This window comes from Nocardia sp. NPDC049935 (assembly GCF_055586645.1).
Window position 1 is genome coordinate 562,322 of record NZ_JBVJHV010000001.1, and the last position, 56,935, is coordinate 619,256.

Consider the following 56,935-nt stretch of genomic DNA (forward strand, 5'->3'; position numbering starts at 1 on the left):
CAGCGCCATGCCTGTACCGCCCTCGAGGAGGGACACGGGGTACTGGTCTGCGCTCCGACCGGCGCGGGTAAGACGGTGGTCGGGGAGTTCGCGGTGCATCTGGCGCTGGTATCCGGCGGGAAATGCTTCTACACCACGCCCATCAAGGCCCTGTCGAATCAGAAGTTCGCCGACCTCACCGCTCGCTACGGCCGGGAGCAGGTGGGTCTGCTCACCGGCGATCAGTCCATCAATGCCGACGCCCCGGTCGTGGTGATGACCACCGAGGTACTGCGGAACATGATCTATGCGTCCTCCGACGCGCTGCGCGGGCTGTCGCATGTGGTGATGGACGAGGTGCACTACCTGGCCGACCGGTTCCGCGGCGCGGTCTGGGAAGAGGTGATCCTGCATCTGTCGCCGGATGTGCGGCTGGTGAGCCTGTCGGCGACGGTATCCAATGCCGAGGAGTTCGGCGCCTGGATGGAGACCGTGCGCGGGAATACGACGGTGGTGGTGGACGAGACCCGTCCGGTGCCGCTGTGGCAGCACGTGATGGTCGGACGGCGCATGTTCGATCTGTTCGACAGCGAATCCTCCGACCAGCGGGTGCTCGTCGATTCCGATCTGGTCCGCTACATCAAACAGCGGGAGGCCCACGACCGGATGGAGGGCTGGGGTGGCGGTCCGCGCGGGCGCGGCGGTCCGCGGCGTTTCTTCCGGCCGATGCCACGTCCGGAGGTGCTCGCCCGGCTCGACGAGGAAGGGTTGCTCCCCGCCATCACCTTCGTCTTCAGCCGGGCCGGCTGCGACGGCGCCCTGGCCCAGTGCCTGCGTTCGGGTCTGGATCTCAATGCCGGTACCGACCCGGCCGTGGTCGACGCGATCATCGAGAAGCACACCGGTGAACTGCCGCGCGCCGATCTCGAGGTGCTCGGGTACTGGGAATGGCGCGAGGCGCTCTACCGCGGCCTGGCCGCGCACCACGCCGGGATGCTGCCGGCCTTCCGGCACACCGTGGAGGAATTGTTCGTCAAGGGCCTGGTGCGGGCCGTGTTCGCCACCGAGACGCTGGCTCTGGGGATCAATATGCCGGCGCGCACCGTGGTGCTGGAACGGCTCGTCAAGTTCAACGGCGAAACCCACGCGGAGCTGACGCCGGGGGAGTACACGCAGCTCACCGGGCGCGCCGGGCGGCGCGGGATCGACGTCGAGGGTCACGCGGTGGTGCTGTGGCAGCCCGAAGTCGACACCAGCGCGGTCGCCGGGCTCGCCTCCACCCGGACCTATCCGCTGCGCAGCTCCTTCAAGCCCGGATACAACATGTCGATCAATCTGATCGACCGGCTCGGCGCCGAGGAGGCGCGGCTGCTGCTGGAGCGGTCGTTCGCGCAGTTCCAGGCCGACCGATCGGTGGTGGGGCTGGTTCGCGGGATCGAGCGCAACGAGGGCCAGCTGCGCAAACTGGCCGCCCAGCTCGGCGGCGAGGACGGTGATTTCCTCGGGTACTTCCGGTTGCGGGAACGGATCAAACAGCGCGAACGCCAGCTCAACCAGCGGACCCGTACCGATCGGCGTACCGCGTCGGTGGCCGCGCTCATCGAGTTGCGCCGGGGCGATGTGGTGGCCATCGGGGCGGGCCGCCGGGCGGGACTGGCGGTGATCCTCGAACCCGACGCCACCCCCGGCGACCCGCGCCCGCTGGTACTCACCGAGGACAAATGGGCGGGGCGGGTCTCGGTGGCGGATTTCCCGGTCCCGGCCCAGCCCCTGGGCCGGATGCGGCTGCCGCGGCGGGTCGACCACCGCACCGCCCGGACCCGTCGCGATCTGGCCTCGGCGCTGCGCAGTACCGGAATCACGGCGCCGCACCGGCCCCGGCGGGACAAACGCGCCGCGGGCTCCGACGACGCCGAACTGGAAACCCTGCGGCGGACCCTGCGGGCCCATCCCGCCCATTCCCGGCCCGATCGTGAACAACTGGCCCGGGTGGGGGAGCGCTACAACCGGGTGGGCCGGGAGACCGAGGCGATGCGGCAGAAGGTCGCCGCGACCACGAATTCGCTGGCCCGCACCTTCGACCGGATCGTCGGGCTGCTCGAGGAGCGCGGTTTCGTGCACGACGGGGAGGTCACCGCGGACGGCCGGCGCCTGGCGCGGATCTACGCGGAAAGCGATCTGCTGGTCGCCGAATGTCTGCGCCAGGGATTGTGGCGCGGGCTCGGCCCGGCGGAGCTGGCCGCGGTGGTCTCGATCCTGGTGTACGAATCCCGTTCCGAAGGCGGGTATCTCGGCGCGACGGGCCCCACCGCGCCGATCCGGCGCGCGGTGGCCGACACTCTCGCGCAGTGGTCACGGTTGCGCAACGACGAGGCCGAACACCGGCTGGCGCCGAGCCGCGAACCGGATCTGGGTTTCGTGGGCGGTATCTACAAATGGGCGCGCGGCGACGCGCTCGCGGATTCCTTGCTGGCCAGCGGAGATCAGGGCACACCGCTGTCCGCGGGCGATTTCGTGCGCTGGTGCCGCCAGGTGATCGACCTGCTCGACCAGATCCACAGCACCGCAGACGATACGGAGGTCGCCGCCACCGCGGCCAAGGCCGTGCGGGCGATTCGCCGTGGTGTCGTCGCGGTGGACGCAGCGTGAGACCATCGATTGTGATTTGATTTCAACCGCACGCGGGGGGCTACCGTGTGTTTGACGATGCGAGTGGAGGCAACCAGATGAGCGGGCCGTACGGACCGAACGACGCCCCGGGGACGGGGGAGGGACGTAACGATCCCACCCAGGTCTGGGGCGGGCAGCAGCCGCCCGGTGCGGCGCCGCAGTGGGGGAACCAGCAGCCCTCGCAGCCGCCGGTGAGTGATCCGCAGCAGGCGCAGCCCACGCAGCAGTGGGGTGACCCGAACCAGCAGCAGTGGGGTCAGCAGCCCCAGCCGCCGCAGCAGCAACAGTGGAGCCAGCCGCAGCCGCAACCCGAACAGCCGCAACAGCAGCAGTGGGGCGACCCGAACCAGCAGCAGTGGGGTCAGCAGCCGCAGCAGCAGTGGGGAGATCCCAACCAGCAGCCGCAGCAGCAGTGGGCCGATCCGAACCAGCAGCAGTGGGGTCAGCAGCCGCAGCAGCAGTGGGGCCAGCAGCCCCAGCAGCAGTGGGCGGGACAGCCGCAGTCCTCCGGCGGCGGTAAGAAGACCGGTCTGTTCATCGGGCTCGGCCTGCTGGCCGTGGTGGTGGTCGGCGCCGTGGTCGGGGCGATCCTCCTGCTCACCAGCACCGACCAGCTCGATCAGGCCGCGGTGCAGGACGGGGTCGCGAAGGTGCTCAAGGAGTCCTACGGGATCGAGGACGTCAAGGATGTCCAGTGCCCGTCCGGCCAGGACGTGGCCGTGGACGCGACCTTCAGCTGCGATCTGAAGGTCGGCGGCGAGGCCAAGACGGTCAATATCAAAATCACCAAGGAGGACGGGACCTACGAGGTCGGCCGTCCCAGCTGATCCGATTGCCGAGAACCCGCCGGGAGGTGCCCCCGGCGGGTTCCGCCTGTGCGGGGATGATTCCGGAGCTCAGGAACAGGTCGCGAGTGCGGTGATCAGCCGTTGGATCGGGCTCTCCGCGTTGTAGCGCGCCGCCAGCTCGGCCAGAGCGTCGGCGTCGGCGGGGATCGGATGCAGGGTATCGGGCCGCGACAGGATGACATCCGCGTCCCGGACCACCCGCACAACCGGCGCGGCGGCGTCGAGATAGCCGGCCGCGGCACGGAGCTTGGCGCGCATCCCCTGGGCCAGCTCGGCATCGGGATCCTCGACCGCGGCGCGCAGCGCCTCGAGCGTGCCGAAACGGCCGATCAGGGTGGCCGCGGACTTCTCGCCGATCCCGGCGGCGCCGGGGAGGCCGTCGGAGGAATCGCCACGTAACGTCGCCATATCCGCGTACGCGGGTCCGGCGTTCTCCGGCGGTACTCCGTATTTCGCGGCGAGTTCAGCGGGCCCGAACAATTCGGCCTTCGCCAGGCCGCGGCCGGCGTACAGCACCCGGACCGGCGGCGCCGGGGTATCGCGCACCAGCTGCAGCAGATCCCGGTCGCCGCTGACCACGACCACGGGATCGGTGCGTTCGGTGGAGGCGAGGGTTCCGAGCACGTCGTCGGCTTCCAGCCCTTCGGCGCCGCCGGTGGCGATCCCGGCCGCGGCCAGCACCTCGAGGATCATCTCGACCTGCGGGGTGAGCCGGTCGGGGACGACTTCGGCGCCCGGTTCGGCACCGGCGGAGGTATCGAGCCGATGAGCCTTGTAGGTGGGTACCAGCTCCACCCGGAACCGGGGCCGCCAGTCCAGGTCCAGGCAGACCACCAGCCGGGCGGGGCGGTGCCGGGTGATGAGCGAGGCGACCATATCGGTGAAACCGCGCAGCGCGTTCACCGAGCGGCCGTCGGGGGCGGTGATCTTGTCCGGGATGGCGTGGAAGGCCCGGAACCACAGACTCGCTCCGTCCAGCAGCAGTAGCGGACGCGGGGCGGATTCGGTCGTAGTCACCTGCCGGAATCTACCGGGCGCCACCGACGATCCCGCGTGCCGTCCCCGGACGCGGGGTAAGTTCGAGTCCATGAGCGCGCACACGGAGTCACGGTTCGCGGCGGAGGTCTACGGGGAACGGCTGGAGCGGGCGGTGCAGTTGCTGCACGCCGCGCATCTGGACGCACTGCTCATCACTCCGGGCCCGGACCTGCGGTATCTCATCGGTTCGGCGGCGCAATCCTTCGAACGGCTGACCTGTCTGGTGATCACCTCGGACAAGGCCACCCCGTCGGTGGTCATACCGAAACTCGAGGTGGCGGGGCTGGCCGAATCGGCCGTGGACGACCTGGGGTTGCGGGTCCTGGACTGGGTCGACGGGGTCGATCCGTACGAACTCGTGCAGTCGGCGCTGCATATCGGGTCGCGGGTGGCGGTCGCCGACGCGATGCCGGCCCTGCATCTGCTGCCGCTGGCGCGTAGTTTCAGCGGACTGCCGGTCTCGGCGACACCGGTCCTGCGGGAGCTGCGCATGATCAAGGACGATGCCGAGATCGAGGCGCTGCGGCGCGCGGGCGCGGCCATCGACCGGGTCCATGCCCGGATGGCGGAGTTCCTGCGGGTCGGACGCACCGAGGCCGAGGTCGGCCGGGATATCGCGGACGCGCTCGTCGCCGAGGGTCATACCGAGGCGGCGTTCGTGATCGTCGGCAGCGGCCCCAACGGCGCCAGCCCGCATCACGAGGTGTCCGACCGGCGGATCGAAGCCGGAGATGTGGTGGTCGTGGATATCGGCGGGCCGGTGGAACCGGGCTACTACTCCGATTCCACCCGCACCTACGTGCTCGGCGAACCCGCGCCGGAGATCGCGGCGCGGATCGGGGAGCTGGATCGCGCGCAGGCGGCCGCGGTGGCCGCCGTACGACCCGGAATCACGGCCTCCGCCGTCGACGCGGCCGCGCGGCAGCCACTGGAGGCGGCCGGGTTCGGCCCGGCCTTCGTGCACCGGACCGGTCACGGGATCGGCCTCTCGGTGCACGAGGAGCCCTATATCGTCGCCGGCAACGAGCTGGAACTACGGCCCGGAATGGCCTTCAGTATCGAACCCGGAATCTATTTCCCGGGGGAATGGGGCGCCCGGATCGAGGACATCGTGGTCGTCACCGAGGACGGCTGCGAATCGGTGAACCGGCGCCCGCACGGGCTCACGGCGCTGCCCGTCTGACCGGCCCGGCTCAGGCGGTGCGCAGCGCGACCCCGCACAGCACGCGCCGCACCTCGATGACCACCACCACCCGGGCCGGATTCTCGCGCGGCACCCGGTAGCGCAGCGCGTAGCGGCGTTCGGCATCCCGGACCTCGTCCGGATCGTCGCGGACCGACGCCGGACCCTCCAGGGTGAGCCACCGCCGCCCGTCGACCTGTCCGACGGAGGCGTAGCCGCCGCGGCGGGCGTTACGCGCCTTCACCGAACCGCCGCCGGTGATCACCCGCACCAGGCCCGCCTCGGGGTCCCAGGTGAATCCCACCGGCACCAGATGCGGGGTGCCGTCGGCCCGCAGCGTGGTGAGCATCGCCAGATGGCGTTCGGTGAGGAACTCGACCGCGGCGGGGGAGAGATCGACTGTATGTGGTGCCATGAACCGACCGTAGTCGTCGCCACGCGGGGCGCCGGCGTCTCCCGGTGCCGTCCGTGCGTCCACCCGGATGACAGACTGAGCGCATGGTTGTGCGTCGTACACGAGGGATCGACCCGGGCACAGTGCTGGTGCTGGGTGGACGCAGCGAGATCGGGCTGCAGGTCGCGCTGCGGCTGGCGCCGGGGCGATCGGTCGTGCTGGCCGCCCGGCGGTGTGAGGATCTGGACACCGAGACCGCGGCGCTGACGGCCGCCGGGGCCACCGCGGTGCATCCGGTGGAGTTCGATGCCGACGATACCGCGAGCCATCCCCCCCTGCTGGCCAAGATCGTCGCCGATTACGGCCCGATCGGCGTCGCCGTCCTGGCCTTCGGCGTGCTGGGCGACCAGGCCCGCGCGGAAGCCGATCCGGCCCACGCGCTGGCGGTGCTCCACACCGACTACACCGCGCAGGTCAGCGTCCTGACCGTGCTCGCCGCGGAACTCCGCGCGCAGGGCAGCGGGCAGCTCGTCGTGTTCTCCTCGGTCGCGGGGGTCCGGGTGCGCCGCGCCAACTATGTCTACGGATCGGCCAAGGCGGGCCTGGACGGTTTCGCCTCGGGTCTCGCCGACGCCCTGCACGGCAGCGGCGTGCATCTGCTGCTGGCGCGACCGGGTTTCGTGATCGGCGCCATGACCGAGGGGATGACTCCGGCCCCGTTCTCCAGTACGCCGGACCAGGTCGCCGGCGCGGTGGTCACCGCACTGGGGCGCCGGACCGGGAAGGTGTGGATTCCGGGAATCCTGCGTCCGATCTTCTTCGGGATGAGGCTGCTGCCCCAGGCGATCTGGCGGCGGATGCCGCGGTGAGTACGCGCGGTACGGAACCGGGTCCGCGAGGTGAGTAGCGGCCCGGCGGTCGAATGGTCCGGGCCCCGGATCCCGGTGGTGGGAATCGGCGCCGACGGCTGGCCCGGTCTGTCCGAGACCGCACGCGCCGCGCTGCGTGACTGCACGGTGGTACTGGGGTCGTCCCGGCAGCTCGAGCTGCTCCCGGCCGAGGTGACCGCCCGCCGGGAGCCGTGGCCGTCGCCGCTGCTGCCCGCGCTGCCCGGGTTGCTGGCCGCTCGGCGCGATACCCGGCTGGGCGTGCTGGCCAGCGGTGATCCGATGTTCTACGGGATCGGCGCCACCCTGGCGCGGCTGCTCGGACCGGAGGCGCTGCGGGTGCTGCCGCAGCCGTCCTCGGCGTCACTGGCGTGTGCGCGGCTGGGCTGGCCGCTGCCGGAGGTGAGTGTCGTGAGCGCGGTCGGCCGTCCGGTGCAGCGGCTGCACCCGGAACTCACCGAGGGGCGCCGGATCCTCGTGCTCAGCGCCGATGCCGGCACACCCGGCCGGGTGGTGGATCTGTTGCGGCGCAACGGGTTCGGACCTACCCGGGTGACGGTTCTGGAACAACTCGGCGGCCCGGCCGAGCGGATCGTGTCGGAAACGGCGGCGCACTGGGACCGGCCGCCGGGAGATCCGCTCAATATCGTCGCGCTCACGGTGGCGGCCGACCCCGGGGCCACCCGGCTGACCCGGCTGCCGGGATTGCCCGATACCGCCTACGACGGTGACGGCCAGCTCACGAAATCCGAGATCCGTGCCCTCACGCTCGCGGCCCTGGCGCCCGCGCCGGGGGAGACGCTGTGGGATATCGGCGGCGGATCGGGCACCATCGCGATCGAATGGTGCCGCAGCCATCCGTCGTGCCGGGCGCTCACCTTCGAGAGTCTGCCGGCGCGGCGCGCGCAGATCGCGGCGAATGCCGCCGCGCTGGGTGTTCCGGATATCGGCGTGCGCGCGGAGGCGGTCGCCGAGATCCGGGCGGACGCGGGACTTCCCGTTCCGGCCGCGATCTTCCTCGGCGGCGGTCTCACCGTTCCCGGTCTGTTCGACCTGTGCTGGTCACGTCTTCCGGCGGGCGGACGCCTGGTCGCGAACGCGGTCACGGCCGAATCGGAGACGCTGTTGCTGGAGTGGTCGGCCGCGCACGGCGGGGCGCTGCGGCGGTTCCAGGTGTACCGGGGCGAACCCCTCGGGCGGTTCACCACCTGGCGTCCGCAGCTGCCGGTGACCCAGTGGTCGGTGGTGAAGCCCGGCCGGTCGTGACGGGTGGCGGAGTGTGATGTGCACTGCCTCGGGCCTTCTCGAGTGTGACAACCCGAATGGACGAATCGGGCAGCGGTAGTAAGGTCACCGATGTTCCGAGCGTGGGCCACCGGGCCCGTGCGCAACGGGGAGATCGATTGTGAGATACAAGAAGTTCGCCGCGACCGCGATCATGGCCGCCGCGGCCACCGGTGTCGCCGCCGGTACCGGATACGCCGCTCCCGCCCCCTCGGCGCCCGCCGCCGAACAGCAGCAGAACGCGGTACCGGAGGTCACCGGGAACGACCGCGGCGTCGACTACACCCTGGCGCTGGCCGAGGCGGGGAAGTCGCTGGTCACCACCGTTACCGGGGGCGCCTTCAGCCTGGACTCCGGCAAGAACGAGGTGGTCCTGACCAACGCGGCCGGGGAGCGTCTCACCAGCATCCCGCTGGACCAGCGGTCCGGCGACCAGATCGTCACCGTCGCCGCGAAGATCGACGAAGGCAACAGCCGCCTGACCCTCACCCCGCAGGCCACCCCGGTCGCCGGGGCTCCCGCGCAGGCGCAGTTCATCGGCGCGCAGCAGTGGTTCATGAACGAACTGCAGGCGGCTTCGCTGGGTGCCGCCGTGGGTGCGGCGATCGGTGCCGGGATCGGATTCCTGTTCCTGGGTGTCGGGCTGATCCCGGGCGCGATCATCGGCGCCGGTATCGGTCTCGCCGTGGCCGGCGGCCCGCCGCTGCTGGATTCGGCCATCGCCTACTTCAGCGGCCAGCCCTGAGAATTCTGCTGCTGGGCGGGACCGGTGAAGCCCGCGAACTCGCCCACCTCCTGACCGGCGAGCCGGGACACGAGATCGTGTCCTCGCTCGCCGGTCGGGTGTCCGATCCGGCCCGTCCGCCCGGCCGGGTGCGGATCGGGGGGTTCGGCGGCGTGGAGGGTTTGCGGACCTGGCTGGCGGACAACCGCATCCAGCTGGTCGTCGACGCGACCCATCCGTTCGCCGCGACCATGACCGCTCACGCCGCGCTGGCGTGCGCCCGGCTGGGGCTGCCCGTGCTGCGGCTACAGCGGCCCGGCTGGACCGCCGAACCGGGCGACCGGTGGTATCCGGTACCGGATACGGCCGCCGCGGCGGCGCGGGCGGCCGCGCTCGGCAGCCGGATCCTGCTCACGGTGGGCCGGCAGGGCGTCGGCGTCTTCGCCGGGTATCCGCGGCCCTGGTATCTGATCCGGGCCATCGACCCGCCGGAAGCGCCGCTGCCGCCGCGACACGAACTGCTCCTCGCCCGTGGGCCTTTCACGGTGGACGAGGAGGCCGCCCTGCTGGCCCGGCACCGGATCGAGGTCGTGGTGACCAAGAACAGCGGCGGCTCGGCCACCGCGGCCAAACTCGTGGCCGCCCGGGCCGCGGAACTCGCGGTGGTGATGATCGACCGGCCGCCGGTGCCGCCGGATATGGCCGTGGTCGAGTCCGTGTCCGCGGCGCACCGCTGGATCTCGGAGTTCAGCGGCGCGTTCCCGTGACCGGGCGCCGCGGACACCGGCGACCGCGCCGGTTCACCTCACCGGGACAGCAGTTCCGGTAACCGGTCGAACCAGTCCAGGACCGCGCGTTCGTAGCCGATTCCGAATTCCAGGGTGGCCCGGGAATGCGGGGACAGACAGGCGGGGTCCTCGGCGCGGTAGCGGTCGAGGCGTTCCTGGTGGACCTTACGTTCGTTATCGATGATCGAGGCCAGGTGCGCGCGGTCGAGATGACCACCGAAATGCAGCGTGAGCAGCAGCGGGAACCGGATCGTCTCGGCGCCCGGGTCACGGGCGATCCACTCGGCGAACTCCGCGCGACCCGCCTCGGTGATGCGGTACGGGGTGCGATCCCGGGCGCCCGCCTCGCCCTTGACCACCAGTCCGGCCGCATCCATGGCGGCGAGCTCGCGATACACCTGGCTCTGGGTGACGGTCCAGAAATCCCCGATCCGCTCCTGCGCCAGCGTCACCAGATCCCAGCCCGACATGGGTCCCTCGTGCAGGAACCCCAGCAGTGAGGCGGCCGTGGAGTTCAGCGACCGCTTCGATTTGGCGTTCACCACATCTCCCTTTCACCGACGGTATTCCATAGTGGAATGCTATCGGATGGGGGATCAGGTGTGATAGCGCCGTGCCGTGTACACGCGGGGCGCGGCGTCCGCGTCGCGTTCCACCACCGCGGTGGTGGAGGCGCCGATGATCAGCAGTGTCCGCATATCGACCTCGGCGGGATCGAGATCGCCCAGCCGGATCACCCGCACGGTTTCCGACGGACCGCCCACATCGCGTCCCAGCACCACCGGCGTGCCCGGATCACGATGTTCGAGCAGGAGCTCCTTCATGGCCCCGACCTGCCAGGTGCGCCGGCTGGAGGCCGGGTTGTAGATCGCGATGGCCATATCCGCCGCCGCCACGGCGGCCAGCCGCCGGGCCACCACCTCCCAGGGTTTGAGCCGATCGGACAGCGAGATCGTGGCGTAGTCGTGGCCCAGCGGCGCGCCGACCCGGCTGGCGACCGCGTTGGCCGCGGTGACTCCCGGCAGTACCCGCACCGGTACCTCCGCCCACTGGGGGTCCGCGGATTCCTCCAGTACCGCGGACGCCATCGCGAAAACACCGGGATCGCCGGAGGACACCACGACCACCCGGCCGCCGCGCCGGGCCAGATCCAGTGCCATGGCGGCACGTTCGGATTCGACCCGGTTGTCGCTGCCGTGCCGGCGCTGTCCGTCGCGGACCGGAACCCGGTCGATATAGGTCGTGTACCCGACCAGATCGGTGGCGTCGGTGAGCGCGGCACGGACCTCGGGGGTGGTCCACGCGGTATCGCCCGGGCCGAGCCCGACCACCACGACCTCACCGATACCCGCATCCGCCCGGCTGTCCACGTCGCTTCCGGAATCGGCCGCGGCGCTGCGGCGTCCGGCCGGTAGCGCGGTGGTCGGCTCCGGCCCGGGGACCAGAGTGATGGCGAAATACGGGACCCGGGATTCGTCGACCTCGCCGGCGGGCAGTACCCGTTCGCGGCCGGTACTGGCCCGTTCCACGTAGTAGGCGCGGTCGAGGCGGCCGGAATCGGCCAGTGCCTTGCGGACCGCGGGATAGGTGCGGCCGAGCTTCATGATGGCGGCGGCATCGCTGTCGGCCAGCCGGCGGGTGAGCTCGTCGGCGGGCATGGTGCCCGGCAGGACCGTCAGTACCTGATCGCCCTCCACCAGCGGCGTACCCAGCGCCGCCGACGCACCGCTCACCGAGGTGATACCGGGAACGATCTCGGCCTCGAACCGGTCGGCGAGCCGGCGGTGCATATGCATATAGGAGCTGTAGAACAGCGGATCTCCCGCGGCCAGCAGGGCCACCGACCGGCCGGCGGCGAGATGGGCGGCCAGCCGTTCGGCGGCCGCGGTGTAGAACTCGTCGATCGCGCCCTGGTATCCGCCCGGATGGTCGGTGGTCTCGGTGGTCACCGGATAGACCAGATGCTCTTCGAGCTGGCCGGGCCGCATATACGGTTCGGCGATCCCGCGCGAGATACTGCGCCCGTGCCGGGCGCTGTGGAAGGCGATCACATCGGCCTGCGCGATGACCCGGGCCGCCTTCACCGTCACCAGTTCGGGATCGCCCGGCCCCAGCCCGACTCCCCAGAGTTTCCCGGTCCGCACGCTCATTCCTCTTCGCTCGCGATCGCGTTGAGCGCCGAGGCGGTGATGGCACTGCCACCGCGCCGCCCGCGCACCGTCAGGTAGTCGAGGCCGGCGGTCGCGGCGAGCGCTTCCTTCGATTCGGCGGCGCCCACGAACCCCACCGGGATCCCGATCACCGCCGCCGGCGCCGGTGCGCCCGCGGCGATCATGTCGAGCAGATGGAACAGCGCGGTCGGCGCGTTCCCGATCGCGACCACCGACCCGCCCAGTCGATCGCGCCACAGCTCCAGCGCCGCGGCCGAGCGAGTGGTGCCCAGCCGGGCCGCCAGCTCGGGAACCCGCGGATCGCGCAGCAGGCACAGCACCTCGTTATCGGCGGGCAGCCGCTTCCGGGTGACCCCCGAGGCCACCATGTTCGCATCGCACAGGATCGGGGCGCCGTCACGCAGGGCGGCCCGCGCCGCCGCGACCACGCCCGGAGTGAACAGCACATCGCCCGCCAGGTCCACCTGACCGCATCCGTGGATCATCCGCACCACGACCTGTGAGATATCCGCCGGGAACCGGTCCAGTTCGGCCTCGGACCTGATGATCGCGAACGATCGGCGGTAGATCTCACCTGCCTCGGTGAGGTAACTGGCGCGTGTCTCGGGCATGGGCACACCCTATGCCGGGGCACCCGGGCCGAGCCGGTGCGGGTCGTGCGGAACGGCCCGCCCGCGACCGGGTCGCTGGGTCAGAGCGGGGCGCCGGCCCACCACTGGCCGACGATGTCGCCACCGCCGTGATGCGGCCACGACATATCGATGACGACCCAGGCCCGGGCCGGATCGTCGAAGGACACCGTGAGCAGGCCGGTGTTCGCGCCCGGGTAGTCGCTCCAGCGCATCCGGCCGGATCCCGAGGCGCGGGTCCAGGGCTGCTCGCGGGTGGTGTCGTTGTCGATATTCGTGGTGAAGGTGGAATCCCGGCGCGGGTCGCCGCGCCGGAACGACCAGACGTAATAGGTGAGGCCGTTGTCCTGTACGCATTCCACCGCGGGCGCGCCGCCGTTGTTGAGGACCTCGATATCGGTGCACCGGACTCCCTGATAGCCGGTCTCGCCGGGCGAGGCCGGGAGCAGACCGGGGAACAGCGCCACCAGTTCGCCGTTTCGGCCCCACGCCGCATTCACCGCCGGGGTGTCCGGTGCCGGGGTGACCGCCGTGGTGCGCGATGTGGGGACCGGTGGCGCGGCGGTGGGCGCCGGACCCGGGTCGGAGCCGGCCGCGGGCCGCAGGGCCAGGGCCACGACGGTCACCGCCACGACCGCGAGGCCCGCGGTCGCGCCGAGCAGGGCCGCCGTCGAGATCCGGCGCGACCGGGCCCGCTGCCATCGCGTATTCGGCGGAAGCACCGCGGGACCGGGCGGCCGTGCGGGAACGAAGGCCGGTGGTGGGAGCGGGGTGGGCGCGGCCAGGGCGCGGTCGGCGGCGGCGGCGAGGTCGCGGCAGGTGCCGAAGCGATCCCGCGGGGCCTTCGCCATCGCGCGGGCTACCACCGCGTCCAGGGCGGCCGGCATCGAGGCGCCGAACTCCGACGGCCGCGGCGGCCGTTCCTCCAGATGAGCGGCGAGCACGGCTGCCGGATTCGCGCGTTCGAACGGCGGCCGCCCGGTGAGCAACTGGAACAGCGTGCAGCCCAGGGCATAGATATCGGCGCGGTGATCGGTGGGTTCGCCGCGGATCTGCTCCGGTGACACGTAGGCGAGGGTCGCGACCACCGCACCGGTATCGGTGAGCCGGGCGTCGTCGCGGATCGCGCGGGCGATCCCGAAATCGGTGACGAACACCTGATCCCGGCCTTCGTCGTCGACGCCGACCAGCAGATTGGCCGGTTTGATATCGCGATGCAGCAGCCCGCGGCGGTGCGCGGCGTCCAGCCCTTCCGCCGCCTGGGCGATGATTCCCGCGACCCGGTGCGGCGGCAGCGCCGTCCGGCCCTGCCGGATCAGCCGCGCGGCGTCGGTTCCCGGTATGTACCGCATGGCGATCCACAGCCGGCCGTTCTCCTCGCCGCGGTCGTAGACCTCCACCACATTCGGATGGTCGACGCGCACCGCGAGATCGGCCTCCCGCTCGAAACGAGCCCGCAGCACCGGATCGGCTCCGGCGGTGTCGAGAACCTTCACCGCGACCGAACGCGGAAGGCGCGGATGACGGGCCAGGTAGACCGTGCCCATCCCGCCGGCGCCGAGGCGCCGCTCGATCCGGTACCCGGCGAATTCGCTGCCCGGCCGCAGCACCCGGTCCGGTGTCATGGTCTGCTCCCGGAGTCACAGCGGCGCATCGGCCCACCATCGGTCGAAAACGTCGCGGCCGCCCGATCCGCCGGAGGCCGCGACCTCGCAGAAACTGCGGGCGGGATCGTCGAAAGTCACCTCGAGCAACCCGAACCCGGAGTACGCGTCGGTGCCCCACCGCACCGTCCCGGTGCCCGACGGCCGGGTCCACCGCTGGTCGCGGAAGTCGGCCAGGCCGGTGGCGTCGAGGGACGGCGCCAGCGGTGCGCGGCCCGGATCGCAGCGCACGTTGACGTGGAACCCGGCGGGATCGTCGGTGGGGCAGTGCAACCAGGCGCCGAGGTCGTCGTTGAGGGCGCACCGCATACCGGCGTAGCCGGTCGATTCGGGATCGGGCGGCAGCAGACCGGGGAACGCGTCGACGATATACGCGGCCGGGCCCCAGGGGCTGTCCGGCGGTAGCGGCGCCGTGGTGGGCGGCGCCGATCCACTCGGTGGTGGTGGGGTCGCCGGGGTGGTCGGGTTACCCGCGACGGTCTCCGCGCCGCCGCCGACCAGCAGCCACCCGCCGATCCCCGCCGCCAGTGCCACCGCCGGCGCTATCAGGCCGGCGACGACGCGGCCGCGGGCCGCCGGCCGGTGCCGCTCCCCGGGTCCGGTACGCGCACCGAGGACACCGGCGCGGCCCCCCGGCCACGCCGCGGCGGTGACCGGCGTTCCGGCAGGTGCCGGTGTGACAGGTGACCCGGTCGGGCGATCGCCCGGCCGGGACGACGAGTCTCGCGATACGACCCCCCGGCCGCCGGGTACCGGGCGCGGTCCGGACAGCGGTCCCTCGGCCACCGGTCCCAGTGCGGCGCGGGCGGCGGCGGCCAGTTCGGCGCAGCTGCCGAAACGTGCCTCCGGATCCTTGGCCATCGCGCGCGAAACCACTTCGTCCATGGCCGGTGTCAGCTCCGGGCGCGCCCGGGAGGGGCGCGGCGGCGGTTCGGAGAGATGCGCGTAGATCACCGCCGCCCCGCTGCGATGCCCGAACGGCCTGCTGCCGGTGAGCAGTTCGTAGAGGGTGCAGCCGAGGGAGTAGATATCGGCGCGGTGGTCCAGTGGGCGGCCGGAGAGCTGTTCGGGCGCCGCGTAGGCGAAGGTGGCGAGCACCGAGCCGGTGGCGGTGAGATCGGTGGTGGCGTCGAGGGACCGGGCGATCCCGAAATCGGTGATCCGCACCAGATCGGCGCCGTCGTCGCCCGCCGAGACCAGGATGTTCGCCGGTTTCACATCACGATGCAGCAGTCCGCGCCGGTGGGCCGCGTCCAGCCCCCGCGCGGCCTGGGACACGATCTCGACCGCCCGGCGCGGGGGAAGCGCCGCCGGACCGCGGGCCACCAGGGCGCTCGCGTCCAGACCGTCCACGAACCGCATCGAGATCCACAGGCGGCCGTTCTCCTCGCCGCGGTCGTAGATCGAGACGATATTCGGATGTTCCAGCCGCGCGGCGAGTTCGGCCTCCCGTTCGAAGCGGGCCCGGAATTCGGTATCCGCGGCGAGGGTTTCGTCGAGGACCTTCACCGCGTCGCGGCGGGGCAGCCGGGGATGCTGCGCGAGGTACACCGCACCCATCCCACCCGAGCCGATCGGCCGGATGATCCGATACCCGGCGAAATTCGCCCCCGCAGCCAGCGTCACGCGTCGACCTCCTGCGCTCACGCTACCGGAGAGAACGCCGCGTCACCCGCCCTACGCCGGGGTCGCCGGCCCGCCGGATCCGGTACCGCGCGGCCGCGGTCCGATCTGGTCGAGCAGGGTGTTGACCTCGTCCGGGAAGCCGTTGGTCACCGGTTTCACGGTTTTGTGCGGGAAGCGCTTGGTGGCATGCTCCTCGGCGGCCGATCCGGGCAGGACGTAGACGGTCTCCTCCTGCCGTTGCAGCGGGCGCACCACCTCGTCGAGATGGGCCCGGCGATCGTCGAGGAACGGGCCGATGACATCCTCACCCGCCGGGCATACCGCCATGCAGTAACCCGCCTTGTAGTTGGGTTTGAACGACAGGCTCTGCCACAGCGAGAACGATTCGCCGGTGGAGACGCGGGCGCGGTAGTCCGCGCGGTCGTCGCTGTCGGCCACGGTTTCGGCCCAGTCGGTGAACCCGCCCATGAACTCGCGGTAGTTGTGGGTGTAGCAGGCCTGGAAATCGAATCCGCCGTCCGGGGTGATGGCGCCGACGGGGCACGCGGAGACACAGAGTTTGCATTCCAGGCACGGATTGAAATCCAGTGGCGCACTCGGCTCGTCCACTACCGCATCGGTGACCACCGTCCCCAGCAGGATGAAGTTGCCGAACCGCGGATGGATGACATTGCGGTGTATCCCCATCACGCCGAGCCCCGCGGCCTCGGCCACCACCTTGTGCGCGATCACCCAGATCCGCCCCGGGAACCGCTCGACCTCCATGGGATATCCCGGGGCCGGATACACCGCGCGATATCCGGTGTCCTGCAGCGCCCGGGTGATCGCCCGCGAGACGGCGTTGGTCTCGTCGTCGGCATGGTTGAACTCGGTATTGGCGAGACTGCGCTGCGGGCTGCGGAGATTATCGCGATTCATCCGCACACAGAACGAGACGAACGTGCGGGCGGCGGGCAGGATCGTGCGCGCGGGCCCGGTTTCCTCGGCCACCCGGGGATCGTCGACGCGCACGAATCCCACATCATCGGCCCCCGCCTCCAGGCAGATCTCACGCAGCCGCTCGGCGGTGAGAACGGGTTCGGGCCTGCCGCGCGGCCGCGCGGCCATCCGCCGCACCGTCGGGTGCTCGGCGAACCGCCGGGGTGGTTCCGGGGTCGGGTCGATATCGGGCACGATGGCCTCCTGGGTGACGACGAAGTCGGGCCTCGCACACAATGACGGTGCGGGAGGCCGGGATTCATCGGTCCCGGGAGATCACTCCTGCCGCGGGCTGTGGGCCACGGTGACCCCGGCCGCGTTCAGGCAGTAGTCCCACAGCGCGAGCAGTTGTTCCTCGGAATAGCGGGTGTAGTTCAGGTAGTGCTCGTCACGGATATGCCGGTCGTGCCAGAAATGGCCCGCCATGGGCAGCTGGCGGGTGGCGGCCAGCCAGACGGCGGTATCGGCGCCCTCGTCCGGGGTGCGCAGCACCGGCCGCAGCGCCGAACTGAAGCGGGGGAGGGCGGCGGCGATACCGGGTGTGTTCACCCAGCCCGGATGCATACTGTGCACGCTGGCGCCGTGATCGGCGAGCAGTTGATCGAGGAGCGGGGTGAACGCGACCTGCATCCGTTTGGTGCGCGCGTACGCGGTCGCCCCGCGATAGGGACCGTCGTGGTACTCGGGATCGTCTGCGGGCAGCGGCTGGGTGTACATACCGCCGGACGCCACGAAAACCGTCCGGGCGTCGCCGGAGGCGGTGAGCAACGGGGTCAGCCGGTCGACGAGGCGCAGTGGGCCGAGGATATGGGTCGCCAGGGTCAGTTCGTGCCCGGCGGAGTTCTCGGTGCGTTCCGCCGGCAGGACCCCGGCGTTGTGGACGAGGACGTCGAGGGCCGGGAGTTCGCCGCGCAGCGTCTCCGCGCAGGCGTCGATACTGCCGGGTTCGGCGATATCGCAGCGGACGAGGCGGATATCGGCCGCGGGTACGACGGTACGGATATCGCGGCGCGCCCGGTCGCCCCGGTCGAGGTCGCGGACGGCGAGCACGGTCGTCGCGCCCAGCGCGGCCAGCCGGGTGGCGACGGCCTTGCCGATACCGGAATTGGCGCCGGTGACCATCGCGGTACGCCCGAGTAGTGCGTCCTCGGGCGGGTCGCCGGGCGTCCACCCGCGCGCCCGCAGATGGAAACCGAGCCGGCTGTAGCCCGGGAGCAGAGTGCGGTCGAGCAGGGTGTCCAAGGCGCGGATCACGGTGTCATCCCTCGTTTCCTCTGGTCAGCACGAACTGTTCGACATCCAGGTAGCCGCTGCGGAACCCGGCCTCGGCATAGGCGAGGTAGAGGTCCCACATCCGCCGGAAGACCGGGTCGAAACCGAGGACGGCGATCCGGTCGTTGTTGCGCAGGAATCGCGCCCGCCACAGGCGCAGTGTGTGGGCGTAGTGCTCCCGCATCGAGAACCGTTCGCTCACGGTGAGCCCGGCCGCCCGGGCGGTATCGGCGAGGAGCCGGGTGGAGGGCAGGAAACCCCCGGGGAAGATGTACTTCTGGATCCAGGTGTAGGTATCGCGGGTGGCCAGCATCCGGTGGTGCGGCATGGTGATGCCCTGCAGCGCGGCCCGGCCGCCCGGAGCGAGCAGGCTCTCGATCCGGCGAAAGTAGATATTCAGATATTCGCATCCGACGGCTTCGATCATCTCCACCGACACCACGGCGTCGTATTCGCCCGTGACCTCGCGGTAGTCGAGAAGATCCACCCGGACGCGATCGGACAGACCCGCGGCGGCGATACGGTCGCGGGCCAGGTCGCGCTGTTCGGTGGAGAGCGTCACCGAGCGCACGGTCGCGCCGCGTTCGGCCGCGCGCACCGCGAGCCCACCCCACCCGGTCCCGATTTCGAGGACCCGCGTACCCGCGCCGACCCCCGCCGCGTCGAGGACACGGTCGATCTTGCGCCACTGCGCGGCGGCGAGATCGGTATCCCGCGGGGCCGGATCGGTCGAGGTGAACAGCGCGCTCGAATAGGTCATCGTCTCGTCGAGGAACAGCGCGAAGAAATCGTTGGACAGGTCGTAGTGCCGGGCGATGTTGCCGCGGGTGTTGGCCCGGGAATTGCGTTCGGCGCGCGGATGGCGGGCCACGTACAGGCGGCGCAGCGCGCGCAGAGCGGCGGGGACGAGATCCTCGATCCGGGCGGCGAGGACGGTCAGCGCGGCGGCCGGATCGGGCGACGACCAATCTCCGGCCATATACGACTCCCCGAACCCGATCAGCCCGGAGGCACCCAGGCGGATCGCGAAATCGTCCGGGCGATGCAGTTCCAGCAGCGGCGTCGAGGTATCGGCGGGGCGCTGCCCGAGGACCGTGCCGTCCGGGTAGGCGACCCGCAGCGGCAGCCGCCCGACCGCGCGCCGGAACAGCCGGTCGGCCACCGGTGCGGCGAGCGCGGCGCGGATACCGGTGGGCAGCCGGTCCACCTCCGGCCAGGGATTCTCGGCAGGCGGGGACAGCGTGGACAGGTCGGTGGTCACCGCGACGGCTCCTCGATCGGTACTGGGGTGCGGGGTAGGACTGGCAGGCCGCGCAGCCACAGCCGCACACCCTGGATACGGATCCGGGCCGCGACCGCGAGCGGGGCGAGTGGCATCACGACGGCCGCGCGCAGGATGGCGGCGGTGGTCGCCGGCCGGCAGTGTCCGGACATCGACGCCGTGAGCACGGGGCGGTTGCGGCGCAGCACGATCGACAGCTGCAGCTCGGCGCCGGGTTCGGGGAGCAGCATCCGGTATTCGCCCGATACGTCGTTGAACGGTGAGACGTAGAACTGTTTGGTCGCGGTGGCGCGGCTGCGGGAATCGGTACGCAGCAGATAGGAGTACCGCTCGCCGTAGGTGTTGTGTACTTCGGCGACCACGCAGACCGGGATATCGCGACGGTCCCGGCACCAGTAGACGGTGAGCGGGTTGAACACGTAACCGAGCACGCGCGCGTTGGTCAGCATCGTCACCCGGCCGCCGTCGAGGTCGATACCGTGTTCGGCGGCGAAATCGCCGATGTTGCGGCGCAGGCTGCGGTCCGGGTCGCCCAGATGGTCGGCGGCGCGCAGGCCGGCGAGCGGGCGCAGCCAGCGGGGGAGTCGAGGCATATCGTCGAGATCGACGAGCCAGCTGTAGCTGCGATAGCGGAACCGGTGGTGGACCGGTGTGTGGCGGACGTGGTCGATGGTGGTGTACACCAGCCGGGCGGTCATGACGCGGGCAGAGGTCGCAGGAGCCTTTGCGGCCAGTGCGCGCCGAGCCGTTCGGCGGCGCGCAGCCCCGACACGGCGCCGTCCTCGTGGAAGCCCCAGCCGTGGTAGGCGCCGGCGAACGCGAGACGACGGCAGCCGATTTCACCCAGCCGCTGCTGGGCGGCCACGGACCCCGGGGTGTAGAGGGGATGTTCGTACACCATCCGATCGAGCACCGCGCCGGGAGCGACACGGTCCTCGTCGCCCAGAGTGACCAGGAACCGCGGCTCGGCGGGCTCGCCGAGGCGATGGAGCCGGGTGAGGTCGTAGCTCACCAGCACCCGGTCGGGCGTCGCGGTACACCCCGGCATCCGGTAGTTCCAGGAGGCCCGGGCGCGGGCGGCCCGGGGCAGCACCGAGGCGTCGGTGTGCAGGACGGTGTGGTTCACCGCGAACGGCATGGCCGACAGAACGGTGCGTTCGGCCTCGGTCGGCTCGGTGAGCATGTCCAGGGCCTGGCCGGGGTGGGTGGCGATGACGGCCGCGTCGAAGATCTGGACATCGTCGGCCTCGTCGCGGACGGCCACGCCGTCGGCCAGCCGGTCGACCGCCCGGACCGGCGTGCCGGTCAGGACCGCGTCGAGTCGTTCGGCGACCGCGCGGACGTAGGTGGCCGACCCGCCCCGCACGGTGCGCCAGGTGGGGGAATCGAACACCGTCAGCATGCCGTGGTGTTCGAGGAAGGTGAACAGGTAGCGCGCCGGGTACCGCAGCGCGGTGGCCGGATCGCACGACCAGACCGCCGACACCAGCGGCGTCAGGAAATGGCTCACGAAGTAGCCGGAGAATCCGGCCCGGCGGGAGAAGACGCCGAGGGTGAGCGCCTCGTCGGGAGCGGCGGTGAGTTCCGCGCGGGCCAGCCGGTGGAAGCGGGGCACCTCCGAGAGCAGGCGCAGGTAGCGCCCGCGGGCCAGACTGCCGGGCCGGGGGAACAGTCCGGCGAGGCCGCGGGCGCCGGCGTATTCCAGCCCGCAGCCGTCGCAGCGGACCGACATCGACATATCGGTTTCGCGGGTGGTGATCCCGAGCTCGCCGAAGAGGCGCGTCAATGTCGGGTAGGTCCGGTCGTTGTGCACGATGAATCCGGTGTCCACCCCGAGTTCGCGGCCGTCGTGCGTGCGCACCCGGTGGGTGTCGGCGTGGCCGCCGAGCCGGTGGTCGGCCTCGTAGAGGGTGACATGCGCGGAGCCGGACAGTACGTAGGCGGCGGTGAGCCCGGCGACGCCGCTGCCCACCACCGCGACCCGTCGTCCGGCGCGGACCGGTCCGTCCTGCTCGGTCATCACCATTCCTCCGATCGGCCACCACGGTTCCTATGCATCGAGTATGCATCGTTTCGGCTTCTACCGCGAGCCGAGGTGGAAATCCGGTCGACCGCCCGGCGGTGTGGGCGGGGGTGGTTCGGTGCGCGGACCCGAGCGGATGGGTCGAATTCCGGATCGGTGCGGGAGCTCCCGTATCCGGCTCAGGCGAGGTGGTCGAGAGCGGCGGTGAGGCCGGTGAGCCGCTCGATGCCGGCGGGCAGGATCACCGCGTCCCAGCCCGGGCCGCCCACGAACACGCGTGCTCCGGCCTCGGTTCCGGCGCGGACGCTGGAGGTCAGGGCGGTGGATTCGTGCTGGGACCACAGGGTGAGATCGGCCGGGTGCGAGAGTCGCGCGAGCGTATCGCCCAACGCCTCGGTGGGTACATCGGCACCGAGCATCTGCGCCCCCACGCCGTGCTCCGCCAGCGCGGCGCGAAGTACTTCCAGCGGGAGGGCATGGGTTTCGCCCGAAGTGCAGGCCAGCACAATCGGCCGTGGTCCCGGTGTGGCCGGCGGATTGGTGATGTGTAGCGCCGAGGTGATGCACCAGGACAGTAGGTGCTCGACATCGATACAGCCTTCACCGCCGGCCTGCCGGGTCACGATATCGGCAAAGACCGGGCGGCACAGCAGTTCCCAGGTGTCCACGACGCCGAACGCCTGGATATGTGCTACCAGCTGCATGGTCGCGGTGCGGTAGTCGAGACGGAATGCCGAGATGAGCAACGATTCCCGGTTGCCGGGCCGCGCTGCCGGTGCGCGTACCGCCGCCGCGGCGCCACCCGGAGTGGCGCCGTCCCGGATGAGCTGGAGCATCCGGTGCAACCGGTCGATATCGTCCTCGGTGTAGAGACGGTGGCTGCCGGGCCGGTGGCCGGTGGGCCCGATCTCGTAGCGCCGGTTCCAACTCCGCAGCGTCGCCGTGGGGATGCCGAGACGCTCCGCGACGGCGCGGACGGTGTATCCGGCCGAGGCGGTCGCCGGGGGTGGAGCGGTGGGCATCGTCTTATTCTGCCCGCTCGGGTCCGGCGCTCCGGTGTGGGCCGGACGCGGAGTGGCCGGCCGACAGTCGAGGCCACCGCAGCCGGGTCATTTCGCCCTCGTCGCGGCCACGCCCGCGGCGGCGCAGAGCAGACCCCAGCCCGCCGCCACGGCGACGGCCTTCCCTTGCTGTGGCCGGCCGCGCAGGGCGATACCGAGCACCGCGGCGTCGGAGAGATCCGACAGCACCCGCCCGGCCACGGCGACCCGCAGCGCCGGGGCGGTGGGCGCCACGAGTATCCCCAGGCCGGAGGCGATATCGCGGAACGCGGTGGTCCGGGCCAGGGCCCGGCGGCCCGGGTCGCTGTCGTCCCAGCCGCACGGTGCCAGCAGGACCGACGGGCGCGCCGCGACCGCGAGTCCGTAGCACGCTGTCGCCGCGCCGACGATCCGGGCGAAATGGATGGCTGCCATCGGTTACCTCCTGCGGGTCCCTATACGCATCGATTATGCATCTATATAGTGAGTGATGGGTACCACCGATGATCACACCGCCGATTCCCGAGGAGTCACCGTGACCGCCCATCGAGCCGTTCGCCGCACACTCGGCCTCGTCTCCGCCCTCATCGCGTTCGGCGCGTCCGCGGCCGGCGCCGCGACCCACGCCCAGCCCGCCCTGCCGCCCGGCCCGGCGCCGGTGCCCGCCCTGGAGCTCGACCGCTACCTCGGCACCTGGAACCAGCTCGCCGCGGTACCGCAACCGTTCAACCTGGAATGCGCGCGCGACACCCGCGCCGAGTACACCCTCGGCCCGCAGGGCGATATCGGCGTCTACAACCAGTGCGCGACCTGGTCCGGCGGGCGTAACGAGATCCGCGGAACCGCCAGGGTCAACGATCCGGCGACGCGGGCGCAACTGCATGTGAGCTTCCCGGGCGTGCCCGGCCAGGACGGTCTCGACGGTCCGACGAACTACATCGTCACCGCTCTCGCCCCGGACTATTCGTGGGCGCTGGTCACCGATCCGACCCGGCTCTCCGGGTTCGTCCTGTCGCGGCAGCCCGCACTGGACGCGCCGACCTGGGACACCGTGCGCCGCGCCATCGAAACGGCCGGGCAGAGCCCGTGTATGTATCTCACCTCGCCGACCACCGGCGGGCTCTCCGATATCGCCCCCCTGTGCCTGCGCTGAGGCGTATGTTCACCGCCGCAGCCGCGGCAGTCCCTCGGGGACCTCGATCTCGAGCCCGACTGCGGGCCCACCGTGCGGACGGAAGCGGCCGATCAGGGTGGTGAGGACGAAGATCCGGAACCTGGCACCGTACTTGGCCGTCATCGCCCGCTCGGCGATCCGCCGTTCGCGGCCGTCCAGGATCCGGGCACGGCCGGTACGCCAGGGCCCGGTCGGGGTGCCGTCGAAGGTGGACCGCGCCACCTCTACCTCGGGCCGGGCGGCGATCCGCACGACCTTGTACGAGCGGACGGGTGTGTAGGCGTACCAGCGGTCACCGGCGGGCGCCAGCCAGATCGGGGTGGTGACCGCCGAACCGTCGGCGCGGAAGGTGCGCAGGGCGAAGAACTGGTCGCCGTCGGGGTCGTCGGTGAACGCCATGATCGGTAGTGTGACAGCTCATCCGGTGACGCGCTGTGGCCCGGCGGTGACCCGGAACCGGGCCCCGGACCCGGCGGACCCGCCGCGGCGAGCAACCCGGGACGCCGCGGGAGTCCCTGCATAATGCGGATATGGCAGACGACTGGAACAACGGCATCATCAGCGAATTCCGCGAGAACGAAGGCCGGGTCGGCGGACCCTTCGAGGGTGCCCCGATGCTGCTGGCCCATCACCGGGGCCGCAAATCCGGCCGCGAAGCGGTGACGCCCATGATGTATCTGGCCGATGAGGGCGATCCCGATCTCGTCTACATATTCGCCAGCAAGGCCGGTGCCCCGACGAACCCGGACTGGTATTACAACCTGACCGACGCCGGGCAGGCCACCGTGGAACGCGGGACCGAAACCTATCCGGTGGCGGTGGCGGAGGTGACCGGTCCCGAACGGGACCGTATCTATGCCGAGCAGGCCCGCCGCTACCCCGGCTTCGCCGAATACGAGGAGAAGACGCGCGGGGTCCGCACGATCCCGGTGCTGGCGTTGCGCCGCGCCTAGAACGGCCCGCTACACCCCGCTCGCCTGATGCAGGGCTTTCGCGGTGGGGGAGTTGGGCACCCGGGCCGGGTCGGGATAGGTGCCGAGAACCCGGTCCGCGGTGCCCGCGGTGGTGACGGCGAACCAGTAGTGCTCGTTCTTGAAATGGTGCAGACGATGGTTGCGCCGCACCGCCCGCAGCACCGCGCCGCGCGGCTGATAGTCGGTGTGGACGAGATAGTGCGTCCATTCGTAGACCAGGCCGAGCACACCCACCGACACCAGGAAGGTCAACCCGAGCCCGATCCGGCCGAAGGCGAATGCCGCGATCGCCAGCAGTGCGGGCAGCAGCCACAGGAAGGTCTGCCACGGGATGAACACCAACCGGGTGACGCGCGGGTCGGCATGGTGTTCACGGTGTTTGCGGGCGAGGAGCGAATCGATGCGCCACCGGCCGAGAGTGCGCGGCCGCCAGTGCAGCACACAGACGTGGATGACCCATTCCGTGAAGGGGAACGTCGCCACCATCAGCACCGGGACGAGCGCGTCGGTGAGGTGCCAGTCGCCCACCACCACTCGCGCGAGGAGCGCGCCGGCGAGAAGCCCGGCGATGATCCACGGTGACGGCGCGGCCACGAAGCCCCGGAAGGCCTGCCGCAGCGTCAGACGGCCGCGCCGCGCGCTGCTCGCGTCGTCGGCGGCCAGGCGGCGCCGGGCCAGATCGTCGATATCGGCGTTGCGGGCGCGCCGGGTCTGCGGGAGGTTCATGTCGTGGACTCCAGACGACGGAGGAAGGTATCGAATTCCGCGGTGGCCAGGGAGAGCAACTCCTCGGCGCGGCTCGAGGCGGTATCCGCCTCACCCGCGATGACCGCGTCGGCGAGGCAACGGTAGAGCTCGGGGCGGCCGACCTCGGTATCCATGACCCCGGTCAGTGCCGCCATGGCCGGTTCGTAGACGCCCCGCAGATGGTTGAACAGCAGGCGGAACACGATCGATTCGGCGGCATCGACCAGGTGGTCCCAGAATTCGAGCGCGATACGCTGGCGGGCCAGCGGATCCCGCGCGGACGCCAATTCGTCCACCGCGGCGGTCAATTCGCGGGCGAGCCCCGGACCATCGCGCCGGGCGGCCAGGACGGCGACCTCCCGGCCCAGGGACGCCCGGGTCTCCAGAATGCTGCGCACGACGGACCGGTCGATCTCGCCGCCACGCAACAGCAGCCGCGGTAGCAGTTCCAAACCGCCCGAACGGCGGGGATCGCGGACCGTGGTGCTGCCGCCCTGTCGTATCTCCACCAGGCCGGCGCGCGCGAGGCGTTGCACCGCCTCGCGCACGGTGGGCCGGGAGACTCCGAGGGCTTCGGCCAGCTGGCGTTCGGCGGGCAGGGCCGATCCTGGCGGCAGTTCGCCGGTCAGCACATCGTCGACGAGCTGGTCGTAGATCTCGTCGGGCACCGAGCGCCGCGCGATCCGTTTCAAGGCCATACCGATGACCCTAGAATGGTCAGTGGTAAGAGGTCAAGTGGTAATACCAGTTATCGTGGCGCGCTCTCGCTTGCAGGTGCATGCATTTTCCATCTTCACAGTGATCTCGGTCCCGGGCGACGCCGTCGAATATTTCGACGAAGGCAGACTCGGGGCGGTGGTCGTGAACAGCCTGTGATTCCGGCCGGGGTATCGGCCGCGACTCGCTCCGGACCGTCGGCGAGCCGGCGCAGGGATGCGAGCCGGGCGAGGATTCCGGCGCCCGTCAGGGCCAGCTGTTCTGGCGGTAGCCCGCCGGTGTGATATTCGGCCAGCGATACGCAGAGGTGATAGGAGGCCGAGAAGATCGTCGCGGCCGGAAAGGTGCGCTGCACCGCGCTCTTCAGGTCGCTGTCTTTCTGCCACTGCTCGGCCGATGTCTGCGCGGCGGCGAGCGGGCTGCTGTCCAGGTCGCGACAGGCGATGCCGATCGTCGCGATCTCGTCCTCTCCCGCGATATCCAGCAGCAGGTTCCGGCACGCGATCCAGCCGTCGAGGGGCGGTGTGGGCATCCGCAGCACGAGTCCGGGCATATCGTTACCGGCGATGCGGGCCACCGCGATCCCTGTGCTGCCGACTTCCAGTGCGAGCGATGTCATTTCTTCACCGCGGAGGTGAGGGGATCTCACCGCGGAATGCCGAGGTGAATGGGCGTATTGGTATTGCATCGGTCGACGGGCGCTGATAATTCGTGGCGGTAATCGGAGAATGTTCCGGTTGCGGTCCGCACGTCACCTCCTGAATCATTACATCGCGTAACGTATCGTAGGTTTGGGATCTCCCGTGCGTCAACCGAATGCTTCTCGTTACTCGTCCCCGAGAAGCAACCGCGCCAACGCTCGTCGGTTGCTTACCCCGAGTTCGGGAAAGGCGCGATAGAGATGATGAGAGACGGTTTTGGGACTGATCTGCAGCCGGGCGGCGATTTCCCGGTTCGTCGCGCCGGCGGCGGCGAGGCGCACGACCTGTAACTCTTGCGGGGTCAACCCGCCGGCCGCGTCGACGATGGCGTCATCGGCATTGCCTTCTCCGGCCGCGCGGAGTTCGGTACGTGCCCGCTCGGCCCACGGCCGGGCGCCGAGACGCTCGAAAGTACCCATCGCCGAGTGCAGCAGACTGCGCGCCTTCAGTGTCGAGCGCTCACGGCGCAGCCATTCGCCGTAGAGCAGGCCGGTACGGGCGTGGTCGAACCAGCGATGGGCTTCGGCGTGCAGGGTCAGCGCCCGCGCGAACGCGCTCCCGTCCTGCTCGAGTAATCCACGGCAACGCAGAAAGTGCGCTTCGATCCAGGGCGCCGGGTTCGCGGCACACCACCGCTCCAGGAGAGCCATGGGTTCGGCGGCCCGGGCCGGGTCGCACCGGGCCGCTGCTTCGATGTGATCGCTGATCAAGGGAATCCAACAACCGATGGCGCGGTCGCTGTGTTCGCTCGCCGCTTCGAAGTGGACGATCGCCGAATCGTGACGCCCATAGCCCAGGTCGAGCAGGCCCAGCGCCCACTGGGCGGTCACCGCGCCGGTGGTATCGAGAACCGGTGTCGCGCCGGGAAGGTTCGCCTCGGCCAGCGTCCGGCACACTTCCTGCTCGCCCCGTACGGCCGCGAGAACAGCCAAACCGGCGCCGGCGCGGTGGGCTCGGTCGGGCTGGTCGATATCGCGAGCCGTTCGCAGGCTCTCGGTGAGGAGGGCTTCCGCTTCCGTGAAGTGGCCGAGCAGTGTTTCGGCTGTGCCGAGCGCAATGCCGATGATCGGGAGCCGCCCCGTCATCCCGCGTTGGCGGCAGATCGTGTTCAGCTCCATCAGGAGTGTGCGGGCGTCATCTGTCGCGCCCGCGCTCATGGCCTGTAGCGCGAGAATGAATCGGATCGAGTGATCCTCGGCGAATCGGGTCCGGGCGAGAGGAATGGCCCTCCGGACCGTGGAAACGGCGCGGATCAGGTCGCGCGTACCGTCGCGGAAGGCGATCTGGCCGTCCAGTACGGCCGAGTACTCGTCACCTGCAGTGCCGAGGTCCAAGGCGTCGATGGCGGCCTGGGCGGTGCGTAACCGGGACAGGTCCGGATCCGGCCATATCGCTCCCGCGGCGTAGACATGCATGCGTGCCGCGGCATCCGGATCGACAGGACGCAGGTGCGCGGCGGCATCGGTGAACGCGGTGTAGGCGCCGCGCGGGTCGCCGTGTGCCGAGAATATGCGGCCGCGCGCTGCGGACAACCGCGCCAGATCCGCACGATCACCGTCGAATGCGGCGATCTCGTTCACCAGCCGGAGTGCGCGGTGCACCTGTCCTGCCTCGATATTGGCTTCCAGGGCCGGCCAGCAGGCGCCGATGGCGGGCCGCCGGGGCGGGCGACAGATGGCCCGCACGCTCGGAAGCGATCGCGGCCCGCCGGAATTCGGTATCGCGACGAGCGTGGCCGGCGACTGCCTCCAGCGCGAGTGCGGCAGTTTCGTCGGGTGCGGTCGCGGCGGCGGCCAGATGCCACGCTCGTAGCTCGGGGTTGTCGATGCTCGCCGCGATGGCCGTGTGCACGAACAGGCGCATGCTGTAGGGAGCCATTCCGTAAGCGGCCGCTCGCTCGAGCGGATGCCGGAAAGCGATCGAGTATCCCGAGATGCTCACCACTCCGGTTCGTTCCGCGGGATCCAGCGCCGTGGCGGTCGAGCCGAATTCGGTGAGCACACGCAGGGCGACGATCAGACTCTCACTGCAATCGGCGGCGACTACCAGCAGCGCGATTCGAGTGTCTTCGGGTAGGGCGAGTATAGGGCGCTCGTACTCCCGCCGAAGGCGGTCGGTCAGTGCCAGTGGTCCGATGGTCGGCAGATTGCTGTTGGCGATGGGCAGTTCGAGAAGTGCAGCGGGATTCCCGGCCGCGGTGTCGAGAATCCGCTCGCGGGTGTCGGCGGGCAGTCCGGGAAGCCGATCGTTCAGCAGGGACCTCGAGTTCTCTCTGCACAGCGGTGTCAGGCGCGTTTCGGGGAAACCGTAGACGTGCTCGTGTTCGCGGGCGAACACGAGCACGGCCGATCGATGTGCGGTGAGTCGTCGTGTGGCGAAGGCCAGGGCGTGGAGGGAGGGCGGATCCCACCAGTGCGCGTCATCGATCAGGCAGAGCACCGGGCGTTCGGCAGTGAGCGTCGACCACACCGTGAGCAACCCGAGACCTACCCGGTAGTTGTCGTCGTCCGCCGGGAGCGGTCGATCGTGTGCTGTCGAATGCGCCGCTGCGGGCGCCGGTTCCGGTAGGAACCCGCCCGCGTCCGGCATAGGCGCGAGCAGCTGGTGCAGTCCGCCGTAGCGAAGCCCCGCTTCCTGCTCGGTTCCGCAGCAGCGGAGGACCAGCCAGTCGCCGTCCACCAGTGTTGCCGCGTGTCCCAGTAGCGCGGTCTTGCCCTGACCGGGTGCACCCGTGATCAGCAGTGCACTACCGCGACCGGCTCGGCTGTTGTCTATGAGCGTCGCGATCTGTTCGATGACATCATCTCGACCGTGCAGCACGCGGCCGGTATTCCCTTTCTGTCGACTGGTCGGCTGTCTCCCGGTTGCGTCCGGGCGGGCCGTGCGGTGACCGCGGCGGATTGCCGGGCACGTGGGTCACCGATCGGTGAGTTGGGTCAGCAGGAAGTCGCGGGCGGCCGAGGATGCCTGATCGAATCGGTCGCCGTACACGGCGAAGTGGCCTCCGCGAACGAGCGTGAGTTGTTTCGGCTCGAGGGCATCGGCGTAGCTCTGCAGGGCGATATCGCTGGGCGTGAGGGTGTCCGCTTCGGCGATGACCATCAGCAGGGGAGTGGGTGAAATGCGGCGTAGAAATGCTTCCGGTGCGTAACTCTGAAATTTGTCCACGCTGGACAAGGTGACCTCGTTGCGCCAGGTCGATACTTGCGGGCCGTGTGCCATCAGCCATTCGTAGACCTTGGCACCGGGCATCGCGACCAGTTCGGCCGGGTCATCGGAAGCGGCCTTGATCGTCTGATGCGCCGCACCCGCGAACCGGGCCGCGCGGTCCGCGGCGATCGCCTCGCGCACGGCGGGAAGCATGATCGATGGTACGAGGCGGCCGAAGGTCGCCCAGCCGTTGGTCAGTGGAACCTGGGAGACCACCGCCCGGACACGGCGGTCGGTCGCGGCGACGACGAGGACATGGGCGCCGGCATAGCTGGTTCCCCAGATGCCGATCCGATCACCGTCGATCCCGTCGAGCGACTGTGCGTAGGTCACCGCGTCGCGGTAGCCCTCGATCTGTGCGGTGGGGTCGACCTCGAAGCGCGGCTCGCCGTCGGAGGTACCGAAACCGGGATGGTCGTAGACCAGGCAGGCGAGCCCGGCGGCGGTGAAGACCTCGGCGAACGGTGCGACCCATTCCTTGACGCCCGCGAAACCGTGGGTCATCACCACCAGCGGTACGGAGCCGGTGCCAGGGTCCGGCCTGTACAGCCATCCACGCAGGGTGACTCCGCCACTGAGAAATTCCACATCCTCGCGCATCGACAGGCCTTTCGTTACGTACCGAACCGTAATGAAAGTAGCTCGCGGCTATTGTAACGTCAACCATGATGCTGCCGGCGCCCCTATAGGCCCACCGTGTCGAGCGCGGATCGTACGGTGCGTTGTACGAACTCTTCGTCGATCGGCCCGAGCTCGGGTATGAGTGCGCGCATGAGCATGGGGCCGGTGATCAGGTCGCACAGCCATTCGGGGTCGACTTCTGTGGTGACTTCACCTCGGGCGACCGCGCGTTCGAGGATGGTCGCCGTCGAGCGCCGGCGCGGCCGGAGGAATTGCTCCTGGAATCGGCGTGCGACTTCCGGTGTGCGGCCGAGTTCTTCCAACAGTCCGGGCACCGCCCGGCGCAGTACAGGGTCGTTGAAGAGCTCGCGCTGGTGTTGCTGGATCGCGAAGAGTTCGGCTTCGATGCCGCCGAGATCCTCGGCGCCGGGTTGAAGTCCGTAGCGTGCGATGAGCATGGAGACCACGAGGTCGGCGCGGCTGGTGTAACGGCGGTAGAGCGCGGGCCTACTGGTTCCGGCCGCATCGGCGACAGCCTGGAACGTGAGTGCGCCGTACCCGTGGTCGGCGATGAGCTGGGCGGCGGCTGCGAGCAGCGCGGTATCCACTCGGCTGTCGCGAGGGCGGCCGGTGCGGGACGCGGCGGAGATATCCGGCATCTGCTCACCGTACCGAGATCCGCGGCCGGAGCTGCGGCGACAGCCGGTGTCGGCCCAGGCCGCGACGTGTACGCGCGGCCAGGGTCTACCTGTGGATCGCCTCAGTGCCGGTGGCTATCTCGGTGGGACCGGGCGACCGCCCGGTCGAACAGCCGGCTGCGGCGAGCCCGAACATCGTGGCGACCAGAATCCATCCTGTGGTGGTCGTGCCGAGCGTGCCGAGTAGATAGCCCGCGATGATCGCGCCGAGCGCGACCGCCCCGTCGGTCACCATCGAGACGGTGCCGACCGCGCGGCCCAAGACCTCTTCCGGAATGCGCTCCACCCGGAACAGAGTCAGGGCAACGTTCACCACCGATCCCACGGCGCCGACGCCGAACCACGCGGCACCCAGGACCCACGGCTGGGAGCACACGGCGATCGGAACGAGCAATACCGTCCAGCACCACAGTGCCCAGCGATACAGCCGCTGCGGGCTGAATCGTGCGGCCAGCGCCGCGGCAACGGCGGATCCGATGATCCCGCCCACGCCGGCGGCGCCCAAGACGACTCCGACCGTCCAGATCGGTCGGCCGGAGCGTTCGATTTCCACGATGATCAGCAGGATGACGACCTGAATGACCATATTCGACAGTCCGCTGATCACCGTCGAGCTGCGGAGAAACGGTTCCCCGAGAACAAGATTCATCCCGGTCCGCAGCGTCGCGGTCGCGGATTTCGCCGAGTTGCCGGCAGTACGCCGTGCCGGGTCGAGCCGAATCGACCACAGGGTGCACAGGCAGACCAGATAGGTGACGGCATCCGCGACGAAAGGCAGCCACCGAGCGATTCCGTAGACCGTCGCCCCGGCTGCCCGGCCGATGATCAGCGCGATGGGCTGTTCGGCCTCGAACAACGAGAATGCCGTCGGCCGCTGCGTGGTGTCCACGATATCCCGGATCATGGCCAGCTCGCTGATTCCGAAGAAGACGAAGGCAGTGCCCTCGACGAAGGCGGCGATCAGTAGCAGTGCGCCCGGCTGCGGCAGATCGAATGCCAGAATCAGGCACGCCGCGCCGGCCGCGGCGAGTCCGGCGGTCTGGCAGACGATCATGATCGTCCGTCGATCCCAGCGGTCCGCGGCGATTCCCGCCGGAATCTGGAAGATCAGGGCGGGTAGCGAGATGGCGAATCCGATCCAACCGGCGAGGGCAGCCGAACCGGTGATCGTCAGCGCGAGCAACGGATAGGCGATTCGGACCCCGTGAAAACCGACGAGCGAGATCGCGTTACCGGACCACAGCAGTAGGAAGTTCCGGTTTCCCAGAATGCCGTGACGGCTCATCGCTCCACTACGGCATGGAGGTCGGCCTGTATCCGGGACTCGATATGCCTGATCAGCTTCTCGAGATCGGCGCAGTACACCGAGGGGTTGCGGAACCCGTGACCGGCCCGGTACCGATGGGCGTAATGTCCTGCGCCGCACACGCGGTGCAGCGGGCAGGCGCGGCAGCCGGCACCGAGCGCCTCGATGCCGATCTGCCGGGCGATCACCGCGGGTTCCCCGGTCGCCCGGTCGAGTGCGTTGCCGGCGGTACCGCCCTCGATTCTGGTAGCGCCCGCGAATGCCGATTTCAGCGCATCGACCTGTTCCAGACTGCCGTCGGTCTCGATCACCGCGAGCTGGACCGGCGCGAGTCCGACCGACTCCGATGCTCCGGTGCCGCCCAGCAGCAGTTCGATGATCTCGTCGAAGAGCCGGATGCGGGTCTCGGCGACAGGGGCTCCGTACCAGCGATCGAAGACGGTGATGAGCCAGTCGGCATACGGTGCCGACGTCCGGTCCGCGGTCCGGGCCGGTGGCGGGCTGGTCCAGTTGCCGTGCGGCAACAGTAGGTCGAGCGACGGTGGCCGGTAGCCGAGCAGCGCCTCGTAGGTATCGAGCGGGTCGTTGTCGATATCGATCGTGCAGAGCAGTCCCGAGAACAGGTTCCGGTGCGCCGGTCCGGTCAGCAGCCTCAGCCCGGCATCGACGTCGGCATGACTACCGGTACCCCGCCGGTACTTCCGGTGCCGGTCGTGTCCGCGCTCGTCGCCGTCGAGGCTCACGCCGATCGCTACGTTGTTGCGGGCACAGATATCGAGGAATTCGGCATCGATCAGTACACCGTTGGTCTGCATTCCCAGGTGGACCCGGACGGTCGGTTCGAGGATCTCTCGGGCCCGGCGCGCGAAGTGCTCCAGCGCCGCGTGGCCCACCAGCAGGGGCTCCCCACCGTGGAACACGAGGCTCACCTCGGACAGGGCGAATCGCGCGGCGTGGTCCCGGATCATTCGGCACGCATAGTCGAAGATCGGCTCGGACATGTTCTTGGGCTGGTCTTTCCAGCTCTGGTCCGACATTTCGTAGACGTAGCAGTAGTCGCAGGCCAGATTGCAGCGGCTGTGGATCTTCACGACGAACTCGGTGAACGGCAGGCGCGGCCGGCGGGACTCGCGTAGTTCGCGCGCGTGCCGCCCGCCGGACGGCCACTCTTCCACCGCCGAGTTCTGTGCGGGGTCCGTACTCGGTTTCATGGGCGCCTCCCCGATTCCGGAGTCCCGGCGCCCGGGACGGACGCCGGGACGAGTCGATGAGGGGTCAGACGCCCGGCGCGATGAAGGAGCTGAAATTGCCGCGCTTGCGGTCGTCGGAGGAGCCGATATGCGCCCGCAGAGCGGCAGGCACGGCCGACGACCCGCCCGACCGCTCGGCGAGCTCGGCGAGGCCGGCTCCCGCGGTGGTGCCTGTAGGTACGGTGTGAGTGGGCATGACATGCCTTTCTGTCGATACAGCCGGAGCGGCCACGGTGACGGAAACGGTTCTGTTTCGTCCGTTGTGACGTCCGCGGATAACGCTACGGCGGTGTCGCAGGCGGCGGTATCGGTCTGTCGCCCGGTCGTCGGGCCGGTCGTATCGGACGGTCGCCCGGCCGGCCCTCGGACGTTCGGCGGATCTGCGTCGGCCTCGGTAACCCGTACCGCGGCCGGTCAGCGGTCGGCGTCGGTGTAGCGGATGATGCCGCGGATATTGCGCCCGGCGAGCATGTCCTGATAGCCATCGTTGATGTCCTCGAGCCGGTACTGCCGGGTGACCATATCGTCGAGGTTGAGCTTGCCCACCTGGTACATCGACAGCAGATGCGGAATGTCGTAGTGCGGGTTACCGCCGCCGAAGATGGTGCCCTGCAGGTTCTTCTGCAGCAGGGAGAGCATCGACAGGTTCAGGGTGGTCTGGTTGTCGACCAGATTGCCCATGGCGGTGAGCACGCAGGTCCCGGCCTTCGCGGTGATACCCATCCAGCTGTCCACCTCCGAACCCTTCACCTCACCCACGGTGACGATCACCTTCTTCGCCATACCGCCCCAGGTGATCTCCGCGCAGGCGGCCGTGGCCTCCTCGATGGTCGCGTAGGCGTGGGTGGCGCCGAACTTCAACGCCTGCTCCTGTTTCCACGGCACCGGGTCGACCGCGAAGATGTAGCGGGCGCCGGCGTGGACCGCGCCCTGGATCGCGGCGATTCCCAGGCCGCCGATCCCGATCACGGCCACATCCTCACCGGGCCGGATATCGGCGGTGCGGACGGCCGAACCGTAACCGGTGGTGACGCCGCAGCCCACCAGGCAGGCCACCTCGAACGGGATCGAGGGATCGATCTTCACCACCGAACTCTCGTGCACCACCATGTACGGGGAGAAGGTGCCCAGCAGGGCCATCGGGTAGACATCCTGGCCGCGGGCCGTGATCCGGAACGAGCCGTCGGTCACCGAGGTGCCCGCGAGCAGCAGCGCCCCGAGATCGCAGAGGTTACGCAGACCCGCCTGGCACGATTTACATTTCCCGCAGGACGGGATGAACGACAGCACCACGTGATCGCCGACCGCGAGATCCTCGACGGCCTCGCCGACTTCGGTGATGATCCCGGCGCCCTCGTGGCCGCCGAGTACCGGGAAGCCCATCATCGGAATACCGCCGGTCACCAGATGGTGGTCGGAGTGGCACATGCCCGCCGTCTCCAGCTGGACCTTCACCTCGTGCTTACGAGGGTCGCCGATTTCGATCTCCTCGATCTGCCACGGCTGGTTGAATTCCCAGATGAGAGCGCCCTTGGTCTTCATCGGTGTACTCGCTTTCGTCAGAGCTCCCCGCGCCCGTGACACCGCCGGGCGGCGGTTTCCGATCGGAGATATACAGCTGTTCGGACATCCGTCCGGACGAGGATACGGCAGTCTGTCCGGCCGATGGAAGGGAGTCGGCCCGGGAGTCGTCGGCACCCCTGACGCGCGAGTGAATGAGACAGTGACCTACTATTCGTCTCAGGCTTTCAACCCGTGCAGACGAGGAGGTCGGATCATGGGTGTTCCGAACGCAGAACTGACCGCCCCGGTGGGCGCGCCCATCGGACCCGGTTCGCTCACCTGGAAATACGCCGGTGACTACCGGAACATGCTGTTCCTCGGCCGCACCGGGATCCTGCAGAACATGCACCCCGCCGTCGGTGCCGCGCTGCAGGACCATTCGAATTTCTTCCAGGACCCCTGGGACCGCCTGATCCGCTCGCTCCCGCAGATCCAGGGCATGATCTACGACGCCGACTCCGAAGCCCAGGCCGGCCGGGTCCGCGACTATCACCGGCCGCTGAAGGGCACCGACTCGCGCGGCGAGCGCTACCACGCGCTGAACCCGGACGTGTACTGGTGGACCCACGCCACCTTCGTCGAACTCACCATCGCGATCAACGAGCATTTCGGCACCCCGCTCACCGCGGCCGAGAAGGATCAGCTGATCGCCGAAGGCGTCACCTGGTGGCGCATGTACGGGCTCTCCGACCGGGTTCTGGTCTCGAACTACGCCGAGTTCCAGCAGTATTGGGACCGCACCATCGACGAGGTCCTGGAGTCCAACCCGACCACCGATTTCGCGCTGCGGCTCGGCAGTGTCCGCATCCCGGCCCTGCCCGGGATCCCCGAACCGGTGTGGTCGGTGATCTGGCGTCCGGTGATGGCGTTCAATGTCTGGCTGGCCAACGCGCTGATGCCCGAACGCGCCCGGGAAATCCTCGATCTGCGCTGGAACACCCTGGACCAGAAGCTGTTCGGGGTGTTCGCGGCGACGGTGCGCGGAGTCTGGCCGCTGCTGCCGGAACGGTTCCGCTACGCCCCCCGCGCGTACGCGGGAATCAAGCGGGTGCGAGAAGCCTGATCACCGGAAGGACTGATCCGGCGCGGTCACCCGGTAGCCGTCCGGGGTCGCGGTGACGTCGGTGACCGGCCCGGTGGGCCGCCCGCACCCGCGGTCGCAACCGGACCAGTGCTGACGCCCGCCGGTCACCACGTCTTCCGCCGGGACCGCGCCGTCCGGGGCGGCGGCTCGGCCGTCCGTGCGACCGGATTCGACCGCGGCCGCGGCATCGGCGCGGACATCGGTATGCGATTTGGCGCAGCCCGGCAGGCCCGCGCAGGCGGTGATGCGCAACCACGGTGAGGCCGCGTCGAAGATCAGGCCCATCGGCGCCAGCACCCGTACGACCTGTTCGGCCGGCCATTCCTCGAGATCGGTGAGCACCAGGCCGCGCCACGGGGTGAGCAGGATCGGGCGTTCCACGGCGGCCAGGAACTCCGCGGTACGGGCGGGCAGCGACCCCAGCCGTACGCCGGCGCCGAGCGCGACCAGACCGTCGTCCTGGGGCAGCCAGCCGATCGGCGGCCCGGCGGCGGCGAACTCCAGCCGGTCGGGACCGGGGACCGGTCCCAGCGCCGCGGCCACCCGGGCGGCGCCGTCCTCCACCTCGTGGAGTCGCCACCGGTCGGTGCCGAGGTCCAGGAAACCGTGTGCCGCCGCGATCAGGACGTCGACTGTTTCGGCGGTGGAAACCCGGATCCCGCTGTCGGTGCCGGCGAGCAGCAGGGCGAACCGGTCGTCGCCGAGCGCGTGTACGCCGATATCCGGGCGCAGCGCGCTCACATCACCGCGTCCGTCGTCCACGGTGAACAGCACCCGGCCCGGGAGTTCGGCCAGCCGGGGCGAATCCAGCAGCCGGGCATCCAGCTCGGGGACCAGCGGCCGGATATCGGCGTAGGGGCCCACCCGGCCCGACAGCGGCGAGGCGATGATGTTGCGGACCCGCTCGTGGGTCCGGCTGGGCAGCAGACCGGCCGCGTCCAGGCGTTCGGCGAGAGCGTCGGCGTCGCGGACCTGCCGCAACTGAATATTGCCACGGGAGGTGAGTTCGATCCGGCCGTCGCCCAGGTCGTGCGCGGATTCCGCGAGTGTCTGCACTTGCGCCGGAGTGAGCTGCCCGCCGGGGACCCGGATCCGCGCCAGCGGTCCGTCGGCGGCCTGGTGCAGCCGCAGGACACCGGGACAGGAATCGGCATTCGAACGTGACATGTCCTGATCAGGATACGGGCCGCCGCATCCGCGCCCACGGGCGCCGCCCGCGCCGCGGCGGCAGGTCACCGCCGCCGGGCACCCTGCGGGCCGACCCGATGTGTGCTGTGATGTCCGAGGGAGGGTGATCGTGCGAAAAGAGGCGGGCAGCGCGTTTCGCGCGCCGGTGGCCGTGGCGGCCGCGGTCGTCGCGACAGCCGTGGCGGTGTTCTGGTTACGATGCGTTTTCATCGTGGTCCGCTCCCGGTTCTCCGACGATTTCACCACCGATCCGCACGGGTACCAGCTGATCGCGGGGACCCTGATGTCCGTCCCCTCGGCGGCGGTGGTCACCCTGTGCGCACCCTTCGCCTTCCCGCCGCATCTCCGGTCCCGGGCCTTCCGGATCATCACCCCGGTCCTGCTCGTCACGACAGCAGTGCTCTACGTCCTCTTCTTCACCGCGTAGCCGCGGTTGTTCCGCCCACCTGGGCCACGGCGGTGCGGTGGCGTCGCGGTAGCATCCGAACGCTCGGCGGGTGACGAGGAAACCGGTGGAATTCCGGTGCGGTCGCGCCACTGACACAGCCAGACCCTCTCCGGCGAGCACCTCGAACCCCGACGGGCGCGCCACCCCAGGAAGGTCACCCTTGTGATTCTGTTGCTGTCCACCTCCGATACCGATCTGCTGAGCGCGCGCGCCAGTGGCGCCGACTACCGGTGGGGTAACCCGGCCCGGCTGCTGGTGGCGGATCTGCCGGGGCTGCTCGAGGGCGCCGATCTGGTGATCGTGCGCATTCTCGGCGGTAAACGGGCCTGGGAGGACGGCCTCGAGGTACTGCGGGGCAGCGGTGTGCCGGTGATCGCCGTCGGCGGGGAGATGGCGCCGGACGCCGAGCTGATGGAGCAGTCGACCGTGCCGGTCGGCGTCGCCGCGGACGCGCACAACTATCTCGCGGCCGGTGGCCCGCGGAATCTGCTCCAGTTGCACAATTTCCTGTCCGATACGGTGCTGCTCACCGGGCACGGGTTCGAACCGCCGGTGCAGTTGCCCGCCTGGGGCACGCTCGAGCGCACGGCCCGGTACCCGGAGCCGGTGCCGGGGGTGCCGACCGTCGGCGTCGTCTACTACCGGGCCCAGCATCTGGCCGGGAACACCGGCTATGTCGACGCCCTGTGCACCGCGCTCGAGGACGCGGGCGCCCGGCCGCTGCCGATCTACTGCGCCTCGCTGCGCACCGCCGAACCCGAACTGCTGGACACCCTGCGCGGAGCCGACGCCCTGGTGGTGACGGTGCTCGCGGCGGGCGGCACCAAACCCGCCACCGCCTCCGCCGGGGGCGACGACGAGGCCTGGGATATCGGCGCGCTGGCCGACCTGGACGTGCCCATCCTCCAGGGGCTGTGCCTGACCGGTGGCCGCCGCCAGTGGGAGGACAACGACGACGGCCTGTCGCCGCTGGATGTGGCGACCCAGGTCGCGGTGCCCGAATTCGACGGCCGCATCATCACGGTGCCGTTCTCCTTCAAGGAATTCGACGAAGACGGACTGTCCACCTACGTTCCGGACACCGAACGCGCGGCCCGGGTCGCGGGGATCGCCGTCCGGCACGCGCGGTTGCGTCATATCCCGGCCGCCGAGAAGCGGCTGGCGGTCATGCTGTCGGCCTATCCGACCAAACACGCCCGCATCGGCAACGCCGTCGGCCTCGACACCCCTGCCAGCGCGATCGCGCTGCTCACCGAATTGCGTTCCGCGGGCTACGACCTCGGCGCCGCCGGCGAGGTCCCGGGTCTGGAGGAGCGCGACGGCGATGCGCTGATGCACGCGCTCATCGCGGCCGGCGGTCAGGATCCCGACTGGCTGAGCGCCGAACAGCTCGAGGGCAACCCCATCCGCATCGGCGCGGCCACCTACACCGCCTGGTTCGAGACCCTGCCCGCCGAACTGCGGGAGGCCGTGGTCGAAGCGTGGGGTCCGCCGCCCGGCGAACTGTATGTCGATCGCTCCGCCGATCCCGGTGGTGAGATCGTGATCGCCGCACTGCGTTTCGGCAATGTGGTGCTGATGGTGCAGCCGCCCCGGGGCTTCGGCGAGAACCCGGTCGCCATCTACCACGACCCCGATCTGCCGCCCAGTCACCACTACCTCGCCGCCTACCGCTGGCTCGCCGCCGAGACCGGGTCCGGGGGGTTCGGCGCCGACGCCGTGGTGCATCTCGGTAAGCACGGCAATCTGGAATGGCTGCCCGGGAAAACGCTCGGTATGTCGGCCGCCTGCGGGACCGATGCCGCGCTGGGTGATCTGCCGCTGATCTATCCGTTCCTGGTCAACGACCCCGGCGAGGGCACGCAGGCCAAACGTCGCGCGCACGCCACCCTGGTCGATCACCTGATCCCGCCGATGGCGCGCGCGGAGAGCTACGGCGATATCTCCCGGCTCGAACAGCTGCTGGACGAACACGCCAATATCTCCGCGCTGGACCCGGCCAAACTGCCCGCCATCCGGCAGCAGATCTGGACGCTCATGCGCGCCGCGAAAATGGATCACGATCTCGGGCTGGCCGAACGCCCGGACGAGGAATCCTTCGACGATATGCTCCTGCACGTCGACGGCTGGCTGTGCGAGATCAAGGATGTGCAGATCCGCGACGGCCTGCACATTCTGGGGCAGGCGCCCGCGGGGGAGAGCGAAGTCGATCTGGTGCTGGCCATGCTGCGCGCCCGGCAGTTGTGGGGCGGCGAGATGTCGGTGCCCGGCCTGCGGGAGGCGCTCGGGCTCAGTGAGGCCGGCGGAGAGGCCCGGGAACGGGTCGACGCGATCGAGGCACGGGCGCGCGAACTGCTGGCGGGCCTGCAGGCCGCGGACTGGTCGGCGGACGCCGTGGCGGAGCTGGTCGCGCGGTCGGCGCCGGAACTGTTCGGCACGGCCGGCGGTGATCGTGACGCGGTGACCGCGATCCTGCGTTTCGCCGCGACCGAGGTGGTGCCGCGGCTGCGCGGCACCTCCGTCGAGATCCAGCGCGTGCTGCACGCCCTGAACGGCGGGTTCGTTCCCGCCGGCCCCAGCGGTTCCCCGTTGCGCGGCCTGATCAACGTGCTGCCCACCGGCCGCAACTTCTACTCGGTGGACCCGAAGGCGGTGCCGTCGCGACTGGCCTGGGAAACCGGCCGGGCCATGGCGGATTCGCTGCTGGAACGCTATCTGGCCGATCACGGCGAATACCCGCGCTCCGTGGGCCTGTCCGTCTGGGGGACGTCCGCGATGCGCACCTCCGGCGACGATATCGCCGAGGTGCTGGCGCTGCTCGGGGTACGGCCGGTATGGGACGAGGCCAGCCGCCGCGTCACCACGCTCGAGGTCGTCGAGCTCGCCGAACTGGGCCGCCCCCGTATCGACGTCACCGTCCGTATCAGCGGTTTCTTCCGGGACGCCTTCCCCCATGTGCTGGCCCTGCTCGACGACGCGGTCCGCCTGGTCGCCGCGCTCGACGAACCGGCCGACCAGAACTACGTCCGCGCCCACACCGCCGCCGATCTCGCCGCGCACGGCGACGAACGCCGCGCCACCACCCGGATCTTCGGCTCCAAACCCGGCACCTACGGCGCCGGCCTGTTGCAGCTGATCGACTCCAAGAGCTGGCGTACCGACGACGATCTCGCCGAGGTGTACACCACCTGGGGCGGTTACGCCTACGGCCGTGACCTCGACGGCGCCCCGGCCGCCGACGATATGCGCACCGCCTACCGGCGGATCGCGGTGGCGGCCAAGAACACCGACACCCGCGAGCACGATATCGCCGATTCCGACGACTACTTCCAGTACCACGGCGGGATGGTCGCCACGGTTCGCGCGCTCACCGGTAAGAACCCCGAGGCCTATATCGGCGACAGCACCCGCCCGGATTCGGTGCGCACCCGCACCCTCTCCGAGGAGACCACCCGCGTCTTCCGGGCCCGGGTGGTGAACCCGCGCTGGCTGGAGGCCATGCGCCGCCACGGCTACAAGGGCGCCTTCGAGATGGCGGCCACGGTGGACTATCTGTTCGGCTACGACGCCACCACCGATGTGGTCGCGGATTGGATGTATGAGAAACTCGCCGAGAGCTACGTCTTCGACGAGACGAACCGCAAGTTCATGGAACAGTCCAACCCGTGGGCGCTGCACGGTATCGCCGAACGCCTGCTCGAGGCCGCCGAACGCAAACTGTGGGCGGAGCCGGACACCGAAACCCTGGACCGGCTGCGGCAGATCTACCTGGAAACCGAGGGCGAACTGGAATGAGCGGCGGGGGCCGGTGCGTCGCGCTCCCGGCCCCGTCCGGTCGCTAGCCGACCCGCCAGGCTCCCTGCACGACATCGTTCGCCGTCGCGAACACGACCTCCTTCGGCACCTGTCCCGGATCCACCCCGAACGCCACCAGTCCGCTACGCGGCTGTCCCGGCGCGATGAATCCGGACGGATACTCACCGGGCACCCCGGTCAGCGGGTACACCTTCGCACCGTCCTGCATCACCATGCGCATATCCAGCGTCGGCAGAAAGAACGGCTGACCCGCCGTCTGCTCGGCGGCCACCTGGTAGACCAGCACCGACTGCCCGTCGGCGCGCGGAGCCACCGCGGCGTCGGAGGGCTGCACGGTCACCGCCATATCCCCGCCCGTGCGGACGTCGAAGGTGCTGCCGAGGGGCCCGGAGGCCACGGCCTCGTCCACCGCCGCGGCCGGCGGGACCGGCGCGACGGGTGTGGGCTCCGCGAGCGCCGGGGAGGCGAGGACGATCGGCAGAATCACTGCCGCGGCGGCAACAACGCTTTTCTTCATCCGAGATTCCTTCGAGAGTCGTCGCCCGCCGGGTGCTCGCGCGCCCGGCCGGTCGAGTCGATTCGGCGTCCGCGGTGACACCCGTCCGGTCGGCCGGTCACGTTCGCGTGTCGCGCTACGCCACCGGCCCTCCGCGACTCTAGGGCCGATATGCCGGAACTCCACAGTCGCGAGATCCTTCTTGCCGAACATGTGATGTTCGATCTTGTCGTGACCGTACCGTAACCGGCCCCGGCCCCGGCCCGCACTACCCGGAATCCGCCGCCTCGAACAGGGCCCGAGCGGCCTCGACCTGCGCGGTGAGCACCTCCGGATCCGCCGACAAACCGGCCACGATCGCGTCCATCCCGCGTAACCCGGTTCGCTCCAGGAGGCGTTTCTCGTTGGTGACCCATTCGCCGCGCGCCGCCAGGATCGCGTGCGCGGTCTGCATGGCCGCCGTCGCCAGGAGCCCGGCCGTTTCGGCGACCCTGCCGCGCGCGGCATACGCCGAACGCGCGTACCGCAGCGACAGCGCCGCCTGCCGTCGCCAAACCGGGGGAGCGGCGGCGCGCATGGCCTCGGGGAACGCGGGGTCGGGCAGGGTTCCGCGCAGCACCCGGGCGGTGGCGATCTCACCCACCACCAGATAGCTCGGAATACCGGCGAGATGGAAGGCCAGCGGCTCCCACCGGAACCGTCCGGCCTCGGCCTCGGCGATCTCGTGTTCGATCACCGCGAGATCGCGGAAGTGCACGTCGACCGGGCGGCCGGCCACCGTCAGCCATGCCCCGCCGTTGAACACCCCGCCCCACGCGCCGAGTTCGGAGACCTCACCGGGCCAGCCGAGAGCGCGCAGATCGGCCGGGTCGAACCGGTCGCGATAGTAGAGCGCGAAATCCCAGTCGCTGTCCGGGCGGTGAGTGCCCTGGGCGCGGGAGCCGCCGAGGGTCACCGCGCGCACTCCGGGCAGTCCGGCCAGCCGGTCGGCGATATGGTCCGGGAACTCCTCGTCGGTCACCACTGCCTCTCGCTACGCGCCCGCGCGACTCATCGACGACCGGACGGGGCCGCGCGTCCCGCGCCGGCCGCGGCGCGTAGCCGCGCGTCCAATCCGTCCAGCACACACACCAGCCCGAAATCGAAACCCAGCGTATTACCCACCGTGGCGCCCTCGGGTACGAGGATGCGGTAGTCGGCGCGCATCTCGGGATAGTCCTCGCTCACCTGTTCCAGCAGCCGCATCGCCGATTCGCGGTCCACGGGACCGCCGTGGGCGTGCTCCATCGCGATCACCGGAACGACCTGGCCCACAACATAACTCGTGACGGTTCCGCTCGCCAGGTAGATATCCGGACCCTGGAATCCCGCCGCCGCGAACGCCTGCCGCAACCGATCACCGATGCGGAAGGCCTGTGGCCCGATGCTGGGGACCTGTCCGATGAGGGTCGCCGACCAGGGGTGGGCCAGCAGCACGCCGCGGAGATTATGGGCGTAGGTGGTGAGCAGCTCCCGTAGCCCCGCGTGCGGATCGGGCCCGGTTTCGCTCACCAGTCCCCAGATCTCGTCCAGCGCGAGCTCGAGCAGCTCGTTCTTGTTCGCCACATGCCAGTAGAGGCTGGTGGCGCCCGCGCCGAGTTCCGCGCCGAGTTTGCGCATACTCAGCGCGTCGAGACCTTCCTTGTCCAGCAGCGTCACCGCGGCCCGGACGATCTGGTCCCGGCTCAAGCCCGTGGTTCTGGGCCGACGGGGTGCGCGGGTCCATACGGAGCTGAACTGGTTCACCCGTCGATCCTAACGCACCCTCGCACATCGTTCGATTCGGTCGTACAGTGTTCGAGTGACCTCGAACACTGTACGAGACCCGCGCCGGTGGCTGATTCTCGGCGCGTTGTTCCTGGCGTTGCTGGTGCTGATGATCGACAGCACCGTACTGACCATCGCCATCCCGTCGCTGGTCCGCGAACTCGACGCCACCCCTTCGGATGTCCAGTGGATCCTGGACTCCTATGTGCTGGTGTTCGCCGGTCTGCTGCTCACCGCGGGCAGCCTCTCCGACCGGTTCGGGCGGCGCCGCATGCTGATACTCGGTCTGATCGTGCTCGGCTGCGGTTCCTCGGCCGCCGTGCTGGCCGCCGAACCCTGGCAGCTCATCGCCTCGCGCATCGTCATGGGTGTCGGTGGCGCGTTGCTGATGCCGTCGACCCTGTCGATTCTGATGATCACCTTCGACGAGAGCGAGCGCCGCCTCGCGCTGGCCGCGTGGTCCACCGTGTCGATCCTGGGCATCGTCGCCGGGCCGGTCCTGGGTGGGCTGCTGCTGGAGCATTTCTGGTGGGGATCGGTATTCCTGCTCAACCTGCCGGTGGTGGTGCTGGCGATCGTGGCCGCGCTGGTCCTGATGCCGGAAACCACCGGCGAGCAGCGTCGTATCGATCTCGTCGGTGTGGTGCTGTCGGTCGCGGCGCTCGGGTCGGCGGTGTACGTGATCATCGAACGGGAATGGAACCCCGTCATCACCGGCGCCGCCGTCGCGACGGCGGCCGCGTTCGTGCTGTGGGAGCGGCGGCACACCCAACCGATGCTGCCGCTGACCCTGTTCGCGAACCGTGATTTCACCGGAACCTGCGTCACCGTGCTGCTGATGGTGTTCGGAATGGGTGCGGTGACCTTGATGCTCACCCAGTACCTGCAGTTCGTGCTCGGCTTCGGGCCCATGAAAGCCGGTCTCGCACTGCTGCCCTACGCGGTGGCGGGCGCGGTGTGCAACGGACTCGGCGCGACCCTGGGCCGGGATCTGACCAACCGGACCCTGATGGTGGCCGGGCTCTCGGTCATGGCGGTGGCGTTCTCGGTCCTCGCCGTGGGGAGCGGCTACCTCTGGGTGCTGATCGGCATGCTGGTGATGGGGGTCGGTGGCGGACTGGCCGGCCCTGCCGCCTACGCGGCCGTGATGAACGCCGTTCCACTGAGTTTCGCGGGCGTCGGCGCCGCGCTGAACGACACCCTGCAGCAGGTGGGGGTGGCATTGAGTATCGCGATCCTGGGCAGCGTGCTGGCCTCGGTGTTCACCGCGGAGATGCCGCTCGACGCCCCCTCGGCCGCCCGGGAATCCATCGGCGCCGCCTTCGAACTCGGTTACACCGAGCAGGCCCGGGCGGCCTTCGCCGAAGCGATCTCGCGGGGAGCCTGGGTGAGCGCCGCCTTCTGCGCGGCGGCGACCCTGGCCGGCCTGTTCCTGGTCCGCCCTCGCCGGGCGCCGGCGGATTCCGCGCCACCGGTGCCCGTCCAGGCGTAGTACAGGCCCGCGGTGCCGGCACCCGGAAAGAGCTGTGCGAGAGAAGAGCTCAGCCGCGGTAGATCTCGACATACGCGTTTGTGGCCACGGCGACGACACCGGGACCCATACCCGTGCAGCCCGTCGAGATCCGCTGTCCGGTCGGTGTGAACGGATAGCTGAGCGCGTAGTACGGCCCGATCGCGTAGAGCGGGAACGGGCCACTGGCATAGAGGCCCACACAATCGACGTGCAGGACGTAGTTGCTCCCGCCGTCCGGTTGGCACGTCGCCGACGCGCCGAAGAAGTCCCGCTGGACCACGCAGTCCTGCGGTGCCGCCTGGGCGGTGCCGGAACCGATCACCGCGGCGAAGGCCAGGCCGGTGATCCCGGCGGCCGCGATGCGTGCGGCGGAAACGACCGTTGTCTTCATGTAGCTCCTCCCGTGTCATGGTGATCGTCGGTCGCCGGTCCCGGGACGTTACGGTGGGCTCGGCTGTGGAGAATCGAAACTGAGAACGGGGCCGCCGGCTCAGCTCACAGGCGGGAGCATGGCGGCGATTTCTGTCGCCAGTTCTTTCAGCACCGAACACGGCTCACCTTCTCGCTGCCAGAACTCAGGTGCCTGACCGTCGAGGTACAAATTCAGCGATCCATCACCCATCTGCAGTTGCATCACGCATTGTGTGATCCGAAGGGGCACTTCCTGACCAGCGTCTTCCGGTTGGGTGATAGCGGCGTTTCTTCCGCCGAGTTGCAGCTGAGTGAACTCGGCCCGTCTCCACGGCGGATCCTGCCCGATTACTTGAATCGACAACAGGATTCGCAGCGACAGCCGGTTGGGGATCGTGTAGAGACACCCCACGGTATCCGGAGGGTTTGCCGCCGAGGTGTACTCCGGACCCAACTTCGAATCCAGGACGAAGCCGTGCCGTCCGATGAACTCGTCGGATAGATCCGTACAGGGGTCGAAGCCTGTGGGGAGGGTTCGCTCGGTGCTTGTCGTGGGTGTGGTGGATGTGGTGGGTTCGGCTTCGGTACCGCAGCCCGTCAGGACGATCAGCAGGAAGATCGACGTGACGATCGCCCGTCGGATACCTGATCGGTCGGTTGATCCGAGTGCCGGAGGACCGGGGAGAGCGCTTTCGTGCATATCAGCCGGTAGCCTTCCCGGTGACTTGCTGCTCCGTATCGCCCGGTTCAAGCGCCAATCCAGTAGTGAGGACACCGCCGTATTGGACTGAGTACTGGGTTACGAAGTCTTGGAGTCCCAAATCCGCAAAGTAGGCGTTTACCGCTCTATTTGCTTGAGAATCTGTCAGAGTTGAAACATTCACAGGCTGGCCGTCGGATCCGATGAACGGTATCCGGGTGCCATCCGGAGCTGTCCCGTATTCGGGCAACTTTCCCTGTTCGTGGAGAACCTGGAAAAGTTGCTGCTCGAGTTCTCTTTGTGCTGTCGCCTGGATATCTGCTTGAGTCGGATAAGCGACTCCGACAGGTGGAGGTTCCGGGTTCCATTTCGCCATCGCGGCTTCGTACCCCTGGTCCTTCAGTACACCGACAACTTCGTTGGCTACCAGACCCACGGGTGATTTTCCTGGTACTTCGAGGTTGTCCAACGTCAGCGATTTGACAACTTCGGCGACCTGCTGTCGATTCTGCCACGCAGCCTGCTGTGCTGCGTTCTGGTCCCCGGCGGTGGCCTCATCCGCTGCGGTAAGAGCATTGGTGATGGCGACCGTGTAACGACTGTCGAGGTTCGCCAGGTGTTCCCCATTTTCATCGAGCCAGGCCTTCGGGTTCTGCGGATTTTCCGTCAGTGCCTGACTCAGCATCTGGTTCTGGTAGTCCTGCCTGCTTGTTTCGAGGATGAACCGACCCTCCTCCGATTGACTGGCGAGAGCCAGCAGGCGGTTCGAGTCGGTGACCGTCATCTCGGGAATGCCGCGCGGGCTGAGACCGGTTTCCTGAGTGTTCGGGTTGATGTGCGATTCGATATTCGTGCCCATGATATGAGCCATGGTCGACGAGAGTTCCGGATTGGCATTGAACGCCTTCAGGTAGTCCTCGTAGACACCGTCTTTGAGCGGACGCGTGCCGAGCGCCGAGTCGTCGTTCGGGTTGCTCTCGGGCGCGAAATAGTTGGGCAACTCGACCAACGTTTCTCGGGCCCGCTCCCCTTCGGGTCCTTCCTTGTCCGTATCCTCCGCGATCCACCCCAGCAGGTTCGACGCGGCGTCGCCGTCGTCGTTCCATTCGTGCCCGAAGACCTCCTTGCGGAACTCCTCCGGGTCGAAGGGCTGGGGTTTCTCCCCGTTGCCGGGATCGGTGGCCGGGGGCATATCGTTGCCGGTGAGCAGGGAGTAGCTGGTGTCCTCGTTGCGGGTGGCGACGCCGAGCAGCGATTGGGCGCCGTTCTCCATGGCTTCCTTGTCGCCGTCCATGAAACCGGGTGGCATGGTGCCGCCCATATTGGAGTCGACATTGTCGATGTAGGCGGCCATATCCTGGGCTTGGCGACCCATTTCCACGCCCATCTGGTGGCCGGGTTCCATACCGGGACTCGATTGTCCGAGCAGTTCGCCGAGGGCGCTGACCTCCCGATAGTGCTCACCGACTTCGAGGGGGCCGTCCATATTGTTCTCGCCGGGACGCATGGCGAGAAGTTGCTGAACATCGGGCGGGAGGTTCTGGTAGGCGCCCTTGCTGCCGGTATTGGTGCCGACCTTCTCGTTGGTCGTGGCCAGCAGCGCGTTGGCCAGTCCGTCGCGCTGGCTCGCGGCGGTGAGGTCGCCCGCCTTTTCCTTGGTGAGCAGGTGCTCGTTGAGGCCGAGGATGCCGTCTTTGCCGGCCTCGTTGAAGAATGCCCTGTAGTAGTCCTGAGTACCGGCGGGCATGGTGCTCACCTCCTCGCCGCGCGCGAGGGCGTCGAGTTCGAACTGGGTGAGTACGGGTTGCGGCATCTGGGCCAGGATCTGGTCGATCGCGGCCTGGTCGCCGGCCTTCACGGCTTCGGCCAGCGCGGTGCCGTCGTCCTTACCGAAGCGGGCGGCCTGGGTGTCGGCGTCGGCGACGTCGAGACCGGAGCCGAGGAGGTCACCGGCGGAACGGATCTCGACCGCCTGTTCGGAGATGTTCTTCGCCGCCTGGCTCACCGCGTTCTCGAACGCCCAGAACGCGGTATTGATCAGATCCTGATGCGCTTTCCTGGTGTCGGCGTCGACGTTCTCGTAGTCCATCACCTTCCAGGCATCGTCGACGGTCATCCCCAGCCCGACGGCGTCGGCGACCTTGCCCTGTACGACCCGCAGATACGATTCGACGTTCCCGATCTCCGCGTTGGCCACATCGACCAGTTCGTCGATCTCGAGCGAGAGTTTGCGGACCTGGTCGTGATCCTGGACGACCCGATCGAGGGCGGCGTTGTAGGCCAGCCCGGACCAGGTGGTCCCCAGGTCGGAGAAATGTTTGAGGGTGCTGTCGGCTTCGGTCATCAGCAGGGTGCGGGAATCGACCAGGGTCTGCACCCAGCCGCGAACGGTATCGAAGTTCCAGTTCGCGACGGTAGAACGTTTAAGCACGGTGCACATCCATCGCGTCGAGCCGTTCGGAGAACTGGCCGTCGGTGGTTTCCATCCGTTCGGTGCACTGATCGCAGACGGTGGCGACCTGCCGATACCGTTCCGCCGCCCGCAGATAGGCGCCCTCGACGAACTCCGCCGCCTGCTCCAGCGCCTGGGGGATCCCGGATACGACCTGGTTCGGCGAATCGGGCAGGGCGGCGGGTAGTTCTGCGGCCTTCGTCCGGACGTCTATCCGGTCGACATTGTCCGCCACGCCCCGCAACTTGCCGGTCAGCGCCCGGATCTGATCTATGTCTGCCTGAAGCACGACACCCCCCATATGTCCATTTTGTGGTTTACGCGCCGAGCTTAGCGAACGGCGGAAGACGGTGCCGGGCCCAGGCGCGTTCCGTGACGGATGCCGTTCGTGCGCCTACCGTAGAGCGATGAGCTGGGACCAGTTGGTGCAGGCCAAGTACGTTCTGCTGACCACGTACAAAAAGGACGGTTCGCCCGTCGGCACGCCTGTGTGGGCGGCGCCGGACGGTGACCGGCTGCTGGTGTGGACCAATCCGACCTCCTGGAAGGTGAAACGGATCCGCCGGAATCCGGAGGTGACGTTGCAGATCTCGGACAGCCGGGGGCGTCCGGAGGGCGCGGAGATCCTCACCGGCGCCGCCGAGGTCCTGGATTCCGCCGGAACCGAACGCACCCGGCAGGTCGTGGGCCGCAAGTACGGCATCATCGGCACGATCGCCATCCGCGGGCACAAACTGTTCCGCGGTGCGAACGGGTCGGTGGGGATCGCGATCACCGAGCGGCCCGGCACTCCGGGCTGAGCGCCGGGGGTCAGGCCGAGCCGGTCTCCACCGCCGCCGCCAGGCGGGTGCTCTCGGCGTGATCGTCGGGACCGGTGACCAGCGGCCGCCGTTTCGCGCCGCGGTAGGCGGTGCGGCCGGGAACGGGGTCGTCGATCAGGGCGATGATCGGCGTCACCGCAGCCTCGGGACGTTGTCCCGCGAGACGGCCGAATACGGTGGCGCTCAACTTCATGGCGGGTCCGACCTCGCCCGCGAAACTCGACCGTACGAGCCGGGCGGGGCCCCACGTCACATACGCCAGATCCGGGTTGCCGGTGACGGCGAGCAGCCCCAGCAGTTCGTTGGCCCGCCGCTGTTGCGCGTTGGACCGGGCGAAACTGAATCCGCGGTCCAGCTCCAGGTCGTCGAAGTCGATGGCGCCGGCGCGCGCTCCGGGGACGGCGGTGTTGACGACGACGGGGTGTTCGGCGGCGCGCAGCAGGTCGGCGAGGCCGGTGACGAAGAGGTACTTCGATACGAAGAAGAGCACCCAGGACGCCTCGTGCCCTTCGGCGGTCACGTGGCGGCGCTGCCGGATGAACGAGGCCGCGAGGATCAGTGCGTCGATCCGCTCGTGCCCTGCCCGCAGCTGTTCGATGACGCGCCGGTTCTCCGCCAGGGAAGAGAGATCGGCCGCGAGGAACTCGGCCCGAGCGGCGGCTCCGGGGGCCGCCGAGGCGCGTAAGGCGTCGAATTTCGCCCGGCTGCGCCCGATCACGACCACCCGCTCGCCCACGTCGAGATAGTGCCGTGCCAGGGCAGCGCCCATACCGTCGGTGCCGCCGGTGATGACGACTGTTCGCATATCCACACCTTTCCGGAACATGTGTTCCGTATCAGCGTACAGTAAAACGGAACCGATGTTCCGTTATATTCGCCGCCGGTCGGAGTGTTCTGGCACAGTGTCGGAATCGACGTCTGAAAGGTGAACCGCACGGTATGGGTGACTACTTCGAACGGATCGTGGATCTCGAGGTGACCGCCGAGGAGGCTCCGGCGCTGGCGGCCCGGATGCGGGACTGGATGATCACGCGGCAGTTGCTCACGCCGGAGATGTCCGGTGACGGCGTGTACAGCCTCCGGGCCGACGAGGGTCATGTGGCGGGGCCGGAGTGGCGGGGTGTCACCCAGGGCTGGGGTGACGACTGGATCCCGGGTCCGGTCGCCGTGATCCTCGGGCGCGGAGCGCACTACGGAGGGCAGGGGGAGGTCGAGCCGGAATCGGCGGTGTGCCCGCACTGCGCGGCGACGACCGTGATCATCGACTATCCGCAGCAGTGGGAACCCGATCCCGCGGTCTGGGCGCCTTTCGAGGAGGGTATCGACGCCTGGGTGCGAACCGGCGCGGGCGCCGCGGTCTGCCGCTCCTGTGGGCAGGAGGGATCGGTCACCGACTGGCGATGGCCGGCCGGATTCGCCCTCGGTGCCCTGGCATTCGACTTCTGGGGCTGGCCACCGCTGCGTGAGACATTCGTCGCCGAGTTCGGTGCCCGGCTCGGTCATCGCATCGACCATCACACGGGAAAGTTCTGAACCGTCCGGGGGTGTCGTCGGTGGCCCGGTCGTGCCCGTCCGCGCGTGAAGAAGCGGAACTCGGGTTCCGAATCGCTAGGGTGGGGTGGTGGCAGAGGACCGGAAACCGCGCCGGGACGCGGTGGTGAACAGAGAGCGGATCCTGGTGGCCGCGCGTGAGGCGTTCCGGGGGACCGGGATCTCGGTGGATATGCGTGCCGTCGCCGCGGCGGCCGGTGTCGGGATCGGTACCCTCTACCGGCATTTCCCCACGCGCGACGAACTGGTGCGGGCCGTCACGGGAACCGATCTCTCGGACCTGGCCGGCGCGGGTCTACCCGAGGGAATGCCGGCGATCGACGGTCTGCGCGAGTTCTTCACCACCACCCTGTCCCGGCTCACCGGAAACCAGGCGATGACCGATGTCCTCGCCGCCGGGCCACCCGCGGACGCCGATCTGGCCCGCTGCCTCGCGCACCTGACCGAGATCGGGGGCGAGGCCGTCCGCCGCTCCCGCACCGACCACACCCTGGCGCCCGATGTGACCGCGCGCGATATCGCCTACCAACTGCTCGGCCTGATCCGCATAGCCCAGCTGGCCGCCGATCCGGAGGTGCTGGACCATCAGGCGGAACTCGTGCTCCGTGGTCTGGCGGCGGTGTGAGAGCCGAGACGGTACCGGCCGACGACGGCACGCCGTGCCTCAGCTGGTGAGCGGCGACCCGTTCGGCTGGAGGGCGGGGCCGACGGCGTCCAGGGTGCCGGGTTTGCGGCCCTTGCCCCAGCCGATCCGGGCCCGGTAGCTGCCGAGCAGGTTGTCGCGGATGAGTCGCTGCTGGTCGGCGGATTCGGGGTCGGGAGATGTCCTGGGAGAGACGAAGAGCGCGTCGGCGGGGCAGTTGGCCTCGCATTGGAAGCAGGTCTGGCAGTCGCTGTGCCGGGCGATGACGGGGATACCGTCGGCGCCGCGGTCGAAAACGTTGGTCGGGCAGACAGCGACGCATTTATCGCAGGCGATGCAGCGCTGCGCCGAGACGAGTTCGATCACGACGCCACCCCCGCCGGCACCGCCGCGTGTTCGGGGCGGACGCCGATCCGGTCCAGCCCGGAAGTGATCAGCCGGTAGTGCTGGCCCGGGTCCTGGTCGGGGAAATCCAGGCGTTTGGCCATACCGCGGGTCTCGGTGCGGGCCAGCGCCGTCCGGTACATCCAGCGGGCGTGGGCCGCCATGGCCGCGGCCTGGCGGGTGCGGACCCGTTCGGCGCCGTCGCCGCCGAGGGATTCGCGGACACCGGACCAGATTCCGTCCAGCGTGACCAGCGATTCGGTGAGCACACTGCCGCGGCGCAGGTAGTTCTTGTCGTAGGGCAGCACTTCGGCCTGTACGGCGGCCACCACCTCGCGGGCGTCGGCGGTGGCGGAGATCCCGGGCCGGGCGCCCGCATCGCCGAGGGCCGTCGCCGTCCGGACCGCTGCCCAGGGGCCCTGGGACAGGGCGAACCGCGCGGCGCCGCCGCCGGCCCAGTTCCCGGACGAGATCGCCCAGGCGGCATTATGGCTGCCGCCGCCGGTGAAACCACCGCAGATGAGTTCGCGGGTGGCGGCATCCCCGGCCGCGTACAGCCCGGGGACCGTGGTGGCGCAGTCGTCGCCGGTGATCCGGATACCGCCGGTGCCGCGCACGGTGCCCTCGGCGATCAGGGTGACGGCGAATTTGTCGGCGAAGGGGTCGATACCGAGGCGGTCGAAGGTGAGGAAGAAATTCGGCTGGGCTCTGCGCATCGCGGCGCGGGCAGGCTCGTCGGCCCGGTCGAGACGGCAGAACACTCTGTCGCGCAACAATTCCGCGGCGATGGGTGACCGCTGCCGGCCGCTGGCGCCCTCGAGGACACTGCCGTCGGCGCGGTAGAAGGTGGCGAACTGGTAGAACGCGGTTTTGGTCACCGAGGTCCCCTCGGGGGCGATGCCATAGGCGTTGGAGAACTCCATACCGGACAGTTCCGCACCGGCCTCCACCGCGAACAGGGCGCCGTCACCGGTGTTCACATCACACCCCAGCGCCTTGGACTGGAACGCGCAGCCGCCGGTCGCCAGGACCACCGCCCCGGCGCGCACCCGGTAGTCCTGCCCGGCCTGCCGCCGGTGACCCGCCGCGCCCGCGACCGCTCCGTCGGCGTCCACCAGCAGTTCGGTCACCGGGCTGTGGTCGAGGATGCGCACGCCCGCCCGGCGCACCAGGATCCGCATCCGCCGCATGTACTCCGGACCCTGCAACCCGTTGCGCAGCTGCTTGCCGTCCGGGCCCACGGGGAAGGGGAACCTGGCGACCTCGGCGAGTTCGTTCAACCGGTCGTAGGTCTCGTCGAGCACCCGGGCCGCCCAGCGGCGGTCGGCGAGATAGCCGCCGAGGCTCTCCCGGCTCGCGATCGCCGCCTCCCGCTCGAGCGGGTCCGGCGGGACGTACCACACCCCGGTACCCGCCGACGCGGTCGCACCGCTGGTCCCGCAGTAGCCCTTGTCGGCCAGCACCACATCGGCGCCGAGGCGGGCGGCACGCAGAGCGGCCCACGTCGCGGCGGGGCCGCCGCCGACCACCAGAACATCGGTGGTCACATCCAATACGTCGGTCATCTCAACCCTCGCTCCGTGAGCGGCGGCCGCATCGCATCTGTGCCGAGATGCGGACCACCGTGCCGAACGCCAGGCTGCAACGACGGCGGATGCCGGACAACGATTGGAATCGGGGGTAGCGCAAACCTCCCGCGACCCGGGCCCCGGCACCATCATCACGCCATGCGTAATCGTGTGCCGGCCCTGCTCTTCGCATTGCTCGCGGCAGTCTCTCTCGTCTCGGCATGCGGCACGTCGTCGCACTCGCAGACGACTCCGGACGGCAGGACCGTCATCCGGTACCAGGGCTGGGCCAGCCAGGTCACCTACCCCGAACTGGCCGCCGACCTTGGCTATCTGGACAAGGTCTCGCTGGAATGGGTGGGCAACACCACCAGCGGCCCGCAGGACATCCAATCCGCGGCCACCGGCGCCACCGATATCGGCGGCGCGTTCAACGGCGCGGTGGTGAAACTCGCGGCGGCCGGGGCGCCTGTCACCTCGGTGATCAGCTATTACGGGTCCGACGACGAGAACTTCACCGGCTACTACGTACCGGAGAACAGCCCGATCCGCGGCGCCCGCGATCTGATCGGCAAGAAATTCGGGGTGAACACCCTCGGCGCCCACCACGAGTTCGTGGTCCGGGAATGGCTCGCCCAGCAGGGGCTCTCCAATGACGAGATCGCCAAGGTCGAACTGACCGTGGTGCCCCCGGTGAACGCCGAACAGGCCCTGCGCCAGGGCAATATCGACGCCGTCGCGCTCTTCGACATCTGGCGGGACCAGGCGGTGGCCCGGGGCGGTATCCGGCCGTTGTTCACCGACGGCGCGCTGTTCGGCGCCTTCAGCTACGGCACCTATATCGTCCGCGACGATTTCCTGGCCCGGAACAAAGACGCCGTCGCCGATCTCACCCAGGGCACCGCGCGCGCGATCCGCTGGGCCCAGACCACCCCGCGCGACCAGGTGATCGCGAGGCTCGAGGACATCATCACCCGCCGCGCCCGCAGCGGGGAGACCGCCGACAAGGCGGACTACTGGAAGAGCACCGGTGTCGCCGGACCCGGTGGGGTGGTGCGTGATCAGGAGATCCAGCTGTGGATCGACTGGCTGGTACGCAACGGTGAACTGGAACCGGGCAAGCTGACCGCCGCCGACGTCTACACCAACGACTACAACCCGTACGCCAACGGCACCTATCCCGAGAACGCCGGTCCGGACGGGCAGGCGATCGCGCAGCGCTGACCGGCCGGATCTCACGAACACATGACCTCTCCCTGGACAACACTGCGCCCACTGCTGCCCACCGTCTTCCTGCCCTCGGCCGTATTCGGTATCGGGCAGGGCGCCGGCTCCCCGGTGATCGCGCTGACCGCGCGCGACCTGGGCGCCTCGGTGGGTACGGCCGGGCTGATCGTGGCACTGGTCGGGCTCGGCGCCGTACTGGGCGATCTCCCGGCCGGGCGGGTGGTGGCCCGCTTCGGTGAACGTCGTTCGATCATCGCCGGATCGGCGATCGGCGCTGTCGGCGTCTCGCTTTCGCTGCTGGCCTGGACACCGGCCGCGCTCGCGCTCGGCGCCCTGCTGACCGGCGTCTCGAACGCGGTGTGGGGGCTGGCGCGGCAGAGTTATCTGGCCGAAGTGGTGCCGGTCGAGATGCGCGCCCGCGCCATGGCGACCTTCGCGCTGATGTGGCGGCTCGGTTTCCTGGTCGGCCCGTTCGTGGGCGCGCTGGTGATCCTGGGCATCGGCACCCGCGGCGGTTTCGCGGTGCAGCTGGTGGGTGTGGTGGTGTCCGGGTACCTCATGTCGCGGGTACCGGACCCGCCGCGGGCCCACGACGCACCCGCGGGTGGCGTTTCGCTGACGACGATCCTGCGCCGCCATCGCGGGCTGCTCGCCACGCTGGGCGCCGGTTCGATGCTGATGGGCGCGGCGCGCGCGTCACGAGAGGCCGCACTACCGCTGTGGGCCGACCATATCGGCCTCGACGCCGCTTCGGCCTCACTGGTGTTCGGCATCGGCGCCGCCTTCGACCTGCTGTGCTCGTATCCGGCCGGGCAGCTCATGGACCGCTACGGCCGCCGCTTCATCGCGGTACCGTCGCTGCTGATCATCGCGCTCTCGTATTTTCTGCTGCCGTTCTCCCACGATGTGTGGACGATCGGGGCGGTGGCCGTGATCATGGGCATCGGCAACGGGTTCGGCAACGGCGTCATCATGACCCTGGGCGCCGATGTGGCCCCGGCCGCCACCCGTGCCGAATTCCTGGCCGCCTGGCGGCTCACCCACGACTTCGGGATGTTCCTGGGCCCGTTGTCCGCGGGCGCGGCCGCGACGGTGGTGGCGCTGGGGGCGGCGGTCGCCGGGCTGGGGGTGGTGTCGGTGACGGGGGCGGTGGTGATGTACCGATACATTCCCCGATTCGCTCCGGTGGCGGACCGCCGTACCGTCGCCCCGGTCCCGGCGCCCACCACAACCGCCTAGCGGTTGGGCCGAGCCAGGGCGGCCATACCCGCTCCGACTCGCTGTGCCAGTTCATCCAGCTCTGGCGGTGCGATGACGAGATACTCGGATTCTGTCCGCGTAGGCGTCGGTATCGATCGTTGCGATCCGCCGGGAATTCGGTGTTCC

General features: G+C 69.5%; 55 protein-coding genes (1 of these 55 only partly in view). 18 read left to right on the forward strand and 37 right to left on the reverse strand.

Features of this window, described 5'->3' with window-relative positions:
- Positions 1-2,628, forward strand: the 3' portion of a protein-coding gene (locus tag ACZ6SF_RS02675) for a DEAD/DEAH box helicase (RefSeq protein WP_466060127.1). It extends 75 nt beyond the left edge of the window; the window shows 2,628 of its 2,703 coding nt (coding positions 76-2,703); the start codon falls outside the window, past its left edge; it ends in the stop codon at positions 2,626-2,628.
- A gap of 77 nt (positions 2,629-2,705) precedes the next feature.
- Positions 2,706-3,476: a DUF4333 domain-containing protein gene (locus ACZ6SF_RS02680; RefSeq protein WP_466060129.1), complete on the forward strand. Its 771-nt coding sequence runs from the start codon at positions 2,706-2,708 to the stop codon at positions 3,474-3,476.
- A gap of 69 nt (positions 3,477-3,545) precedes the next feature.
- On the opposite strand, the gene ACZ6SF_RS02685 is transcribed toward ACZ6SF_RS02680, so the two are convergent.
- Positions 3,546-4,514, reverse strand: a complete 969-nt coding sequence (locus ACZ6SF_RS02685) for a 5'-3' exonuclease (protein WP_466060131.1) — start codon at positions 4,512-4,514, stop codon at positions 3,546-3,548.
- Between the two features lie 70 nt (positions 4,515-4,584).
- Between ACZ6SF_RS02685 and ACZ6SF_RS02690 the strand changes: the two genes are divergently transcribed.
- Complete coding sequence (locus ACZ6SF_RS02690) at positions 4,585-5,718, forward strand: M24 family metallopeptidase (protein ID WP_466060133.1); 1,134 nt, start codon at positions 4,585-4,587, stop codon at positions 5,716-5,718.
- Between the two features lie 10 nt (positions 5,719-5,728).
- Here the strand turns inward: ACZ6SF_RS02690 and ACZ6SF_RS02695 are convergent, their stop codons facing one another.
- A complete protein-coding gene (locus ACZ6SF_RS02695; protein WP_466060135.1) occupies positions 5,729-6,133 on the reverse strand; it encodes a PPOX class F420-dependent oxidoreductase in 405 nt (134 codons plus the stop codon).
- A gap of 83 nt (positions 6,134-6,216) precedes the next feature.
- Between ACZ6SF_RS02695 and ACZ6SF_RS02700 the strand changes: the two genes are divergently transcribed.
- From ACZ6SF_RS02700 to ACZ6SF_RS02715, 4 genes are all read left to right on the forward strand, one after another.
- Complete coding sequence (locus tag ACZ6SF_RS02700; RefSeq protein WP_466060137.1) at positions 6,217-6,981, forward strand: SDR family NAD(P)-dependent oxidoreductase; 765 nt, start codon at positions 6,217-6,219, stop codon at positions 6,979-6,981.
- 30 nt (positions 6,982-7,011) lie between these two features.
- Positions 7,012-8,265, forward strand: coding sequence for a precorrin-6y C5,15-methyltransferase (decarboxylating) subunit CbiE (gene cbiE / locus ACZ6SF_RS02705; protein ID WP_466060139.1), 1,254 nt, complete (start codon positions 7,012-7,014; stop codon positions 8,263-8,265).
- Between the two features lie 139 nt (positions 8,266-8,404).
- A complete protein-coding gene (locus tag ACZ6SF_RS02710; RefSeq protein ID WP_466060141.1) occupies positions 8,405-9,028 on the forward strand; it encodes a DUF8020 domain-containing protein in 624 nt (207 codons plus the stop codon).
- Positions 9,025-9,774 carry a cobalt-precorrin-6A reductase gene (locus tag ACZ6SF_RS02715; RefSeq protein WP_466061315.1) on the forward strand — a complete coding sequence of 250 codons (750 nt, stop codon included), beginning with the start codon at positions 9,025-9,027 and terminating at the stop codon, positions 9,772-9,774. The genes ACZ6SF_RS02710 and ACZ6SF_RS02715 overlap by 4 nt, the downstream gene beginning before the upstream one ends.
- Before the next feature lie 38 nt (positions 9,775-9,812).
- On the opposite strand, the gene ACZ6SF_RS02720 is transcribed toward ACZ6SF_RS02715, so the two are convergent.
- From ACZ6SF_RS02720 to ACZ6SF_RS02775, 12 genes are all read right to left on the reverse strand, one after another.
- Positions 9,813-10,337, reverse strand: coding sequence for a PadR family transcriptional regulator (locus tag ACZ6SF_RS02720; protein ID WP_466060143.1), 525 nt, complete (start codon positions 10,335-10,337; stop codon positions 9,813-9,815).
- Positions 10,338-10,391: 54 nt separating this feature from the next.
- A complete protein-coding gene (locus ACZ6SF_RS02725) occupies positions 10,392-11,945 on the reverse strand; it encodes a precorrin-2 C(20)-methyltransferase (RefSeq protein WP_466060145.1) in 1,554 nt (517 codons plus the stop codon).
- On the reverse strand, positions 11,942-12,577 hold the full coding sequence (locus ACZ6SF_RS02730) for a precorrin-8X methylmutase (RefSeq protein WP_466060147.1): 636 nt from the start codon (positions 12,575-12,577) through the stop codon (positions 11,942-11,944). Before ACZ6SF_RS02730 ends, ACZ6SF_RS02725 begins: the two co-directional genes overlap by 4 nt.
- 80 nt (positions 12,578-12,657) lie before the next feature.
- Positions 12,658-14,220, reverse strand: a complete 1,563-nt coding sequence (locus tag ACZ6SF_RS02735; protein WP_466060149.1) for a serine/threonine-protein kinase — start codon at positions 14,218-14,220, stop codon at positions 12,658-12,660.
- Positions 14,221-14,235: 15 nt separating this feature from the next.
- Positions 14,236-15,885: a serine/threonine-protein kinase gene (locus ACZ6SF_RS02740; protein ID WP_466060151.1), complete on the reverse strand. Its 1,650-nt coding sequence runs from the start codon at positions 15,883-15,885 to the stop codon at positions 14,236-14,238.
- Positions 15,886-15,936: 51 nt separating this feature from the next.
- Complete coding sequence (locus ACZ6SF_RS02745) at positions 15,937-16,992, reverse strand: epoxyqueuosine reductase (RefSeq protein ID WP_466061316.1); 1,056 nt, start codon at positions 16,990-16,992, stop codon at positions 15,937-15,939.
- A 147-nt stretch (positions 16,993-17,139) separates the two neighbouring features.
- Positions 17,140-18,117, reverse strand: coding sequence for an SDR family NAD(P)-dependent oxidoreductase (locus tag ACZ6SF_RS02750; RefSeq protein WP_466060153.1), 978 nt, complete (start codon positions 18,115-18,117; stop codon positions 17,140-17,142).
- 4 nt (positions 18,118-18,121) lie between these two features.
- Complete coding sequence (locus ACZ6SF_RS02755) at positions 18,122-19,396, reverse strand: class I SAM-dependent methyltransferase (protein WP_466060155.1); 1,275 nt, start codon at positions 19,394-19,396, stop codon at positions 18,122-18,124.
- Positions 19,393-20,115 (reverse strand): DUF1365 domain-containing protein, encoded by a 723-nt coding sequence (locus ACZ6SF_RS02760; RefSeq protein ID WP_466060157.1) that lies wholly within the window; start codon positions 20,113-20,115, stop codon positions 19,393-19,395. The genes ACZ6SF_RS02755 and ACZ6SF_RS02760 overlap by 4 nt, the downstream gene beginning before the upstream one ends.
- The gene (locus ACZ6SF_RS02765; RefSeq protein WP_466060159.1) at positions 20,112-21,437 is read right to left on the reverse strand and encodes an NAD(P)/FAD-dependent oxidoreductase; all 1,326 of its coding nucleotides are present in this window, start codon (positions 21,435-21,437) and stop codon (positions 20,112-20,114) included. Before ACZ6SF_RS02765 ends, ACZ6SF_RS02760 begins: the two co-directional genes overlap by 4 nt.
- 182 nt (positions 21,438-21,619) lie before the next feature.
- On the reverse strand, positions 21,620-22,462 hold the full coding sequence (locus tag ACZ6SF_RS02770; RefSeq protein ID WP_466060161.1) for a MerR family transcriptional regulator: 843 nt from the start codon (positions 22,460-22,462) through the stop codon (positions 21,620-21,622).
- Positions 22,463-22,549: 87 nt separating this feature from the next.
- Positions 22,550-22,915 carry a hypothetical protein gene (locus ACZ6SF_RS02775; protein WP_466060163.1) on the reverse strand — a complete coding sequence of 122 codons (366 nt, stop codon included), beginning with the start codon at positions 22,913-22,915 and terminating at the stop codon, positions 22,550-22,552.
- 100 nt (positions 22,916-23,015) lie between these two features.
- On the opposite strand from ACZ6SF_RS02775, the gene ACZ6SF_RS02780 reads away from it, so the two are divergent.
- The gene (locus ACZ6SF_RS02780) at positions 23,016-23,633 is read left to right on the forward strand and encodes a lipocalin family protein (RefSeq protein WP_466060165.1); all 618 of its coding nucleotides are present in this window, start codon (positions 23,016-23,018) and stop codon (positions 23,631-23,633) included.
- Positions 23,634-23,642: 9 nt separating this feature from the next.
- Here the strand turns inward: ACZ6SF_RS02780 and ACZ6SF_RS02785 are convergent, their stop codons facing one another.
- Positions 23,643-24,053 (reverse strand): PPOX class F420-dependent oxidoreductase, encoded by a 411-nt coding sequence (locus tag ACZ6SF_RS02785; protein ID WP_466060167.1) that lies wholly within the window; start codon positions 24,051-24,053, stop codon positions 23,643-23,645.
- A 131-nt stretch (positions 24,054-24,184) separates the two neighbouring features.
- On the opposite strand from ACZ6SF_RS02785, the gene ACZ6SF_RS02790 reads away from it, so the two are divergent.
- Positions 24,185-24,607: a nitroreductase family deazaflavin-dependent oxidoreductase gene (locus ACZ6SF_RS02790; RefSeq protein ID WP_466060168.1), complete on the forward strand. Its 423-nt coding sequence runs from the start codon at positions 24,185-24,187 to the stop codon at positions 24,605-24,607.
- A gap of 9 nt (positions 24,608-24,616) precedes the next feature.
- On the opposite strand, the gene ACZ6SF_RS02795 is transcribed toward ACZ6SF_RS02790, so the two are convergent.
- From ACZ6SF_RS02795 to ACZ6SF_RS02845, 11 genes are all read right to left on the reverse strand, one after another.
- Positions 24,617-25,354, reverse strand: a complete 738-nt coding sequence (locus tag ACZ6SF_RS02795; protein WP_466060170.1) for a sterol desaturase family protein — start codon at positions 25,352-25,354, stop codon at positions 24,617-24,619.
- On the reverse strand, positions 25,351-26,073 hold the full coding sequence (locus ACZ6SF_RS02800; protein ID WP_466060172.1) for a FadR/GntR family transcriptional regulator: 723 nt from the start codon (positions 26,071-26,073) through the stop codon (positions 25,351-25,353). The genes ACZ6SF_RS02795 and ACZ6SF_RS02800 overlap by 4 nt, the downstream gene beginning before the upstream one ends.
- 95 nt (positions 26,074-26,168) lie before the next feature.
- Positions 26,169-26,711 (reverse strand): hypothetical protein, encoded by a 543-nt coding sequence (locus ACZ6SF_RS02805; protein ID WP_466060174.1) that lies wholly within the window; start codon positions 26,709-26,711, stop codon positions 26,169-26,171.
- A 207-nt stretch (positions 26,712-26,918) separates the two neighbouring features.
- Positions 26,919-28,394: a LuxR C-terminal-related transcriptional regulator gene (locus ACZ6SF_RS02810; RefSeq protein ID WP_466060176.1), complete on the reverse strand. Its 1,476-nt coding sequence runs from the start codon at positions 28,392-28,394 to the stop codon at positions 26,919-26,921.
- Positions 28,345-29,613 (reverse strand): AAA family ATPase, encoded by a 1,269-nt coding sequence (locus tag ACZ6SF_RS02815; protein WP_466060178.1) that lies wholly within the window; start codon positions 29,611-29,613, stop codon positions 28,345-28,347. The genes ACZ6SF_RS02810 and ACZ6SF_RS02815 overlap by 50 nt, the downstream gene beginning before the upstream one ends.
- 96 nt (positions 29,614-29,709) lie before the next feature.
- Positions 29,710-30,591, reverse strand: coding sequence for an alpha/beta hydrolase (locus ACZ6SF_RS02820; RefSeq protein ID WP_466060180.1), 882 nt, complete (start codon positions 30,589-30,591; stop codon positions 29,710-29,712).
- 95 nt (positions 30,592-30,686) lie between these two features.
- Complete coding sequence (locus ACZ6SF_RS02825; protein WP_466060181.1) at positions 30,687-31,232, reverse strand: TetR/AcrR family transcriptional regulator; 546 nt, start codon at positions 31,230-31,232, stop codon at positions 30,687-30,689.
- Between the two features lie 136 nt (positions 31,233-31,368).
- Positions 31,369-32,607, reverse strand: coding sequence for an MFS transporter (locus ACZ6SF_RS02830; protein WP_466060183.1), 1,239 nt, complete (start codon positions 32,605-32,607; stop codon positions 31,369-31,371).
- Entirely contained in the window at positions 32,604-33,839 is a 1,236-nt protein-coding gene (locus tag ACZ6SF_RS02835) for an FxsB family cyclophane-forming radical SAM/SPASM peptide maturase (protein WP_466060185.1), read from the reverse strand. The genes ACZ6SF_RS02830 and ACZ6SF_RS02835 overlap by 4 nt, the downstream gene beginning before the upstream one ends.
- Positions 33,840-33,903: 64 nt before the next feature.
- Entirely contained in the window at positions 33,904-34,074 is a 171-nt protein-coding gene (locus ACZ6SF_RS02840) for a hypothetical protein (protein WP_466060187.1), read from the reverse strand.
- Between the two features lie 218 nt (positions 34,075-34,292).
- Positions 34,293-35,420, reverse strand: coding sequence for an NDMA-dependent alcohol dehydrogenase (locus ACZ6SF_RS02845; RefSeq protein ID WP_466060188.1), 1,128 nt, complete (start codon positions 35,418-35,420; stop codon positions 34,293-34,295).
- A gap of 235 nt (positions 35,421-35,655) precedes the next feature.
- Between ACZ6SF_RS02845 and ACZ6SF_RS02850 the strand changes: the two genes are divergently transcribed.
- Positions 35,656-36,504: an oxygenase MpaB family protein gene (locus ACZ6SF_RS02850; RefSeq protein ID WP_466060190.1), complete on the forward strand. Its 849-nt coding sequence runs from the start codon at positions 35,656-35,658 to the stop codon at positions 36,502-36,504.
- Here ACZ6SF_RS02850 and cobG read toward each other — a convergent pair whose 3' ends face one another.
- Positions 36,505-37,692, reverse strand: coding sequence for a precorrin-3B synthase (gene cobG, locus ACZ6SF_RS02855; protein ID WP_466060192.1), 1,188 nt, complete (start codon positions 37,690-37,692; stop codon positions 36,505-36,507).
- A 130-nt stretch (positions 37,693-37,822) separates the two neighbouring features.
- On the opposite strand from cobG, the gene ACZ6SF_RS02860 reads away from it, so the two are divergent.
- The gene (locus ACZ6SF_RS02860; protein WP_466060194.1) at positions 37,823-38,140 is read left to right on the forward strand and encodes a hypothetical protein; all 318 of its coding nucleotides are present in this window, start codon (positions 37,823-37,825) and stop codon (positions 38,138-38,140) included.
- A 183-nt stretch (positions 38,141-38,323) separates the two neighbouring features.
- Positions 38,324-41,956 (forward strand): cobaltochelatase subunit CobN, encoded by a 3,633-nt coding sequence (cobN, locus tag ACZ6SF_RS02865; protein WP_466060196.1) that lies wholly within the window; start codon positions 38,324-38,326, stop codon positions 41,954-41,956.
- 43 nt (positions 41,957-41,999) lie between these two features.
- Here the strand turns inward: cobN and ACZ6SF_RS02870 are convergent, their stop codons facing one another.
- The 3 genes from ACZ6SF_RS02870 to ACZ6SF_RS02880 all read right to left on the reverse strand — a co-directional run bounded on the left by ACZ6SF_RS02870 (position 42,000) and on the right by ACZ6SF_RS02880 (position 44,201).
- The gene (locus ACZ6SF_RS02870) at positions 42,000-42,494 is read right to left on the reverse strand and encodes a hypothetical protein (protein ID WP_466060198.1); all 495 of its coding nucleotides are present in this window, start codon (positions 42,492-42,494) and stop codon (positions 42,000-42,002) included.
- Positions 42,495-42,741: 247 nt separating this feature from the next.
- Entirely contained in the window at positions 42,742-43,494 is a 753-nt protein-coding gene (locus tag ACZ6SF_RS02875) for a nucleotidyltransferase domain-containing protein (protein WP_466060200.1), read from the reverse strand.
- Positions 43,495-43,523: 29 nt separating this feature from the next.
- Positions 43,524-44,201 carry a TetR/AcrR family transcriptional regulator gene (locus tag ACZ6SF_RS02880; protein WP_466060202.1) on the reverse strand — a complete coding sequence of 226 codons (678 nt, stop codon included), beginning with the start codon at positions 44,199-44,201 and terminating at the stop codon, positions 43,524-43,526.
- A 112-nt stretch (positions 44,202-44,313) separates the two neighbouring features.
- On the opposite strand from ACZ6SF_RS02880, the gene ACZ6SF_RS02885 reads away from it, so the two are divergent.
- Positions 44,314-45,771, forward strand: coding sequence for an MFS transporter (locus ACZ6SF_RS02885; RefSeq protein ID WP_466060204.1), 1,458 nt, complete (start codon positions 44,314-44,316; stop codon positions 45,769-45,771).
- A 49-nt stretch (positions 45,772-45,820) separates the two neighbouring features.
- Here ACZ6SF_RS02885 and ACZ6SF_RS02890 read toward each other — a convergent pair whose 3' ends face one another.
- The 4 genes from ACZ6SF_RS02890 to ACZ6SF_RS02905 form a co-directional block, all read right to left on the reverse strand.
- Positions 45,821-46,183 (reverse strand): hypothetical protein, encoded by a 363-nt coding sequence (locus ACZ6SF_RS02890; protein WP_466060206.1) that lies wholly within the window; start codon positions 46,181-46,183, stop codon positions 45,821-45,823.
- A gap of 99 nt (positions 46,184-46,282) precedes the next feature.
- The gene (locus tag ACZ6SF_RS02895; RefSeq protein WP_466060208.1) at positions 46,283-46,903 is read right to left on the reverse strand and encodes a DUF3558 family protein; all 621 of its coding nucleotides are present in this window, start codon (positions 46,901-46,903) and stop codon (positions 46,283-46,285) included.
- A gap of 1 nt (position 46,904) precedes the next feature.
- A complete protein-coding gene (locus tag ACZ6SF_RS02900; protein WP_466060210.1) occupies positions 46,905-49,334 on the reverse strand; it encodes a TPR repeat domain-containing protein in 2,430 nt (809 codons plus the stop codon).
- Complete coding sequence (locus ACZ6SF_RS02905; RefSeq protein WP_466060212.1) at positions 49,327-49,644, reverse strand: hypothetical protein; 318 nt, start codon at positions 49,642-49,644, stop codon at positions 49,327-49,329. Before ACZ6SF_RS02905 ends, ACZ6SF_RS02900 begins: the two co-directional genes overlap by 8 nt.
- A gap of 118 nt (positions 49,645-49,762) precedes the next feature.
- Between ACZ6SF_RS02905 and ACZ6SF_RS02910 the strand changes: the two genes are divergently transcribed.
- On the forward strand, positions 49,763-50,155 hold the full coding sequence (locus ACZ6SF_RS02910; RefSeq protein WP_466060214.1) for a PPOX class F420-dependent oxidoreductase: 393 nt from the start codon (positions 49,763-49,765) through the stop codon (positions 50,153-50,155).
- A 10-nt stretch (positions 50,156-50,165) separates the two neighbouring features.
- Here ACZ6SF_RS02910 and ACZ6SF_RS02915 read toward each other — a convergent pair whose 3' ends face one another.
- Positions 50,166-50,981: an SDR family NAD(P)-dependent oxidoreductase gene (locus ACZ6SF_RS02915; RefSeq protein ID WP_466060216.1), complete on the reverse strand. Its 816-nt coding sequence runs from the start codon at positions 50,979-50,981 to the stop codon at positions 50,166-50,168.
- A 134-nt stretch (positions 50,982-51,115) separates the two neighbouring features.
- Here ACZ6SF_RS02915 and ACZ6SF_RS02920 point away from each other — a divergent pair, with 134 nt between their 5' ends.
- Entirely contained in the window at positions 51,116-51,709 is a 594-nt protein-coding gene (locus ACZ6SF_RS02920; RefSeq protein ID WP_466060218.1) for a hypothetical protein, read from the forward strand.
- A gap of 88 nt (positions 51,710-51,797) precedes the next feature.
- The gene (locus tag ACZ6SF_RS02925; protein WP_466060220.1) at positions 51,798-52,352 is read left to right on the forward strand and encodes a TetR/AcrR family transcriptional regulator; all 555 of its coding nucleotides are present in this window, start codon (positions 51,798-51,800) and stop codon (positions 52,350-52,352) included.
- A 39-nt stretch (positions 52,353-52,391) separates the two neighbouring features.
- Here the strand turns inward: ACZ6SF_RS02925 and ACZ6SF_RS02930 are convergent, their stop codons facing one another.
- Both ACZ6SF_RS02930 and ACZ6SF_RS02935 read right to left on the reverse strand, forming a co-directional pair.
- Positions 52,392-52,736, reverse strand: coding sequence for a 4Fe-4S dicluster domain-containing protein (locus tag ACZ6SF_RS02930; RefSeq protein ID WP_466060222.1), 345 nt, complete (start codon positions 52,734-52,736; stop codon positions 52,392-52,394).
- Positions 52,733-54,319, reverse strand: a complete 1,587-nt coding sequence (locus tag ACZ6SF_RS02935) for an FAD-dependent oxidoreductase (RefSeq protein WP_466060224.1) — start codon at positions 54,317-54,319, stop codon at positions 52,733-52,735. The genes ACZ6SF_RS02930 and ACZ6SF_RS02935 overlap by 4 nt, the downstream gene beginning before the upstream one ends.
- Before the next feature lie 162 nt (positions 54,320-54,481).
- Here ACZ6SF_RS02935 and ACZ6SF_RS02940 point away from each other — a divergent pair, with 162 nt between their 5' ends.
- On the forward strand, positions 54,482-55,546 hold the full coding sequence (locus ACZ6SF_RS02940) for an ABC transporter substrate-binding protein (protein WP_466060226.1): 1,065 nt from the start codon (positions 54,482-54,484) through the stop codon (positions 55,544-55,546).
- A 21-nt stretch (positions 55,547-55,567) separates the two neighbouring features.
- Positions 55,568-56,788, forward strand: a complete 1,221-nt coding sequence (locus ACZ6SF_RS02945) for an MFS transporter (RefSeq protein ID WP_466060228.1) — start codon at positions 55,568-55,570, stop codon at positions 56,786-56,788.
- The last annotated feature ends 147 nt before the right edge of the window (positions 56,789-56,935 follow it).

Bases quoted from the DNA above. Each gene is read 5' to 3' on its own strand.
- ACZ6SF_RS02840 (WP_466060187.1), bottom strand. From the start codon at position 34,074: ATGCCCACTCACACCGTACCTACAGGCACCACCGCGGGAGCCGGCCTC.
- ACZ6SF_RS02920 (WP_466060218.1), top strand. From the start codon at position 51,116: ATGGGTGACTACTTCGAACGGATCGTGGATCTCGAGGTGACCGCCGAG.
- ACZ6SF_RS02695 (WP_466060135.1), bottom strand. From the start codon at position 6,133: ATGGCACCACATACAGTCGATCTCTCCCCCGCCGCGGTCGAGTTCCTC.
- ACZ6SF_RS02770 (WP_466060161.1), bottom strand. From the start codon at position 22,462: ATGCCCACCGCTCCACCCCCGGCGACCGCCTCGGCCGGATACACCGTC.
- ACZ6SF_RS02800 (WP_466060172.1), bottom strand. From the start codon at position 26,073: ATGGCCTTGAAACGGATCGCGCGGCGCTCGGTGCCCGACGAGATCTAC.
- ACZ6SF_RS02735 (WP_466060149.1), bottom strand. From the start codon at position 14,220: ATGACACCGGACCGGGTGCTGCGGCCGGGCAGCGAATTCGCCGGGTAC.
- ACZ6SF_RS02850 (WP_466060190.1), top strand. From the start codon at position 35,656: ATGGGTGTTCCGAACGCAGAACTGACCGCCCCGGTGGGCGCGCCCATC.
- ACZ6SF_RS02910 (WP_466060214.1), top strand. From the start codon at position 49,763: ATGAGCTGGGACCAGTTGGTGCAGGCCAAGTACGTTCTGCTGACCACG.
- ACZ6SF_RS02890 (WP_466060206.1), bottom strand. From the start codon at position 46,183: ATGAAGACAACGGTCGTTTCCGCCGCACGCATCGCGGCCGCCGGGATC.
- ACZ6SF_RS02835 (WP_466060185.1), bottom strand. From the start codon at position 33,839: ATGAAACCGAGTACGGACCCCGCACAGAACTCGGCGGTGGAAGAGTGG.
- cobG (WP_466060192.1), bottom strand. From the start codon at position 37,692: ATGTCACGTTCGAATGCCGATTCCTGTCCCGGTGTCCTGCGGCTGCAC.
- ACZ6SF_RS02830 (WP_466060183.1), bottom strand. From the start codon at position 32,607: ATGAGCCGTCACGGCATTCTGGGAAACCGGAACTTCCTACTGCTGTGG.
- ACZ6SF_RS02945 (WP_466060228.1), top strand. From the start codon at position 55,568: ATGACCTCTCCCTGGACAACACTGCGCCCACTGCTGCCCACCGTCTTC.
- ACZ6SF_RS02775 (WP_466060163.1), bottom strand. From the start codon at position 22,915: ATGGCAGCCATCCATTTCGCCCGGATCGTCGGCGCGGCGACAGCGTGC.
- ACZ6SF_RS02935 (WP_466060224.1), bottom strand. From the start codon at position 54,319: ATGACCGACGTATTGGATGTGACCACCGATGTTCTGGTGGTCGGCGGC.
- ACZ6SF_RS02870 (WP_466060198.1), bottom strand. From the start codon at position 42,494: ATGAAGAAAAGCGTTGTTGCCGCCGCGGCAGTGATTCTGCCGATCGTC.
- ACZ6SF_RS02790 (WP_466060168.1), top strand. From the start codon at position 24,185: ATGGCAGACGACTGGAACAACGGCATCATCAGCGAATTCCGCGAGAAC.
- ACZ6SF_RS02725 (WP_466060145.1), bottom strand. From the start codon at position 11,945: ATGAGCGTGCGGACCGGGAAACTCTGGGGAGTCGGGCTGGGGCCGGGC.
- ACZ6SF_RS02805 (WP_466060174.1), bottom strand. From the start codon at position 26,711: ATGACATCGCTCGCACTGGAAGTCGGCAGCACAGGGATCGCGGTGGCC.
- ACZ6SF_RS02940 (WP_466060226.1), top strand. From the start codon at position 54,482: ATGCGTAATCGTGTGCCGGCCCTGCTCTTCGCATTGCTCGCGGCAGTC.
- ACZ6SF_RS02765 (WP_466060159.1), bottom strand. From the start codon at position 21,437: ATGACCGAGCAGGACGGACCGGTCCGCGCCGGACGACGGGTCGCGGTG.
- ACZ6SF_RS02915 (WP_466060216.1), bottom strand. From the start codon at position 50,981: ATGCGAACAGTCGTCATCACCGGCGGCACCGACGGTATGGGCGCTGCC.
- ACZ6SF_RS02730 (WP_466060147.1), bottom strand. From the start codon at position 12,577: ATGCCCGAGACACGCGCCAGTTACCTCACCGAGGCAGGTGAGATCTAC.
- ACZ6SF_RS02845 (WP_466060188.1), bottom strand. From the start codon at position 35,420: ATGAAGACCAAGGGCGCTCTCATCTGGGAATTCAACCAGCCGTGGCAG.
- ACZ6SF_RS02760 (WP_466060157.1), bottom strand. From the start codon at position 20,115: ATGACCGCCCGGCTGGTGTACACCACCATCGACCACGTCCGCCACACA.
- ACZ6SF_RS02785 (WP_466060167.1), bottom strand. From the start codon at position 24,053: ATGGCGTTCACCGACGACCCCGACGGCGACCAGTTCTTCGCCCTGCGC.
- ACZ6SF_RS02745 (WP_466061316.1), bottom strand. From the start codon at position 16,992: ATGGCCGCGCGGCCGCGCGGCAGGCCCGAACCCGTTCTCACCGCCGAG.
- ACZ6SF_RS02795 (WP_466060170.1), bottom strand. From the start codon at position 25,354: ATGAACCTCCCGCAGACCCGGCGCGCCCGCAACGCCGATATCGACGAT.
- ACZ6SF_RS02690 (WP_466060133.1), top strand. From the start codon at position 4,585: ATGAGCGCGCACACGGAGTCACGGTTCGCGGCGGAGGTCTACGGGGAA.
- ACZ6SF_RS02700 (WP_466060137.1), top strand. From the start codon at position 6,217: ATGGTTGTGCGTCGTACACGAGGGATCGACCCGGGCACAGTGCTGGTG.
- ACZ6SF_RS02895 (WP_466060208.1), bottom strand. From the start codon at position 46,903: ATGCACGAAAGCGCTCTCCCCGGTCCTCCGGCACTCGGATCAACCGAC.
- ACZ6SF_RS02680 (WP_466060129.1), top strand. From the start codon at position 2,706: ATGAGCGGGCCGTACGGACCGAACGACGCCCCGGGGACGGGGGAGGGA.